The organism is Micromonospora sp. NPDC049060 (genome assembly GCF_040649055.1).
Lineage (GTDB): Bacteria > Actinomycetota > Actinomycetes > Mycobacteriales > Micromonosporaceae > Micromonospora > Micromonospora reichwaldensis.
Genome location: NZ_JBEZEV010000022.1, coordinates 1 through 57,257 on the forward strand (window position 1 = coordinate 1; position 57,257 = coordinate 57,257).

The window sequence follows — 57,257 nt, forward strand, 5'->3', positions numbered from 1 at the left end:
GGCCGGCCGGCCACGCGAAGGGACGACACGATCAGAAGACCTCGGGGCTCCGCCCCGAACCCCGGCCCTCCTCAAGATGCCGCCGCAGATCACCTCGCCGGGCACCACAAGGGCTACCAGCTTCCCGGACGGGGAGATCCGCTCTTGTAGGCGAGTAGCTACGCCATCACCGCATCCCTAGATCAGCCCTGTCCTTCACTGCCAGATCTCAGGCAGAGAAGCGCGCTTCGCCCGTTCGCTTGTCCACCATGACGGGAAGGTTGCCGGCCATCGCCTGGTGCCAGTCATCAGCTTCGACGTAGGCCTTCCCGTTGTAGGGGAAGACGTACGCGTCGGCGATGTCCTTGATGGCGTAGTCCACGATGACGACCGGATAGCTGAAACGTCCTCTTACCTCGGCATCCAGAAACTGTTCGGCGGCCTGTCGGGCAGCTTCCAGTGAGATCATCGTCTTACCGTCCCTCAGTTGCCGTGCCATCTAATGGCATCACTACTTGCGCTCGCTTCTTCGGTTTGCCGCTACCGCCGTTAGGGCACCGACCGCAGCCAGCGGCAGCAACCAAACCAAGCCTTCCCAGTAGGACTTCCGCGTGATGACCGAGTAGATCAAGGCGGCTACCGGCAGTCCTAGGGCTGCACCGACGATGACTCGCCAGTGGCTTGTTGACATACCTCATCGTCGCAGGAGCGTTCAGCGAACCCAGGGCTGGGACAGCGACGTAATCACCCGCTCGGGCCGGCCTCTTCGGATCCTTGGCTCGCTGGCTCCTCCGGCGGCGGCAACCGGCGGCTTTGGCACGCGGGCTCCGTCGGGTCGCCTGTCGAGCAACGGCGGAGTGGCCCCGGCGCTTGATCCACAGGTCCCATATAGGTGTTCGCCTATCGGAAGGGGCACGACAGTGCACAGACGAACGCTCTTGGCCGCAGCCGTCGCGGCGCCCATCGGGGCCGCCATCGCCGGGGCTCCGGCCTCGGCCCACCACGGGCACGGCCGGTATCCCTCAGTGATCAGCCTGCCGAACGGGTTCTGCCCGGAGGGGATCACCCGCGGAACCGGCACGAAGATCTACGTCAGCTCCATGGCCGACGGATGCATCTGGTGTGCCGACCTGCGCACCGGCAAGGGGAAGCTCCTCGTGCCGCCCGTGTCCGGCGCCCAGGCCACGGGTCTGGACGTCGAACGGGGCCGGATCTGGGCGGCCTGCGGCAACATGGGCGGCGCGGCCGTCTACCGCGAGTCGACCGGCGAATGCCTGGCGACGTACGACTTCGGCGGCGGGTTCATCGACGGCGTGACCGCCACGAAGAAGGCCGTGTTCTTCACCGACTCGGAGAAGGCGAAGATCTACTGCGTCGAGTTCGGCCGCAACGGCTCGCTGCCCGGACGATCGGGAGTACGCGCGCTGCCGTTGCCGGGTGGGCTCGGTGACCCCACCGCCTGCAACACCGGCATCGTCGCCGCCTGGGCGGGCAAGCTCATTGTCGTGCAGGCCAGGACGGGCCGGCTCTACTGCTTCGACCCCCGCGCGGGCATGGCCGCCCAGATCAGCACGTGCGGTGTGTCGGTGTCCAACGGCGACGGTCTCCTGCTCGAGGGGCGCACGCTGTATGTGGTGCGCAACCGGAACAACGTGATCGCCAAGTTCCGCCTCAACGAGCGGCTGACGCGGGCCACGCCGGTCGACGTGATCAGTGACCGCGACCTCGACGAGCCGTCGGCTGTGGTTTCCTTCGGCTCGAGCCTGTACGCGGTCAACGCGCGGTTGTCCGTCCCGGCGACTCCCGACACTACCTACTGCGTCGTGCGGGTACGCGACTGATCACTCATCTTGCACCATCCGGCCGGGGGTATCCCCGGCCGGATAAGAGGTGAGCATTCAGGGTTGGCGTGGCAGTACCCCTAGCGGGGGATTCTTTTTGGTCCGACGTGACGGATGTCTCTACCCCTCGTTGCCTCCGTTGTCAACGATCACCGCACGGGGGATTTACATGAGCAGAACCTCTATCACGAACGGACCCGCCCGGCTCGGCGCCCGGCTGGCCGCCTTCGCGTTGTTGGCCGGCGCCCTGCTGCTGGGCGGCTCGCCGGCCCTGGCGGCGGAGACCATCAACATCAATCCAGGCAACGTGCCGAGGACGGCGACCCAGGCCACCCAGAACTGCGATCCGAACCTTGGCGGCGGGCCCTTCGCCAACGAGGACGTCTGGGTGTTCAACCTGCCGGGCAACCAGCAGACCACCGGCAATTTCCTGTCGGTCACGGCGACGTTCAGCACGCCCGGCGGCACCGAAATCCGGACGATCCCGACCGCCCCCACCCCCAACAGCGCCATCGTCAACGACATGGGCACCAGCAAGGCCTGGATCAGGCTCCCGGCCGGATGGACGCTCACCGGCGCCTCGGCGGTCATCTCCGGCACCGCCGACTTCTTCGTGCTCACCCACACCTGCGCCGCCTCGAACCCCGAGGTGAACCCGAAGCTGACCCTGACCAAGACCGGCACGCCGACCAGCGGTCTCCAGGCCGGTGACAAGGTCACCTACACGTACACGGTGACGAACCAGAGCACCGGCACGGTCGACCCGATCACCGGCATCACCGTCACCGACAACACGGTCACCGGCATCACCTGCCAGGCCACCTCGCTCGCGCCGGGGGCGAGCACCACCTGCACCGGCACGTACACCGTCACCAAGGCCGACGTGGCCAACGGCAAGATCGTCAACATCGCCCAGGCGACCGGGTTCTTCGGCCGGCAGTTGGTGCCGTCGAACAACGCCACGTTCACCGTCACGACCCAGGAGGCTCAGGCCAGCCTGTCGATCGACAAGAAGGCCCGGGTCGAGTCGGACTGCCGCGACAAGTGTGAGAAGGACGGCTTCGCGGCCAAGGGCGACAAGATCTTCTACACCTACCGGGTGGCCAACACCGGCACCGTCACCATCACCAACGTCGCGGTCAACGACCCGACCGCCGGACCGGTGATCTGCAACAACACCACCCTGGCACCGGGTACGAGCACCGACTGCCACGCCGTCAACCCGCACGTGGTGACCGCGGCTGACGTCAAGAAGGGCAAGGTGGTCAACACCGCCCGGGCGACCGGCAAGTACGGCAGCGCGACCGTGACCTCCGACCCGGTCACCGTCACCGTCTGCATCCGGCACGGCAAGTACGACCCCCGCAAGCACGACAAGGACAAGGACGGCTGGGACAAGGACAAGGACGGCTGGGACAAGGACAAGGACGGCAAGCCCCACCTGCCGGTCACCGGCGTCAGCTCCACCCAGGCCCTCTCGCTGGGTGGCGGCCTGCTGGCCGCGGGCGCTCTCATGGTCGGCGCCAGCCGGCTGCGCCGCAGGGAGACCCAGGCCTGACCCGTACGGCGGCAATCCAGGCAGCGCATTCGGCCTGGTGAGCCACCGTCGGCGGACAGGGTGACCGGATGCGTCACCTGCCGGCCGGCACGGACACTGAACTCACAGTGCCCGTGCCGGCCGTGCCTGGTTTCTGCAGCCCGCCGGGCGCCCGGCTGCCGTCCCGCACTCCCGGCCGTCGATCATGCACCGCGGCCCCGTGCCCACGGGCGCCCACGGGACGGTCAGCGGAGCCGGACGTCGAGGGTCGGGAAGTCGTACCAGGTCAGCTCGAAGGACGAACCGGTCTCCGGCACCACCGGGAACACGGCCCAGCTCTCCACCCGCTCCCCCGACGCGATGCTGAAGGACTCGTCGGGCCGCGTGGTGGTGCACCAGGTGGACTCGGGACGCACCGTCCGGCCGTCCGACAGGACGATCTCGGAGGAGGTCCGGTCGACCTCGGCGGTCGGGCAGCTCACCGGCCATGGCACCGGCGAGCCGTTGCGGTACGTCAGGTTCAGCCGCAGCTTGCCACCGGTGACCTCAGCGCTGACCAGCGTGACCGTCAGGCCCGCCTGGCTGTAGACCGACCGGTCGAGCTGGTACGTCCGACCCGCGGGCTGCTCCTTCGTCGGCGACGCACCGGCGCCCGGGGAGCCCGACGACGCGCCGGCAGCCGGGGAGCCCGTCGACGGGCCGCCGACGGCGCCGGTGGTGGCCGCGTCCCGCGCGGATGGCGTCGGGTCGGCCCGCCCGGAGTCGCCCCGACCTGCCAGGAACCAGCCGCCGAGGGTGCCGACCACGGCGAGGCACGCCGTCACGGCGACGAGGGCGAGTAGACCGACGTACCTTTTCGTCACGGTGGGCTCCCGACGGCGGTGAGAACGGCGACGGCGCGAAGGTAGCACCACCGTCCAAAGTCGGCGGCGCGTCAGTGGTGCGGCGTAGCGTCGGGCCATGGACGTCGACTGGAACGGTGAGCTGCTCGAACAGCTCGACTGGCACTGGCGGCTGCAGGCCCGGCCGCGCCTCGACGGGTTGACCGACGCCGAATACCACTGGGAGCCCGTCCCGGATGTCTGGGGCGTCCGGCCGCGCGGGCGCAGCACCGCCCCGATGGCGGTCGGGCAGGGCGACCACCTGATCGAGTTCGCGATGCCGCAGCCCGAGCCCGCGCCCGTCACCACGATCGCGTGGCGGCTCGGGCACCTCGTCGTGGGCGTGTTCGGCGCCCGCGTCGCCGCCCACTTCGGCGGTCCCCCGGTGGACTACGGCTCCTTCGCGTACGCCGGCACCGCCGACGCGGCGCTGGCGCAGCTCGACGAGGCGTACGACAGATGGGTCGCCGGGGTGCGCGGCCTGGGCCACGACGGCCTGGCCCGGCCGTGCGGCCCGGCGGAGGGGCCCTACGCGGACCGGTCGCTGGCGACGCTCGTGCTGCACATCAACCGGGAGGCCATCCACCACCTCGCCGAGGTGGCGCTGCTGCGCGACCTGCACCTACGGCTCGGCTGACCTCGGCGGTCGTCGGGAAGACCGACCATGGCACGGGCAGGCCGGCGCCCGCGGGCACCCGGTTCCGCGCCGGGTGCCATATGCTGCGCCGGTTGTCACGGGGCGCGGGGAGGACCACATGCGACGATGGCTGGGCGTCACGGCTTCGGCTGCGCTGGTCGCGGCGGCGATGAGCGGGTGCGGCACGCCGGCCGGCACGGACGGGGACCTGACCGACGACTGGCGGCCCGTGGCCGAGGCCCGCCAGTTCGCGCCGCAGGCCGGCGAGTGCCACGTCGTCGCCGAGCCGACCGCCTACCTGACCAGCCACCAGCCGGTCGACTGCGCGAAGGCGCACCTCGTCGAGACGTTCCACATCGGCACGTTCACCGGCGACCTGGCGGCCCGCACGATCCCGCCCCGCGTCGGATCGGCGGCGATGCGGTCCGCGTTCGCCGAGTGCGACGCCAAGGCCAAGGAGTTCGTCGGCGGCGAGTGGCGCGACGCCCGGCTGTCGGTGCAGGTGGCGCCCACGTCGCCGGCCGGCTGGACGGGCGGCAGCCGGTGGTACCGGTGCGACCTGTTCGAGCTCGACGCGGTGAGCGGCGCCAACGGCGACAACGACTCGGCCGTCAACCGGGCGGGCAGCCTGCGGGGTGCGCTGAAGGCGGCCACCTCGCTGCGGTACGGCTGCGCCGAGGAGGACGAGTGGTCGAACCTGCTGGCGGTGCCGTGCACGAAGGTCCACCGCTTCGAGTACGTGGGCGTCTGGACCGCGCCCGACGTGTCGTACGAGGACGCGACGAAGGACGAGGACGCCGTGCACGCGAAGTGCCGGCCGGTGATCGCCCGCTACGCGAAGGTGCCGGTCGACGGGATGCTCCGTTACCGCACGGGCAGCACGTACCGGTTCCCGTCCGAGGAGGCGTGGGCGCGCGGCGACCGGGGGGTGCGCTGCTGGTACTGGTCCAGCGGGAAGAAGCTGACCCGGTCGATCGCCGGCGGCGGGACGAAGGTCCTCCCGATCAACTGACCGGGCGCCCGCAGGGGCGGGTGGGCAGGTCAGCGGCCTGCCGACGGCGCCGGGAAGAGCTGACCGAACGGCGACACGGCACGCACCGAGGGTGATCGCGGGCCGGTGCTCATGCTATTCTCCGGCGTCGATCCCCCGTTTTGGCCCGGATCGGGTCGTTGTCGCAGAAGGACCCTCTTTTCCGATGCCGGCCGTTGCCGCCCCGACCACGTCGCCGACCGCGCTGGACAACCCGGCCGGTGGCGCGTTCACCCTCATCTTCACCCGCCTGCCGGCGTTGCTGCGGCTGGCCTGCGGCCTGGCCGGCGCGGTGGTCGCCCTGTCGGTGCGCACTGCGCCCGTCGAGCCGGCGCTGCTGTTTCCGGCCGTCGCGGCGCTGACCGCCTGGTCGGTCTGGTACGCGTTCCGCGCGCTGCGCCACGGCATCGGCCGCCCGATGGTGCTCGGCGACGTGGCGCTGACCGCCGCCGCCTGCCTGGCGATGCCGGTGCTGGTCGCCCCGGAGGTGCTCCCCGGCGAGGTGAGCTGGATCGCGGTGCTGGCCAGCACCACTGTCCTCAACGCGCAGGCCAACGCTCCCATCGGCTGGTCGGTTCCGGCGGGGCTGCTGGTGACGGCGGCGTACGCGGCGGGCGCGCACGCCGCCGGCCAGCCCGACGAGGCCGTCGCGCACGCGGTGACGCTGCTGGTGCAGACGGCCTGCGGCGCGGTGATCACCGCCATCATGCGGCGGCGGATCGGTCGGGCCGACGACGCCTTCGTGGCGCACCAGCGGCTCACCCGGGAGTCGCTGGTCGCCCGGACCGCGCGGGACGCGGAGCGGCGGCAGAACCGGGACCTGCACGACACGGTGCTGGCCACGCTGACCATGGTCGGGCTGGGCGCGGTCGCCGGCCCGTCCGCCGCGCTGCGCGAGCGGTGCGCCGCCGACCTGCGTACCCTCACCGCGCTGGCCGACGCGCGGTCCGCGCCCGAGGAGGGGGCGGTGCCGCTGGACGGGCGGCTGCGGGCGGTGCGCGCCCGGCTGCCCGAGCTGCCGGTCACCACCGAACTGGCGCCGTGCGTCGTGCCCACCCCGGTCGCGGAGGCACTCGCGGAGAGCACGTACGCGGCGCTGTCCAACGTGCTGCGGCACGCGCCGGGCGCGTCCGCCGCGCTGCGGCTGAGCCGGGTCGCCGACACCGTTGTGGTCGAGCTCGCCGACGACGGTCCGGGTTTCGACCCGGCGGCCGTTCCCGCGCACCGGTACGGGCTACGCGAGTCGGTGAGTGGCCGGATGTCCTCCGTCGGCGGGCGCGCCCAGATCGACTCGCGCCCCGGTGCCGGTACCCGGATCCGGTTGGAGTGGTCCGGTGTCGACTGAGACGACGACCGCCCCGGTGCCGGCGGCGCGTACGCCCGACGAGGGCCGGTCCCCGGTGGACCCGGCGGCGGCGGTGGCCGCCGCCTCCGACGGCGGCGCCCGGATCGTGACGGTGGTCATCGCGCTGGCCTGGCACACGGCGATCGCGCTGCCCGCGGTGCTGGGCGCGTGGGCGGAGCTGGCCGCGCCGGCGGTGGTCCTCGCCGGCTGGCTGCTCGTGGCGACGGTCGGGGTGCTGGCCGGTCTCCGGCTGCTGCGCGGCACCGCCCTGCCGGCCTGGCCGCTGGCCGTGCTCCTGCTGGTGGTCGACGCGGTGGTTGTCACGGCGGCCGGTGAGCGGCACCTCTTCACCGCCGCGAACTGGGTGTGGGGCACGCTCGGCTGGTTCTTCGTCATGGTGCTGTGGGGGCGGCGAACCCACGGGCTGATCGCGGCGCTGGGCGTGCACGCGCTGATCGCGCTGGCCGGGGTGCTCGGCCACGGCGCGACAGCCCCCGCCGACCTGGCCCGGTACGCCATGTCCGTCTACGCCACGTCGACCCTTCAGGTGGCGGTCTTCGTGGGCGGCACGGCGATCGCGAGGCTGGCCCGGCAGCGGGCCGGCGCGGCGGCGGACGCCCACGCGGCGGCGGCCGAGCGGGACGCCGCCGAACGGGCCCGGCAGGAGCGACGCGCCCGCCTGACGCTTGTCAGCGGCGCCGCCGAGGAGGTGCTCGCGGAGCTGGCCGACGGTCGGGCGGACCCGGCCGACCCGGACGTGCAGCGGCGGGCGGTGCTGGCCGCCGCCCGGCTGCGCCGGCTCATCGCCGAGTCCGACGACGTGCCCGACCCGCTGTTGCACGAGCTGCGGGCCGCCGCCGACCTGGCGGACCGCAACGGGCTGCCGATCGACCTGGTGACGATCGGCGACCCGCCGCCGCTGCCGGTGCAGGTGCGCCGCCGGCTGGCCGATCCGCTCACCGCGCTCCTGGCCGACGCCCGGGGCTGGGCCCGGCTGACCGTGGTCGCCGGGCCCGACGAGGTGGTGGTCAGCCTGGTCACGCCCGACCGGGCCGGGCCCGACACCGCCGGACCGCCGGGCGACGACGGGCGGGTGGAGTACCTCTACGAGCGGGACGGGGAGATCAGATGGGCGCAGACCCGGTGGCGGGGGTGACCGCCGGTCGGCCGGTCGGCGTGGCGATCGTCGACGACCACCCGGTCGTGATCGAGGGGGTCCGCGTCTGGCTGGCCGCCGAGCCCCGGCTGACGGTGCTGGCGACCGGCGACGACCCGGACGCCGTGCTGCGGGCCGCCCCCGACGCCGACGTGGTCCTGCTCGACCTGCGGCTGCACGGGCGGATGGCCCTGGACAAGCTCGCCGAGCTGAGCACGGCCGGCCGGCGGGTGGTGGTCTACTCGGAGCACACCGACCCGCAGACGATCCTCGCCGCCCTGGACGCCGGGGCGGTCGCGTTCCTGGCCAAGCACGAGGGGCGGGAACACTGCGTGGCCACCGTGCTGGCCGCCGCCAGCGACCGCCCGTACGTGCCGCCGGCGCTCGCCGGGGCGATCGTGGGTGACCCCCGCCCGGACCGGCCCGCCCTGTCCGACAAGGAACGCGAGGCGCTGCTGCTGTGGTTCCAGTCGATGTCGAAGGCGTCGGTGGCGCGTCGGATGCGGATCAGCGAGCACACCGTCAAGCAGTACGTCGACCGGGCGCGGATCAAGTACACCCGAGCGGGGCGGCCGGCCGCCACCAAGGCGGCGCTGCTCGCCCGGGCGATCGAGGACGGCCTAGTCCGGCCGGAGGAGATCGGCATCTATCGGTCACAGGCTTCCTACGACCGGCCGACCCCCTAACGGGCGTCATGACAGCCGGCCCGGGGGTCGGCGACGCTCATGGTGAGATGCCGTCGGCACCGGAGGTCATGACGATGCACGATGACGCGTCCCCCTTCTTCATCGCCCCGCACCGCTTCGACGCGGACGACGACCTGGCCCCGGCGCTGGACCGGCGGCACGAGTTGGTCGTCGAGGCCGGTGAGCGGGTGCTCGCCCGGCACCGGCTGCACGCGTCGGGGCATCTGCTCGGCCCGACCGAGGCACGGCGGCGGTGGACGCTGCCCGAGCCGGTGGCGGTGACCGTCACCGACCGGCGGATCGCGTACGCCGGCGGCGGGCCGCAGCTCGCCCTGGTCGACGGCGTCGGTGACGGTGCGCGGCACCGCCGGGGCGTCCGGTTGCCGGGGCTGGTCAGCGGTCAGATCCGCTGGCAGTGGCCGTCCCGGCTGGAGCTGCTGGCGGCGAGGCCCGGGGAGCAGGCTCGCCTGCTGGTGGTCTGCGACGCGCTGCGTACCATCCAGCAGCCGGCCCTCGGCCTCACCGGCCCCGCCGGGGAGATCACCGGGCTGACCCGCCAGGTGCGCCGGGCGGTGGCCGGGTTCCGGCTGGCCCACCCCGAGCTGGTGGACCTGTCGCCGCCCGAGCGGGACGTGCTGGCGGTGCGGGCCGGGGGCGGGCCGGGCGCCGGCGAGACCCGGATCACCCTGCCCGGGTCTCTGCCGGTCGAGTTCCAGTCCCGGGACGACTACTACCGGCCGGGGCGCTTCGATCGCGGGTGGCACGGGCCCGCAGCCGGCGCAGCATCCGGGCATCGGTGAAGCCGACGGTGCGGGCGGCCCCCTCCACGGTGGCGCCGTGCCCGATGAGGTGCTCGGCGCGTTCCACCCGCAGCAGCTGCTGGTAGCCGAGCGGGGTCAGCCCGGTGGCCCGCCGGAACAGTCGGGTCAGGGTCCGCTCGGCCACCCCGCCAGCGGCGGCGAGGTCGGCCAGCGGCAGCGGTTCGGCGAACCGGCGGTCGATCAGGTCCTGCACCCGGTGCACGGCGTCGGAGAGGTGGGACCGGTGCCGCAACATGGCGCCGGCCTGCGGCTCGTGGCCGTTGCGCCGGGAGTGCAGGACCAGGGCGCGGGCGATCCGGGCCGCCACCGCCGGCCCGTGCCGGGTGGCCACCAGGTGCAGTGCCACGTCGATGCCGCTGGCGATGCCGGCGGAGGTCACCACCCGCTCGTCGACCACGTAGAGCACGTCGCGGACCACCCGCGCCGACGGGAACCGGCGGGCCAGCTCGTCCTGCACGTCGTGGTGGGTGGTGCAGCGGCGGCCGTCGAGCAGGCCGGCCCGGCCGAGGGCGTACGCGCCGGCGCAGACGCTGGCGACGGTGCCGCCGGCGGCGTGGTGGTCGGCCAGCCGCCGCAGGTCGTCCGGCCCGACCGGCCCCTGCGGTCCGTGCGCGTGCAGCCGCCATCCGGGTACGACCACCAGGTCGTCGCGGGTCAGCTCGGGCCACCGGAGCCCGGCCACCAGCGGTACGCCCTGCACGGTCGGCACGACCTCCCGGTCGGCGACGTAGTGCAGCCGGTAGTCGTACCCGAGGTCGGCGGCGGTGGAGAAGACCTGGGCCGGGCCGGCGAGGTCCAGCAGGTGCAGCTGCGGGACGAGCAGGAAGACGACCCGGGCCATCGGCTCAGGCCCGCGCGCCGGCCGGGGCCGCGCCGGTCAGCTCGGCCACGCTGCGGATGGTGGCGAAGCGGCCGGCGAGGGCGTACTCGGTGCGGGCGGTCATCTCCTCGCTCGACAGGGTGCGCGGGTCGGCGAGGATCTCCTCCGGCGTGGCCGTGGTCGGCAGGTCCCGGTGCGGGGTCGGGAAGGTGACCGTCGCGTCCGTCACGAAGGTCACCTCGTAGCCGAGGTCGCAGCCGACCCGGGCGGTGGTCTCGACGCACTGCTCCGTACGGATGCCGCAGACGGTGATCTCGCGGACGCCTGCGGTCGTCAGCACCTGCTGGAGGTTGGTGGTGGTGAAGGCGTTGTGCGACGTCTTCACCAGCGTGGGTTCCCCCGGGGCGGGTGAGAGCCCCTCGATCAGGCGGACGTGCCCGTTGGCCGGGTCGAAGACCCCGCCGGTGCCCGGCTCGGCGTGCAGGACCCAGACGACCAGGTCGCCGCGTCGCCGGGCGGCGGCGACGAGCCGGTCGACCCGGGCGACGATGTCGGGGTTGGAGGCGTACGCCCAGCTGGGGCGGCGGCGGAAGGACTCCTGCACGTCGATGACGACGAGTGCTGCTCTGCTCATGGGTTGAATCCTCGCCGGGGACGCGCCGGCGCGGCAGGCACCATCCCGCCCGGCTGCGGAACGATCCGGCCGCCCCCGATGCCCGGGGGACCTCCCTCGGGCGTCGGGTCGATCGGGGCCCCCGCTCAGGCGTCGGGGTCGACCGCGGCGGCCCGGCGGCGGACCTCCAGGTCGGCGGCCTCCTCCAGGGTGGGCGCGGTGCCGCCCAGGTGCACCGGGAGCCACCAGGTGTCGTCGGGGCCGGCGGGGGCGTCAGGGTACTCCCGCTGGGCCCGGTCGACAAGCGCCGTCAGCCGTTCCTTCAGGTCGACGGTCATCGCGTTGGCGTCCGGGTAGGCCGCCGGGTACATCGGCTCGCCGACCAGGATGGTGATCGGGATGTGCCGGCGGGTGAGGGTGCGCGGCCGGCCCTTGGTCCAGAGCCGTTGGGTGCCCCAGAGCGCCACCGGCAGCACCGGCACACCGGCCTCGGTTGCCATCCGGGTCGTCCCGCTCTTGAGCGCCTTGACCGTGAACGACCGGCTGATCGTCGCCTCCGGGAAGACGCCGACCACCTCACCGCGCTTCAACGCGCTGACCGCCGTCGCGTACGACCCGGCGCCCGCCCGACGGTCCACCGGGATGTGCCGCATGCCCCGCATCAGCGGGCCGGACACCTTGTGCGTGAAGACGGACTTCTTGGCCATGAACCGCACCAGCCGCTTCGCGGGGTTCGCGCCCAGCCCGCAGAAGATGAAGTCGAGGTAGCTGACGTGGTTGCTGGCCAGCACCGCCCCGCCCGTACGCGGCACGTGGTGGGCGCCCTCGATGGTGATCTTCAGGTCGAGAACCCGGAACATCGTCTTGGCGGCGGCGATCACGGGCGGGTACACGAGTTCCGGCATGGCGCGAACTTACCCTGCCAGCCTGAGCCCCATGCCGGCCCGCCGGGTCCACCACGCCGCCCGGTGCCCGCCCGCCCGCGCCGGCCCGCCACGGTCGCGGCGGCCGGGCGGCGGCACCCGGTCCACGGGGTCGCCGCCGGCCTCCGCGGGAGCCGGGCCTCCGCTAGTCGCCGAGGCGGTGCAGGTCGAGGCGGCCCCGGGCGAACGCGTCGACGCGGCCCCACCGGCCCGGGATGTCCAGCACCTCGATCCGGCCCATCCCGATCGGCAGCCGGGGCTCCACCGCGAGGTGCCCCTCGTGCGGCTCCAGGCCGAGCATCGTCCGCAACAGCAGCAGCGGCGTGCCGGTCGACCAGGCCTGCGGGCTGCACGCGGTCGGGTACTCCACCGGGAACTTGGTCAGCTCGCGGGGGTAGCCCCCGAACGCCTCCGGCAGCCGGCCCTCGAAGTAGGTGGCCGCGTCGAGGATGCCGTTGGCGATGACCGCCGCCTCCTCGGCGAAGCCGTACCGGCGCAGGCCCCAGGCGATGAAGGAGTTGTCGAACGGCCAGATCGTGCCGTTGTGGTAGCCGATCGGGTTGTAGCGGACCTCGCCCTCGGCCAGCGTCCGCACCCCCCAGCCGGTGAAGAGCCGGGGCCCGACCAGGTGCTCGGCGATCTTCTCGGCCCGGTCGTCGTCGACGATGCCGCTCCAGAGCAGGTGACCGATGTTGGAGCTGAGCACGTCGCACTGGCGGCCGTCCGGGTCCAGGGCGAGGGCGTAGTACTCGCCGTCCGCCACCCAGAAGTCCCGGTTGAACCGCTCCTTCAGCGCCGCCGCCTCCCGCTCCAACCGGTCGGCGAAGTCCGGGTCACCCCAGAACTCGCGCGCCAGGCGGGCGGCCCGCAGCTTCGCGTCGTACGCGTACCCCTGCACCTCGCAGGTGGCCCGGGGGAACGGCGGCAGCGTGCCGTCCCGGTAGGAGATGGAGTCCCAGGAGTCCTTCCAGCACTGGTTCTCCAGGCCGGTGTCGGTGTTGCGCCGCTCGTACCAGATGTAGCCGCTGCCGACCAGGTCGGCGTAGTCGTCGATCCACTCGAGCGCGGCCCGGCACTCCCGCTCCAGCTCCCTGACCAGCTCGACGTCCCCGCTCCACTTCTCGTACTCGTCGAGCAGCACCAGGAACAGCGGGGTCGCGTCCACCGACCCGTAGTACGGCGAGTGCGGCTGTTCCTCGAAGGCGGCGGTCTCGCCGTACCGCATCTCGTGCAGGATCCGGCCCGGGTCCTCGTCCCGGAAGTCGTCGAACCGGGTGCCCTGGAGCGAGGCCAGGATCCGTAGCGTGGTCTTCGACAGCTCCGGCGTGAACGGCAGCGTCTGCAGGCAGGTCAGGATGCTGTCCCGCCCGAACATGGTCATGAACCAGGGCAGGCCGGCGGCCGGCAGCGTCGCCCCGCCGAGGGAGAGCGGCGAGAAGCGCAACGCGGCCAGGTCGATCAGGCTGCGCCGGTACGTCGAGGCGACCCGGCCGTGCTGACTGTTGACCTTGGGGGCCCTGGCGATCCACTCCTCGAGGTCATGCTGGAGGGCGAGCCGCTCGGTGGTGTGCGCCCGCAGCCCCATCCGCAGGTCCCGCCCGCCCGGGGAGACCGCCATGGTCTTGACGTCGATCTCGGATTGCCACTGCTCGTTGGGCTGGAGGTGGATCGAGTAGGCGAAGCCCTTGCGGTCGTAGCGCGGAGCCGGGGACGCGGAGATCAGCGTTTCCCGGATGAAGTTGCCCCGCCGGTAGCCCAGGCGCAGCCGGTCGGACTCGACCTCCGTGTAGATCTCGCCCTTCTTGTTGAGGATCTCGTCCTTGACCTGGAACAGGTCGGCGAAGTCGGACGCCGCCTCCATCCTGATCTCCAGGTCGATCGGCTTCTCGTCGTGGTTGAGGATGGTGATCGTCTCCCGGAAGCTGCCCCCCACCGCCCGCTCCCGGACGATCGACAGCTTCGCGTCGACGTAGTGCGTCGCCATCCCCGGCACCAGGAAGAAGCGGGCCTCGTAGTACTGCAGGTCGTCGTACGACAGGGGGGTGAGCCGGTCCCCGTTGACCGTCAGCACCCACGTCGACAGGAAGCGGGTGTCCAGGGCGAAGAACCCGGTCGGCTCGCTCGGCGTCGCCTCGATGTCCCCGGTGTCCTCCGACACCACGAAGGTGCTGCCGTCCAGGATCCGGATCGTGTTCTGCCCCATCACCGCACCTCCTGACAGGCCTCGAAGTGCCGGCGTGGTCCACGGGTGTCCGGATGGCTGGGGAAGAGCCGCTCCATCTGCACCACCAGCCGCAGGTCCCCGCTCACCGTCATGTCCCCCCGCAGCAGCGCGGCCACCCCGTGCTCGCGACCGGCGGCGAGCTCCTCGAAGAGCTCGGGGCTGGTCCCGACCACCGTGTCGGCCTCCTGGTCCTCCTGGCTCACCTGGAGCCGCCCGCGGTCGATCCGCAGCAGCCAGTGCGTCGTGTGCGCCCCCTCGTGCAGGTCCAGGCGCAGGGTCCCGGAGGACTTCGCCAGCAGGGGGTCGTACCCCCGCCGGTCGAGGTCCTCGAAGAACCTCGTCGTCGCGTCCACCATCGGGTCTTCTCCTCCCCCGTCGGGCAATGTCCCTGCACGGGGTCCCCGTCCGGTGCGGGGCCAACCTCGCCCGGACCGGGTGAGTCGCCCGGCCGGCGGGGTGGCCCTGCCGCGGGACGGGTTAGGGCCTGTTTCATAAGAACTGGCCGGCCTGCGGCGGGCCCGGACGACGACCGGCGGCGTTGCGGTTTCGTCCGGATACAACACCGGTATCCGGACGAAACCGCGCCTTGCCGGATCGCCGCCCGGACTCCGCCTCGGCTCGACCGCCCTTATGAAACAGGCCCTGGTGGTTAACGGTGGCCGCTGCCTGGGCATGTCGAGGGGGACTGACACCGACCACGAGGAGGGGCGATGGCCTCCGACGAGTCCTCCACCCGCAGCGGACGCGACCGCGACGATTCCGGGGCGGCGGCCGGCCGGGTGGGCGACCGCCGGACGGGCCGCGCCGACCGGGGGTCCGACCCCGTTCGTGCCGAGCGGCACCGCCCGGGTCGCGGCCCGGTCGGGCCCGACGAGGGCCCCGACAGCCCGACCGAGCTGCCGGGCGCCGGTTGGAAGGCCGCGCTGCGCCGCACGGTGCGGGAGTTCCAGGACGACAGCCTGACCGACTGGGCGGCGGCGCTGACGTACTACGGGGTGCTCTCGATCTTCCCCGGCCTGCTGGTGCTGGTCTCGATCCTCGGCCTGCTCGGCCCGCGGGCCACGGAGGGCGTCAAGGAGACGGTCAACGACGTCGTCCCGCAGGACAGCATCCGGCAGATCGTCGAGGGGGCGATCGACCAGGCGCAGCAGAGCGGCGGCTTCGCCGGCTTCGCCGCGATCCTCGGTCTGCTCGCCGCGTTCTGGTCGGCGTCGGGTTACGTCGCCGCGTTCATGCGGGCCTCCAACACCATCTACGACGTGCCGGAGGGGCGGCCGATCTGGAAGACGCTGCCGATCCGCGTCGGGGTGACCGCGGTGATCGGCGTGATGCTGCTGGCCAGCGCGGTGATCGTGGTCTTCACCGGCGGCCTGGCCGAGCAGGTCGGGGAGGCGATCGGGCTGGGCTCCACGGCGGTGACCGTGTGGAACATCGCCAAGTGGCCGGTGCTGCTGCTCCTGGTGAGCCTGATGTTCGCGATCCTCTACTGGGCGTCGCCGAACGCGCGGCACGGCGGCTTCCGCTGGGTCAGCCCCGGAGGCGTGCTGGCGGTGGTCATCTGGTTGGTGATCTCGGGCCTGTTCGCGCTCTACGTCAGCAACTTCGGCTCGTACAACAAGACGTACGGGGCGCTCGCCGGTGTGATCGTCTTCCTGATCTGGCTGTGGCTGAGCAACATCGCGATCCTCCTCGGCGCGGAGTTCGACGCCGAGCTGGAGCGCAGCCGCGCCATCGAGGCGGGCCACTCCCCGGACGAGGAGCCGTACGTCGAGCTGCGCGACGACCGCAAGCTCAAGAAGAAGCGCAACGCCGCCAACCGCCGCTGACCGCGTCGCCCGTCCGCACCCGCCGACGCCCGCCACCCAGCACCGGTGGCGGGGCGTCGGCGCGCTTCCGCCCGCTCCGGGCCCTGCGCTTTTCCTGATCCTCCCGATGCTTTTGCTCGATCGGACAAAAGTTCGCGTCAAATCGGCCGAAGCTCTGGACACGTGACACGGAACACTCCTACTGTGTCGGCACGACACCTCGGCATCACGTCGATGTGAACGAGCCCGCGAAGAGGTGAGTCCGGTGCGGACAGTCGACCCCCTGCACGTACGGCTGCTGCGGCTGCTCCGTGACGAGGGCGCGGTGTCCCGGGCCGAGCTGGGCGACCGGTTGCAGATGCCCCGTCCCCGGCTGCTGGCGGAGCTGGAACGGCTCGTCGCCCTCGGCTACGTCGCCGAGGCGGGGCTGGCCGCCTCCCGGGGCGGTCGCCGTTCCACCCTGGTCGAGCTGAGCCCGCGCCTGCGCTTCGCCGCCGTCGACCTCGGCGCCAGCTCCATCGACGTCGAGGTGGTCAACGGCCGGCTGGAGCCGGTCGCCGCGTACGCCGAGGCGGCCGACATCCGCACCGGCCCGAAGGTGATCCTCCAGCGGGTCAACGAGCTGCTGCACAAGGCCCGGGTGGACGGCGCCTATGAGCGGCTCGACGCCGTCGGCATCGGGGTGCCCGGCCCGGTCAGCTTCCGCGACGGCGTGCCGGTCTCCCCGCCGATCATGCCCGGGTGGGACCGGTTCCCGGTGCGCGAACTGCTCACCCGCGAGCACGGCTGCCCGGCGGTGGTCGACAACGACGTCAACATCATGGCCATCGGGGAACGGCACGGCGGGGTCGCCCACTCCGTGGACGACTTCCTCTTCGTGAAGATCGGCACCGGAATAGGGTGCGGGATCTACCTCAGCGGCGAGGTCTACCGGGGCACCGACGGCTGCGCCGGGGACATCGGCCACATCCAGGTCGACGCGCAGGGCCCGATGTGCTCCTGCGGCAACGTCGGCTGCCTGGAGGCGCTGTTCAGCGGGGCCGCGCTGGCCAAGGACGCGACCGCCGCCGCGCGCAGCGGGGTGTCGCCGGCGCTGGCCGAACGCCTCACCGCACACGGCGCGGTGACCGCGCTGGACGTCGCCGGGGGTGCCGTCGAGGGGGACGTGACGTGCATCCAGCTGATCCGCGACGGGGGTCGGCGGGTGGGTGGGGTCCTGGCCGGGCTGGTCAGCTTCACCAATCCGTCGATGATCGTGATCGGCGGCGGGCTCGCCCAGCTCGGGCACATCCTCCTCGCCGAGATCCGCAGCGTCGTCTACCGCCGGTCGCTGCCGCTGGCCACCGGCAACCTGCCCGTCGTCCTGTCCGAGCTGGGCCCGCGCGCCGGCGTCGCCGGTGCCGCCGTGCTGGCCAGCGACGTGGCCTTCGCGGAGGCATCATGAGTGAGCAACTGGTCGAGTCGCCCGCCGACGCCGTCGCGGGCGAGGTGGTGCTGCGCCTCACCGACGTGGTCAAGACCTTCCCGGGCGTACGGGCCCTGGACGGGGTGCAGCTGGAGGTGCGCGCCGGCGAGGTGCACTGTCTGCTCGGGCAGAACGGCGCCGGCAAGTCCACCCTGATCAAGGTGCTCGCAGGGGTGCACCGGCCCGATTCGGGGCTCGTCGAGTGGCGGGGCGAGCCGACCACCTTCGCCAACCCGCAGGCCGCCATGCGCGCCGGCATCGCCACCATCTACCAGGAACTCGACCTGGTCGAGGACCTCTCGGTCGCGGAGAACGCCTTCCTCGGCCACGAGCCGCGCCGGCTCGGCTTCGTCCGGCGGGGCGCCATGGCCCGGCACACCCGGCAGATCCTCGGCCGGCTCGGCCACGCCGAGATTCCGCCCGGGCGGATGGTGCGCGCGCTGCCCGCCGCCGGCAAGCAGATCGTCAGCATGGCCCGCGCCCTCTCCCACGAGGCCCGGCTGATCATCATGGACGAGCCGAGCGCCGTGCTGGCCCACGACGAGGTGGGCAACCTGTTCCGGATCATCCGGGAGCTGACCGCGCAGGGCATCGCCGTCATCTACATCTCGCACCGGCTGGAGGAGATCCGCGAGATCGGCGACCGGGTCACCGTACTCAAGGACGGCCGGACCACCGCGGCGAACCTGTCGGCCCGCGACACCCCGACCCGCGACCTGGTCAGCCGGATGACCGGCCGCACCATCGAGTACGTCTTCCCGGACCGCCCGGCCGGCGCGGCGGGCGGCGCGGAGCTGCTCACGGTCGAGGGTCTGACCCGGGCCGGCGAGTTCGCCGACGTCTCGCTCGGCGTGCGGGCCGGCGAGATCGTCGGCATCGCCGGGCTGGTCGGCTCGGGCCGTTCCGAGCTGCTGGGGACCATCTACGGCGCGCGCCGTGCCGACGCCGGCTCGGTGCGGATGGCCGGCCGGGCGCTGCGCCCCGGCAGCGTCGGCGCGGCGGTGCGGGCCGGCATGGGGATGGCCCCCGAGGAGCGCAAGAGCCAGGCACTGCTGCTGGGCGAGCCGATCTACCGCAACGTGACCCTGGCGACCTTCGCCCGCTACGCCCGCGCCGGGTTCACCGACGCCGGACGGGAACGGGCCGAGGCGGACCGGATCGCCGAGAGCCTGGAGCTGCGCCCCCGCGACGTACGCCGGCCGGTGCGCACCCTCTCCGGCGGCAACCAGCAGAAGGTGGTGGTCGGCCGCTGGCTGCTCGGCGACACCCGGCTGCTACTGCTCGACGAGCCGACCCGGGGCGTCGACGTCGGCGCCCGGGCGGAGCTCTACCAGGTGATCCGGGGGCTGGCCGCGCGCGGCGTCGGGGTGCTGCTGGTCTCCAGCGAGGTCCCCGAGGTGCTCGGCCTGGCCGACCGGGTGCTGGTGATGCGGGAGGGGCGGGTCGTCCACGAGGCCCCGGCCCGCGAACTCGACGAGAACACCGTGCTCGACCTCGTCATGGCGGGGTCCCTGATGGAAGGCGCACCGGCATGAGCGACGCGACGCCCACCCCCACCACGGCGCCGGAGCGGGCGGCGCAACTGCCGGCGCAGTCGCCGCCGGTGGACCCGGCGCAGACCGGGGCGGCCGTCGACAAGGTGGCGGCACCGGGCCGCATCTCCTGGTGGCGGGGCGAGGGTGGCGAGGGCGCCAAGCGCAACCTCGGCCTGATCGGGGTGCTGGCCGTGCTCGTCGTGATCGGCGCCCTCACCCGCTCCGACCTGTACTCCAACCCCGACTGGGTGTGGGACAACGTCCTGAGCATCCTCAAGCTGGCGGCCGTGGTCGGCGTGGTCACCGTCGGCATGACCTTCGTGATCATCGGCGGCGGCATCGACCTCTCCGTCGGCGCGATCGTCGCGCTGGCCGGCGTCTGGTGCACCACGGTGGCCACCCAGAGCTACGGCGCCGGCGGCATGATCTTCAGCGCGCTCACCGTCGGGCTGGCGGTCGGCCTGGTCAACGGGCTGCTCATCTCGTACGGCCGGCTGGTGCCGTTCATCGCGACCCTCGCCATGCTGGTGGCGGCCCGGGGCCTGGCCGCCGAGATCTCCGACAAGCAGACCCAGGTGTCGGACAACGGCTTCATCAACGGCCTCGCCAGCAACAGCCTGCTGGGCATCCCGCTGCTGGTCTACATCCTCGCCGCCGTGGTGGCCGCCGGCTGGGTGCTGCTCAACCGCACCACCTTCGGCCGGCGTACGGTCGCCGTCGGCGGCAACCCGGAGGCCGCCCGGCTCGCCGGCATCAACGTCCGGCGGCACACCGTGCTGCTCTACGCGCTCTCCGGGCTCTGCTGCGGGATCGCCGCCATCATGCTCACCGCCCAGGCCAACTCGGCGCAGGCGGCGATGGCGAACCTCTACGAGCTGGACGCGATCGCCGCCGCGATCATCGGCGGCACGCTGCTCAGCGGCGGGCGGGGCACCATCATCGGCTCCCTGCTCGGGGTGGTCATCTTCGCCACCATCACCAACCTCTTCGCCATCAACGGCCTCTCCACGGAGGCCCAGAACATGGTCAAGGGCGGCATCATCGTCGCCGCCGTCCTGGTCCAGCAGGTCCAGTTCCGCAGCGTCACCCAGTTCCTGAGCCGCAACCGGCTCACCACCACCTGACCCCCCACCGCACCGACCGCGCGGCATCCGGGCCACCTGAGCGACGGTGGCCGGGCACCGCACGCGCTCTTCCGTCCCGCACCGCGAGATTTCCTCCACCACCGTCAACCCAGGAGGTCGTCATGACCCAGCACAGTCGCGACATGTCGCGCCGCCGGCTGCTCTTCGGCGGGGCCGCCGTCGGCGCCGGCGTGCTGCTCGCCGGCTGCACCAGCAACGAGACCAAGCCGACCGAGGCGCAGACCAAGGCGGCGGCCGCGCCGGGCGGCAACAACGAGCCCGGCAAGCGGGTCGTCATCGGCTTCTCCGCGCCGGCCGCCGACCACGGCTGGATCGCCGCCATCACCAACAACGCCAAGGCGCAGGCCGGGGCGTACTCCGACGTGGAGTTCAAGTCGGTCGAGGCCGGCGCGGACGCGGCGGCCCAGCGGGCGGCGCTGTCCACGCTGATCTCGCAGAAGCCGGACGTGATCGTGCTGCTGCCGCACGACGGCAAGGAGCTCAACGCGTTCGGACTGGAGGCGATGAAGGCCGGCGTTCCGGTGGTCAACCTGGACCGGGCCTTCCCCGACGCGCGGGCCTACCGGCTCCAGATCAAGGGCGACAACTACGGCATGGGCGTGGCCGCCGCCACCTACATGATCGAGCAGTTCAAGGCCAAGGGCGTCAGCAATCCGGTGATCGGCGAGATCGCGGGCATGGACGAGCTGGAGCTGACCCAGGAGCGGTCGAAGGGCTTCGTCGACACCCTGACGGCGAGCGGCTTCAAGGTCGCCAACCGCCGGGCGGCCCGGTTCACGGCCGACTCGGGGCAGCAGGAGGCGGCGCAGCTGCTCCAGGCCCTGCCGAAGATCGACGCGCTCTGGAACCACGACGACGACCAGGGCATCGGCGTGCTGGCGGCGGTCAACCAGAGCGGCCGCAAGGAGTTCTTCATGGTCGGCGGCGCCGGCTCGAAGAAGGCGATGGAGGACATCCAGGCGGACAACACGGTGCTGAAGGCGACGGTGACCTACAGCCCCTCGATGGCCTCCTCGGCCATCTCCCTGGCCCGGCTGATCGGCCAGGGCAGGGGCATGTCCGACCTGGTGGAACTCCAGGTGCCCAAGGAGATCATCCTCGCCTCCGAGACGATCACCAAGGAGAACGCGGGCAGCTACCTCAAGCTCGGGTTCTGATACACGGGGGGAGACCCACCTTGTCCACGACAGACAGAGAACTGCGGGTCGGCATGGTCGGCTACGCGTTCATGGGCGCCGCGCACTCACAGGCGTGGCGCACCGTGAACCGCGTGTTCGACCTGCCGGCGCGGGCCCGGATGTCGCTGATCTGCGGCCGGGACGCCGGGAAGGTGGCCGACGCCGCCGACCGGCTCGGCTGGGACGCGTACACGACCGACTGGCGCGACCTGATCGCCCGGGACGACATCGACGTGGTCGACGTCTGCACGCCCGGGGACAGCCACGCCGAGATCGCCCTCGCCGCGCTGGCCGCCGGCAAGCACGTGCTGTGCGAGAAGCCGTTGGCCAACACGGTCTCCGAGGCCCGGGCGATGGCCGCCGCGGCGGTCACCGCGCAGGCCGCCGGGGTGCGGTCGATGTGCGGGTTCAACTACCGGCGGGTGCCGGCGGTCGCGATGATGCGCCAGCTCGTCGCCGACGGGCGGCTCGGGGTGATCCGGCACGTCCGGGCGACGTACCTGCAGGACTGGATCGTGGACCCGCAGTTCCCCCTGGTGTGGCGGTTGCAGCGGGACAAGGCCGGCTCCGGCGCGCTCGGCGACATCGGCGCGCACATCATCGACCTGACCCAGTACGTCACCGGCCGGCGGATCACCGGGGTCAGCGCGGTCACCGAGACGTTCGTCAAGGAGCGGCCGCTGCCGGCCGGGTCGAGCGGGCTGGCGGCGACGGTGGACGGGGCGACGGCCGACGGCAACGGTGCCGACGGCCACCGCCCGGCCACCGGGGCGGTCACCGTCGACGACGCGGCGGTCTTCGTGGCCCGCCTCGACGGCGGCGTGCTGGCCACGTACGAGGCGAGCCGCTTCGCCACAGGACGCAAGAACGCCCTCCGGGTGGAGATCAACGGCTCGCTGGGCACGGTGGCCTTCGACCTGGAGCGCCTCAACGAGCTGGAGTTCTACGACGCGACGCGACCCGCCGCCGAGCAGGGTTTCAGCCGCATCCTGGTGACCGAGGGGGAGCACCCGTACATGTCCGCGTGGTGGCCGCCCGGCCACCTCATCGGCTACGAGCACTCCTTCACCCACCAGATGCGGGACTTCGTCGAGGCGGTCGCCACCGGCGTCGACCCGGCGCCCTCCTTCGTCGACGGGTTGCAGGTCCAGCTGGTGCTGGACGCGGTGACCCGGTCGGCGGAGCTCGGCTCCTCGTGGACCGAGGTGGAGCCGGCCCTGGCCACGGTCGCCGCCTGAGCCGACTCCGGCGCCGACCGGCGAGGGACCGGCCGCGGTTGCGCCCCGCGGCCGGGACGAGGTCGGAGCCGGAGGACGTGCGGCCGGGCCGGCGTGGCCCGGTGACGCACGAGCAGAACGGTCGTCCGGTGCGGCCGGACCGGGATTCCCCGGCCGCACCGGAGGACCGTCACCACCCGGCGACCGTTGCCGGGCCGTGTCACCCCACGACGTCCGGTCGGCGCGCGCCGTCGTCCCGACCGGCGGATGCGGGGGAGGCAGGGACGGGACGCCGACCGGCCCTGCCTGCCAGCCCCGTCCGTCCGTGCCCGCGCCGGGATCCGGGCCGGGGTCGTCGCCGCCGACGTCGACACCGGACCGGTGGGCTCCTCCCGGGGCGGCCGGCGGACGGGGCCCATCCGCATAGATGCGTATCTTTCCGAACAAACTTCTGATATCTATATAACTCAATGCACGGCTGGTTCCTCCTGATCGGGAAGGAGCACCATGCGTACGGGTGTCTGGCTGGTGGGAGCACGCGGCTCGGTCGCGACCACCAGCATCGTGGGGGCGCTCGCCCTGCGGTCCGGGCTCACCGGCCCGACGGGCTGCGTCACCGAGCTGCCCGACCTGCGCGGGCCCGCCCTGCCGGCCTTCACCGACCTGGTCCTCGGCGGGCACGACGTCGTCACCACCCCGCTGGCGAAGCGGGCCGAGACCCTGGCCGCCGCCGGCGTGCTGCCCGGCCGGCTGGTCGCCGCCCTCCCCGACGAGCTGGCCGCCGTCGAACGCGAGCTGCGTCCGGCCCCCACCGGCGGCACCCAGGCGGACCGGGCCGCCGCGACCGTACGCGACCTCACCGACTTCCGCCGCCGGCACGGGCTGGACCGGGTGGTGGTGGTCAACGTCTCGGCCACCGAACCCGCCGCCCGACCGCACCCGGGCCACGCCGACCCGGTCGCGCTGGCCGCCGCGCTCGCCGGCCCCGACGAGGTGCTGCCGCCCAGCTCCCTCTACGCGTACGCGGCGGTGCGGGCGGGCTGCCCGTACGTCGACTTCACCCCGTCCACCGGGCTGCGGCTCCCGGCCCTGGTGGCGCTGGCCGCCGAGCGGGGGATCCCGTACGCCGGGCACGACGGCAAGACGGGGGAGACGCTTGTCAAGTCCGTGCTCGCGCCGATGTTCGCGATGCGGCACCTGGCGGTGCGCTCCTGGTCCGGGGTCAACCTGCTCGGCGGCGGCGACGGCGCCACCCTCGCCGACCCGGCGGCCAACGCGGCAAAGGTGGAGAGCAAGCAGCGGGTGCTCGGCGAGACCCTCGGCCATCTGCCGCAGGGCGGCACCCGGATCGAGTACGTCGAGGCGCTGGGCGACTTCAAGACCGCCTGGGACCTGATCACGTTCGCCGGGTTCCTCGGCACCGGGATGCGGATGGAGTTCACCTGGCACGGCTGCGACTCGGCCCTGGCCGCGCCCCTCGTGCTCGACCTGGCCCGACTCACCGCCGCCGCGCACGCCGCCGGCCACGCCGGCCCCCTGACCGACCTCGCCTTCTTCTTCAAGGACCCGCTCGGCACGCCCACCCACTCGCTGGCCGACCAGTGGACCCGACTGTGCGGCTTCGCCCACCGGCTGCACGCGGGAGGCACCGATGCCGCGCCTCGCTGACCTCGCCGAACTGGTCCGGGCGCCGGCCGCGCTCTCGGTGCCCGGGGACGTCGTCGCCGGCGCGGCCGCCGCCGGCACGCTCGGGCGGCGTACGCCCGCGCTGGCCGCCGCGTCCGTCCTGCTCTACTGGGCGGGGATGGCCGCCAACGACTGGGCCGACCGCCGGCTGGACGCCGTCGAGCGCCCCGAGCGGCCCATCCCCAGCGGCCGGGTGGCCCCCGGGGCCGCGCTCGGCCTCGCCGCCGGCCTCACCGCCGCCGGGGTCGCGCTGGCCGCCGCCGCCGGTGGCCGGCGCGCCGTGACTGTCGCGGTCCCGCTCGCCGCCGCCGTCTGGGGGTACGACCTGGCGGCGAAGTCGACGGCCGCCGGCCCGGCTGTGATGGCCGCCTGCCGGGGGCTGGACGTCCTCCTCGGCGCGACGGGTGGACGGGCGCTGCGGGCGGTGCCGGCGGCGGTCACCGTGGCCGCGCACACGTGGACGGTCACCGCGCTCTCCCGCCGCGAGGTCACCGGCGCCGACGCCGCGCTGCCGCTGCGTACCCTCGCCGGCACCGCCCTGGTCGCCGCGGGCGCCGCCGCCCGGCCCCGCCCCGAGCGGGCCGCGCTGCCGGCGCTGCTGGCCGGCTGGTACGCGGCCCGCTACGGCGCGGCCCAGGCCCGGGCGGCGGCCGACCCCCGCGCCGGCCGGGTGCGGGCGGCGGTGGGAGCCGGGATCACCGGGCTGCCCGCGTTGCAGGGCGCCCTCACCGCACGCGCCGGGGCCGGGCTGCTGGGGCTGGCGGTGGCGGCGGCCGCGCCGCTCGGCGGCCGGCTCGCCCGAAGGATCTCCCCGACATGACCGCCCCGACCCGTCCCGCGCCGGGCCCCCGGGGCACGGCGGTGGCCGGCGCGGCCGACGGCGACGGCGGGCTCCGGTTCGGCTACGGCACCAACGGGTTCGCCAACCACCGGCTGACCGACGCGCTCGCCGTCGTCGCCGACCTGGGCTACCAGGGCGTCGCGCTCACCCTGGACCACGACCACCTCGACCCGTTCGCGCCCGCGCTGGCCCGTCGGGTGGCGGCCGTCGCCCGCCGGCTCGCGGCGCTCGACCTGGCCGTGGTCGTCGAGACCGGCGCCCGCTACCTGCTCGACCCGTGGCACAAGCACGCACCGACGCTGCTGCACGACGACCCGGCGCGGCGCGTCGAGTTCCTGCGCCGGGCCGTGCGGATCGGCGCCGACCTGGGCGCGGAGGCCGTCTCCCTCTGGTCCGGCGTACGCCCCCGGACGGTGCCACCGGAGACCGCCTGGGACCGGCTGGTCGCCGGCTGCGCGACGGTGCTCGACGCCGCCGAGGCGGCCGGCACGACGCTCGGTTTCGAGCCGGAGCCGGGCATGCTGGTCGAGGACATCGCCGGCTGGCGCCGGCTGCGCGGCGCGCTCGGCGATCCGGCCCGCTTCGGCATCACCCTCGACATCGGGCACTGCCGCTGCCTGGAGCCGCGAGGTGTCCCCGAGTGCGTACGCGAGGTCGGCCCGTACCTGGTCAACGTGCAGATCGACGACATGCGCCGGGGCGTTCACGAGCACCTGGAGTTCGGCGCGGGGGAGATCGACTTCCCGCCCGTGCTGCGGGCCCTGGGCGACGCCGGCTACCGGGGCCTGGTCGCCGTGGAACTGCCCCGGCACTCGCACGCCGCCCCCGTCGTCGCGGCCCGCTCGCTCGACTTCCTGCGCGCCGCCGCGCAGGAGGCGGCGCGCCCGGGACCGGGTGCCACCGCGAAGGAGGCGGCACGCCAGCACCGGTGACGGGGCCACGTCGGCAGCACGAGGGAGGAGACGGGATGACACCGGATTCACTGCGGGCCGCGCTGCGGGGCGTACCCGAACCCGACTGGCTCGACGAGGCGCTGCGGCGGGTGGCGGCCGAACCGGCGACGATCGACAGGTTCTTCCCGGCCGCCGGACGGCGCTGCGGCCGGGCACCGCTGCCCGGGGCGCCCGGCTGGAGCACCGACGAGGCGGCCCGGGCCCTGCTGCTGGCCGCGCTGCCGACCGGCCACGCGACCCACGCCGAGACCCGCTACCGGCAGGGCGACGCCGCCGAGAAGCGGGCCGTGCTCAAGGCGCTGCCGCTGCTGCCGGTCGGCGCGGCCGGAACGCCGCTGCTGCACGACGCGATCCGCACCAACGACACCCGGCTGCTGGCCGCCGCCCTCGGCCCGTACGCCCGGCACCTCGACCCGGCCGCCTGGCGGCAGGCGGTGCTCAAGTGCGTCTTCACCGGCGTGCCGCTGGCCGTGGTGCACGACCTCGACGCCCGCGCCGACGGCGAACTCGCCGCGATGCTCGCGTCGCTGGCCGCCGAGCGGCAGGCCGCCGGGCGCGCCATGCCGGCGGACGCGACCGACCTGCTCACCCGGCTGCGCGAAATCCAGGAGGCCTGATGCGCATCTTCGACCCGCACATCCACATGACCTCGCGGACCACCGACGACTACGAGCGGATGGCCGCCGCCGGCGTCCGGGCGGTGGTGGAGCCGGCGTTCTGGCTCGGCCAGCCCCGCACCAGCCCCGCCTCCTTCGCCGACTACTTCGACTCGCTGGTCGGCTGGGAGCCGTTCCGGGCCGGGCAGTTCGGGATCCGCCACCACGCCACGGTCGCGCTGAACCCGAAGGAGGCCAACGACCCGCGCTGCCGCCCGGTGCTCGACCTGCTGCCGCGCTACCTCGACAAGGACGCCGTGGTGGCGGTCGGCGAGATCGGCTACGACTCGATGACGCCGGAGGAGGACGAGGCGTTCGCCGCCCAGCTCGCCCTGGCCGTGGCCCACGACCTGCCGGCCCTGGTGCACACCCCGCACCGGGACAAGGCGCGGGGCGTCGAACGCAGCCTCGCCGTGGTCGCCGAGTCCGGCGTCGCGCCGGGCCGGGTGGTGCTCGACCACCTCAACGAGGTGACGGTGGGGCTGGTCCGCGACACCGGCTGCTGGCTGGGCTTCTCCATCTATCCCGACACCAAGATGTCGCCGCCGCGCATGGTGGAGCTGCTGCGGGCGTACGGGACCGAGGGGGTGCTGGTCAACTCGGCGGCCGACTGGGGGCGCTCGGACCCGCTGCTCACCCGGGCCACCGGGGAGGCGATGCTGCTGGCCGGCTTCACCGACGACGACGTGGACCGGGTGCTGTGGCGCAACCCGGTCGAGTTCTACGGCCAGTCCGGTCGGCTCGACCTGACGGACCTGGAGCACGCCGCCGCCGACCCGCCGATCGGCACCTGGGCGGGCAACTCGATCCTGCGCGGCGGCAGCTGATGCGGCTGCGGCACGCCGGCGGCGACACCGTCCACCTCGGCTACTGCACGAACGTGCACCCCGCCGAGGACCTCGCCGGCATCCTGCGCCAACTGGACACCCACGCCGTGCCCGTACGCGAGGCGCTCGGCGCCGACCTGCTCGGCCTCGGGCTGTGGCTGGCCGCCCCGGTCGCCGCCGAGCTGGCCGCCGACCCGGCCGCCCGCCGGCGGCTGCGGGCCGCGCTGACCGCCCGGGGGCTGGAGGTGGTCACGCTCAACGGCTTCCCGTACGCGGCCTTCCAGGCTCCCGTGGTCAAGGGCGACGTCTACCACCCGGACTGGACGACGCCCGCGCGGCTCGCGTACACCCTGGACCTGGCCCGGGTGCTCGCCGACGTGCTGCCCGACGACGCGGCCCGGGGCTCGGTCTCCACCCTGCCGCTGGCCTGGCGGCGGCCCTGGGACGCCGTTCACGCGGACGCCGCCCGCCACCGGCTCGACGAGCTGTCGGCGGGTCTCGCGGCCGTCGAGCGGGAGACCGGCCGACCGGTCCGGGTCGGGTTCGAGCCGGAGCCGGGCTGCGTGGTGGAGAGCACCGGCCAGGCCGTCGCGGCCCTGTCCGGGGTGGACACCGACCGGCTCGGCGTCTGCCTGGACCTCGCCCACCTCGCCTGCGCCTGGGAGGCGCCGGCCGAGGCGCTGGGCCGGCTGCGCACGGCCGGGCTGCCGGTGGTGAAGGTGCAGGTCTCGGCCGCCATCGAGGCGCCCGCCGGGGCGACGGCGGCGCTGCGCCGCTGGGTGGAGCCGCGCTTCCTGCACCAGACCCGCGCCGCCGGCTGTGCGGGCGCGGCGGACCCGGCCGACGCCGCCCACGCCGCCGACGACCTGGACGCCGCCCTGGAGGCGCGGCTGCCCGGGCAGTGGCGGGTGCACTACCATGTGCCGCTGCACGCCCCGCCCGAGCCGCCGCTCGGCTCGACCCTGCCGGTGCTGCGCGCCGCGCTGGCCGCGCTCTACGCCGGGCCGGAGGCGGGCTGCGACCACCTCGACGTCGAGACGTACACCTGGGGGGTGCTGCCGGCCGCGCGGCGCCCGCGCACCGACGCGGAGCTGGCCGCCGGCATCGCCGCGGAGCTGGCCTTCGCCCGCGCCGAGCTGCTCGCCCTGGGCCTGGCGCCCGCACAGGGCAGCGAGGTGCCGGCATGAGCCGGCGGCTCGTGGTGGTGGACGTGGTGGGGCTGACCCCGCGCCTGCTGGCGCACATGCCCCGGCTGCGCGCGGTCGCCGACGCCGGCTTCCGCGCGGAGCTGGGCACCGTGCTGCCCGCGCTGACCTGCCCGGTGCAGTCGACGTTCCTCACCGGGGAGCTCCCGGCCGGGCACGGGATCGTCGGCAACGGCTGGTACTTCCGGGACCTCGGCGAGGTGCTGCTCTGGCGGCAGCACCACGCCCTGGTCGGTGGCGAGAGGCTGTGGCAGGCGGCCCGCCGGGTCGAGCCGGGCTTCACTGTGGCCAACGTCTGCTGGTGGTACGCCATGGGCGCCGACGTGGACTGGACGGTCACCCCGCGCCCCGTCTACCGCGCGGACGGGCGCAAGGAGCCGGACTGCTACACCGACCCGCCGGAGCTGCACGACGCCCTCACCGACCGGCTCGGCACCTTCCCGCTGTTCAGCTACTGGGGGCCGGGCGCGGGGCTGGCGTCGTCGGCGTGGATCTGCCGGGCCGCCGAGCGGATCCTCGCCGACCACGCGCCGGACCTGACCCTGGTCTACGTCCCGCACCTCGACTACGACCTGCAACGTCACGGCCCCTCGTCGCCCCGGGCCGCCGCGGCGGCGGCCGAGCTGGACGGGGTGCTCGGGCCGCTGCTGGACGCCGCCCGCGCCCGCGACGCGACAGTGGTGGTGCTCTCCGAGTACGGCATCACCGACGTCTCCCGGCCGGTCGACGTCAACCGGCTGCTGCGCGCCGAGGGGCTGCTGCGGGTGCACACCCAGGCCGGCATGGAGTACCTCGACCCGTGGACCTCGCGGGCCTTCGCGGTGGCCGACCACCAGGTGGCGCACGTCTACGTCCGCGACCCGGCCGACGTGCCGGCGGTGGCGGCGCTCTGCGCGGGGCTGCCCGGGGTGGCCGAGGTGCTCGACGCCGACGGCCGGGCGGCGCACGGGCTGGACCACCCGCGCGCCGGCGAACTGGTGCTCGTCGCCGAGCCGGACGCCTGGTTCACCTACTACTACTGGCTCGACGACGCCCGCGCGCCCGACTTTGCCCGGCTGGTGGAGATCCACCGGAAGCCGGGTTACGACCCCGCCGAACTGTTCTTCGACCCGGCCGCGCCGGGCGCGGCGAAGCGGCGGGCCGCCGTGGCGCTGGCCCGCAAGAAGCTCGGGATGCGCTACCTGATGAGCGCGGTGGGGCTGGACGCCGGCGCCCGGGCGGTGCGCGGGTCGCACGGCCGGCTCCCGGCCGACCCGGCCGACGGGCCGGTGCTGCTCTGCTCCGATCCGTCCGCCGCGCGGGACCGGGTCGCCGCGACCGAGGTCAAGGCACTCCTGCTGGAGCTGGCGGGGCTGGCGCCGCAGACGAACCCCGGCACGGTCCCGCCGCCGCGTCGCGCCGCGCCGGCGTCGGCCGGGCCGCCCACCCCGGCGTTGGCGGGGCCGTCCGGGGAGGAGGCGTGACCGCCGTCGTCGCCCCGACCGACACGAGCGGGCTGCGGGCCCGGTTCGACGCCGCGCTCGCTGCCTTCCTCGACCGGCAGGGCCGGGACTGGCCGGACGGCGCTCCCCGGGGCGTCTTCACCGCGCTGCACCGGTTCGTGCTGGCCGGCGGCAAGCGGCTGCGCCCGCTCTTCTGCTACTGGGGATGGCGGGGCGCGGGCGGCCCCGACGGCGCCCCGATCGTGACGGCCGCCGCCGCGTTGGAGCTGTTCCACGCGTTCGCGCTGATCCACGACGACATCCTGGACGGCAGCGACCGCCGCCGGGGCGGGCCGTCGGTGCACCGGCTCTTCGCCGACCTGCACGCCCGCTCGTCCTGGCGTGGCGACCCCGAGGCGTACGGGCGCAACACCGCGCTGCTCTGCGGCGACCTCTGCGCCGCCTGGTCCGACCAGATGTTCCACGAGTGCGGCCTGGACGCCGGGCGGGTGCACCGGGGGTACGCGGTCTACGCGCTGATGCGCACCGAGGTGATCGCGGGGGAGTACCTGGACCTGGTCTCGGGGGTGGGCGACGGCTCGGTGGCGAGCGCGCTGACGGTGGTCCGGATGAAGGCGGCCCGCTACACGGTCACCCGGCCGTTGCAGATCGGGGCGACGCTGGCCGGGGCCGGGCCGGAGCTGCTGGCCGCGCTGGCCGAGTTCGGCGACCCGCTGGGCGACGCGTTCCAACTGCGCGACGACGTGCTGGGGGTCTTCGGCGACCCGACGGTCACCGGCAAGTCGGTCCTGGACGACCTGCGGGAGGGCAAGCCGACGGTGATGATGGCGCTGGCCCGGGGTGCCGCCGACCGGGCGCAGGCCGCGCGGCTGCGGGAGCTGTTCGGCAACCCGGCGCTCGACGGCGACGGCGCCGCCGAGCTGCGGAAGATCATCGAGGGCACCGGGGCCCGCGAGCGGATCGAGGAGATGATCCGGGTACGCACGGAGGCCGCCCTGGCGGCCCTGGGATCCACCCCGGTGCCCGCCGGGGCCCGTGCCGCCCTGACCGCCCTCGCCGCCCAGGCCGTCGACCGTCCCCATTGAGTCGCGCTCCGGCAGGCGGCGACTTTTGACGGGATCGACGAAAGTTGGTGCCGAATCGGCGGAAGGTATGGACACATCGATGCTCGCCATTTAATGTCGGGCCATCACGAATCTGTTTCGTCGAGGTGAACCGGCGGCGCGGGAACCCATCGACTGGTGACCTCCGATCGATGGGGTCCACTCCATCCCTCGCAGGTCGCGGCCAGCCGGGCACGGCACCCCGGCGGGCCGACCGCATCCCCCGCTACGGCATCCGGCGCGACGGCGCGCGCCCGCCCTGGCAGTCACTAGTCAGGAAGGGACGGCACACCCATGTCCACCCAGGACGCCAACACCCCACGGCTCCGACGACGGTTCTCCGCCGCCTCGGCGCTGCTACTGGTCGCCACCGCCGGCACGGTAGCCCTTGGCGCCGGCCCGGCCACGCTGGGCGGCCCCGGCCCGGCCCAGGCACACCCCATCGTCGGCACCGACTTCCAGCAGGTCACCCTCGCCAAGGGCGTCGCCGAGGTGGGCGAGCCCATGACGATCGCGGTGCTGCCGGACCGGTCGGTCCTGCACACCGCCCGCAACGGCACCGTCCGGCGTACGGACTCCGCCGGCACCACCTCCGTGATCGGCACGCTGCCGGTCTACACCCACGACGAGGAGGGGTTGCAGGGCGTCGGGGCCGACCCGAACTTCGCCAGCAACCGGCACATCTACCTCTACTACGCGCCGCCGCTGTCCACCCCGGCCGGGGACGCGCCGGCGACCGGCAGCGACTTCTCGGCCTGGCAGGGCGTCAACCGGCTCTCCCGGTTCACCCTCAACGCCGACTTCACGATCAACACCGGCAGCAAGGTCGACATCCTCGACGTGCCCGCCGACCGGGGCATGTGCTGCCACGTCGGCGGCGACATCGACTTCGACGCCGCCGGCAACCTCTACCTCTCCACGGGCGACGACACCAACCCGTTCGACTCGGCCGGGTACGCGCCCATCGACGAGCGCACCAACCGCAACCCCGCGTACGACGCGCAGCGCAGCGCGGCCAACACCAACGACCTGCGCGGCAAGATCCTGCGGATCAAGGTGAACGCCAACGGCACGTACTCGATCCCGGCGGGCAACATGTTCGTCGACTCGGACGCGCGGACCCGCCCCGAGATCTACGCCATGGGCTTCCGCAACCCGTTCCGGATGAGCGTGGACCGGGCCACCGGCATCGTCTACGTGGGCGACTACGGCCCGGACGCCGGCACCACCAGCGCCCGGGGGCCGAGCGGCCAGGTGGAGTTCAACCGGGTCACCGGGCCCGGCAACTACGGCTGGCCGTACTGCACCGGCACCAACACGGCCACCGAGACGTACGCCGAGTGGGACTTCGCCGCCGGGACCGCCGGGGCGAAATACAACTGCTCCGGCGGTCCGACAAACAACTCGTTCCGCAACACCGGCCTGCCCACCCTGCCCGGCGCGAAGCCGGCCTGGATCCGGTACGCCGGCGACGCCGGCACCCCGCCCGAGTTCGGCGGCGGCTCCGAGTCGCCGATGGGCGGCCCCGTCTACCGCTACGACGCCGCGCTGAACTCCACCACCAAGTTCCCGCAGTCCTTCGACGGGCAGTTCTTCGCCGGCGAACTCGGCCGCGGCTGGGTCAAGCCGATCCACCTCAACGCCGACGGCAGCCCGGGCGGCATCGACACGTTCCCGTGGAACGGCAAGCAGATCATGGACATGGCGTTCGGGCCCGAGGGTGCGCTCTACATCCTCGACTACGGCACCGGGTACTTCAACGGCGACGCCAACTCGGCGCTCTACCGCTACGACTACATCGCCGGCGGCAACCGGGCGCCGACCGCCGTCGCCGCGGCCGACAAGACCTCCGGCGCGGCCCCGCTGACCGTGAACTTCTCCTCGGCCGGGTCCAGCGACCCCGAGGGCGGGGCGCTCACGTACTCCTGGGCGTTCGGCGACGGCACCAGCTCGACGGCGGCCAACCCCAGCAAGACGTACACCGCCAACGGCACCTACCAGGTCACCCTGACCGTACGCGACCCCCAGGGCGCGACCGGCACGGCGAACGTGCAGATCGGCGTCGGCAACACCGCGCCCACGGTCACCATCAACAGCCCGGCCAACGGCAAGCTGTTCAGCTACGGCGACACCGTGCCGTTCAGCATCACGGTGACCGACCCCGAGGACGCCGCCATCGACTGCACCAAGGTCAAGATGACGTACGTGCTGGGCCACGACAACCACGGCCACCAGATCACCTCGAAGAACGGCTGCTCCGGCTCGATCACCATCCCCGTCGACGGTGAACACGACGACGCGGCGAACATCTTCGCCGTCTTCGACGCCGAGTACACCGACGCGGGCGGGCTGACCACGCACAAGCAGCACACCCTCCAGCCCCGCAAGCGCCAGGCGGAGCACTTCAAGACCTCCTCCGGCGTCGGCACCTTCGACAAGGGCACCGCCGAGGGCGGCAGGACCGTCGGCGACATCAACAACGGCGACTGGATCGCGTTCGAGCCGTACCGGATCGACAACGCGACCTCGTTCAGCGCCCGGGTCTCCTCGGCCGGCGCCGGCGGCACCCTCCAGGTGCGGCTCGGCTCGCCGACGGGCACCGTGCTCGGCTCCGCGACCGTGCCGGTCACCGGTGCCTGGGACGCGTTCACCACGGTCAGCGGCAGCATCTCCGGGGCGCCGGCCAGCACCGGCACGCTCTACCTCACGTTCGCCGGCACGGGCACCGGCGCGCTCTACGACGTGGACACGTTCGCCTTCACCACCGGCTCGGCGGGGGTCCGCACCGGCCCGGTCGTCGGGCTCGGCGGCAAGTGCCTGGACGTACGCAACGCGGCCACCGCCGACGGCACCCAGATCCAGATCTACGGCTGCAACGGCACCGCCGCGCAGACGTGGACGGTGACGCCGAACTCGACGGTGAAGGCGCTGGGCAAGTGCCTGGACATCTCCGGCGGCGGGTCCGCCGACGGCACGAAGATCCAGCTGTACGGCTGCAACGGCACCGGCGCGCAGAACTGGTCGGCCCAGACGGACGGCACCCTGAAGAACCCGCAGACCGGCAAGTGCCTGGACGTCTCGGGCAACACCCCGACCGACGGCCAGCCCGTGCACCTGTGGACCTGCCACACCGGCGCCAACCAGAAGTGGACCCTGCCCTGACCTGAGGCGGGGAGGGGCACGACGGCCCCTCCCCGCCCCGGCAGGCCCTCGACAGCCCCGGCATTGGAGAGCGACATGCGCAGACTCCTCCGACCCCTCCTCGGCGCGGCCACCGCCGTCCTCGCCGTCCTCGCCTGCACCACCCCGGCCACGCCGGCCAGCGCCGCCGACGCCCCGTACGACGTGCTGGTCTTCTCCAAGACCGCCGGCTTCCGGCACGACTCCATCGCGGTCGGCACCCAGGCGATCCGCGACCTCGGTGCGGCCAACAACTTCACCGTCACCGCCACCGAGGACGCCGCCCAGTTCACGACGGCCAACCTGTCCCGCTTCGAGGCGGTGGTCTTCCTCAACACCACCGGCGACGTGCTCGACGGCACGCAGCAGAGCGCCTTCGAGTCGTACATCGGCGCCGGCGGCGGGTACGTCGGCGTGCACGCCGCCGCCGACACCGAGTACGGCTGGTCGTTCTACGGCAACCTGGTCGGGGCGTACTTCGCCTCGCATCCGGCCATCCAGCCGGCCAACGTGAAGGCGGAGAACCGGGCGCACGCGGCGACCGCGCACCTGCCGCAGACCTGGAACCGCACCGACGAGTGGTACAACTACCAGACCAACGCCCGGTCCACGGCCCGGGTGCTGGCCACCCTCGACGAGTCCTCCTACACGGGCGGCTCGATGGGCGCCGACCACCCGCACTCGTGGTGCAAGACCTTCAGCGGGGGCCGGTCCTTCTACACCGGCGGCGGGCACACCCAGGCGTCGTACGCCGAGCCGGCCTTCCGCGCCCACCTGCTCGGCGGCATCCGGTACGCGGCCGGCCGGGCCAAGGCCGACTGCCGGCCCGAGACCGGCTACACGCCGCTCTACAACGGCTCCACCACCGGCTGGTCCCAGGCCGGGCCGGGCAGCTTCAGCAACGCCGACGCCACCCTCACCTCGGTCGGCGGGATGGGCCTGTACTGGTACAGCGCGAAGCAGTTCACCAACTACTCGCTCAAGCTGGACTGGCGACTCGCCGGTGACGACAACTCCGGCGTCTTCATCGGCTTCCCGCCGTCGAGCGACCCCTGGTCGGCGGTGAACAACGGCTACGAGGTGCAGATCGACGCCACGGACGCGGCCGACCGCACGACCGGCGCCGTCTACACCTTCAAGTCCGCCGACATCGCCGCCCGGGACGCGGCGCTGAACCCGCCGGGGGAGTGGAACACCTACGAGCTGCTCGTCGAGGGCGAGCGCCTCCAGGTCTTCCTCAACGGCGTGAAGATCAACGACTTCACGAACACCGACCCGGTCCGCTCGCTCGCCGGCCACATCGGGCTCCAGAACCACGGCACCGGCGACGACGCCTCGTTCCGCAACATCCGGATCAAGGAACTCGGCGTCAACCCGCCGGTCGGGAACACCGTCCAGGCCGAGGCGTTCAGCTCGGCCTCCGGGGTCTCGCCGTTCACCAAGGCCGGCGCCAACGGTGGGCAGACCCTCGGGCACATCGACCCGGGGGACTGGGCCGCGTACGCCGGGCTCGACCTGACCGGCACGACGTCGCTGCGGGCGCGGGTGGTCTCCGGCGGGCCGGGCGGCACCATCCAGGTCCGTACGGGCTCCGCGACCGGCACCGTCCTCGGCTCGGTGGCGGTGCCCAACACCGGCGGCTGGAACACCTTCGCCGACGTCACGGCCGCCCTCTCCGGTGTGCCGTCCGGCACCGGCACGCTCTACCTGACCTTCACCGGCTCGGGCACGGGGCTCTTCGACGTGGACGACTTCACGCTGGTCAAGGGGGGCGGCAGCGGCGGCGTCGGGCCGATCCGGGGCCTGGGCGGCAAGTGCCTGGACGTACGCAACGGCGCCACGGCCGACGGCACCCAGATCCAGATCTACGGCTGCAGCGGGTCCACGGCGCAGACGTGGACGGTGACGCCGAACTCGACGGTGAAGGCGCTGGGCAAGTGCCTGGACGTCTCCGGCGGCGCGTCGGCCGACGGCACGAAGATCCAGTTGTGGACGTGCAACGGCACGGGCGCGCAGAACTGGTCGGCCCAGGCGGACGGCACGCTGAAGAACCCGCAGACCGGCAAGTGCCTGGACGTCTCGGGCAACAACCCGGCCGACGGGCAGGCCGTGCACCTGTGGACCTGCCACACCGGCGCCAACCAGAAGTGGACCCTGCCCTGATCCGCTGACCCTCCCGTTCCTCCCCGCGATCCCGCGGTCCGCGCCCGGCACGGTGTGCGCACCGGGGACGGACAGCCGCAGGATCGCGGGGAGGGGCGGGGGCTTTCGTGGGCGGCCCGGCGGTCCTAGAGTGGGGGCGGCGACCGTGGCGGTTGCCGGTGACCGGCGGGAGGCGCAACCCGGCGGGTCCAGGTGCACACCCGCACCCACCGGTGTCCCGCCGTGGCCCGCCGCCGCACCGGCCCGGCCGGTCGCCCTCGCCCCGGTCACGCACCCACGGAATCCCCCATCAACACAGGGGAGTAGCACCATGGCGCGACCCATCACGCTCTTCACCGGCCAGTGGGCCGATCTTCCGTTCGACGAGGTCTGCCGCCTCGCCTCCGAGTGGGGCTACGACGGGCTGGAGATCGCCTGCTGGGGCGACCACTTCGAGGTCGACAGGGCGCTCGCGGACGACTCGTACGTCGAGCGGAAGCGCGAGACCCTGGCGAAGCACAACCTGAAGGTCTTCGCGATCTCCAACCACCTGGTCGGCCAGGCCGTCTGCGACCACCCGATCGACGAGCGGCACCAGGGCATCCTGCCCGCCCGGATCTGGGGCGACGGCGAGCCCGAGGGCGTACGCCGCCGCGCCGCCGAGGAGATCAAGGACACCGCCCGGGCGGCGGCGAAGCTCGGGGTGGACACCGTCGTCGGCTTCACCGGCTCGTCGATCTGGCACACGCTGGCGATGTTCCCGCCGGTGCCGCCGTCGATGATCGAGCGCGGCTACCAGGACTTCGCCGACCGGTGGAACCCGATCCTGGACGTCTTCGACGAGGTGGGCGTGCGCTTCGCCCACGAGGTGCACCCGAGCGAGATCGCGTACGACTACTGGACGACGAAGCGGGCACTGGAGGCGGTGGGGCACCGGCCCGCGTTCGGGCTGAACTGGGACCCGTCGCACTTCGTGTGGCAGGAGCTGGACCCGGTGAACTTCATCTTCGACTTCGCCGACCGGATCTACCACGTCGACTGCAAGGACGCGAAGGTGCGCACCGGGGACGGGCGGCGGGGCCGGCTCGCCTCGCACCTGCCGTGGGCGGACATGCGGCGCGGCTGGGACTTCGTCTCCACCGGCCACGGCGACGTGCCCTGGGAGGACTGCTTCCGGGCCCTGAACGCGATCGGCTACGCCGGCCCGATCTCGATCGAGTGGGAGGACGCCGGGATGGACCGCCTCGTCGGCGCCCCGGAGGCGTTGCAGTTCGTCCGCCGGCTCGCCTTCGACGCCCCGGCCGCGGCCTTCGACGCCGCGTTCACCAGCAGGGACTGACCGCCCCGGGTGGCGCCCGAGCGGGCCGTCGTCGGGGGCCCGTACACGAACGGGCCGGTCGCCCTGAGGCGACCGGCCCGCGCGAAGGTGCGATCAGAGGGTGCTGCCGTTGGTGCCCGAGCTGGACGGCTTGCTACGGGGCGTGGCGGTGGTCGACCCGGAGGTCGAGGCCGTGCTCGACGACCCGGTGGAGCTCTTCGCGCCGACCGTGGCCGGCGTGCCGGCGAACGCGTCGTCGGCGGCGGTCAGCTCCTGCTTGTGGCCGTTGCTGCTGAGCTTCTCGCCCAGCTTCGACTGGCCGAGCTTGTCCTTGCCCTCGCTGTAGAGGCGGGTCGCCTGGGCCTGCGCGACACCGGCCGCCTCCTGGACGGTCGGGTGGTCGAGCACCTTGCGGCCCCGGATCACCAGCTCCTCGTACTTCTCCCGACCGGCACGGGCGCCCAGGACGAATCCCGCAGCCAGCCCGCCAAGGAACATCATCTTTCCGCGCATGGCGGCTCCTTCCGTACCTGACGCGCCGTCGACCGACGGTTACCCCGCCGGAGGCGACCAAATCGCGCCTGCCTTCTCTGTCTACAGCTAACTACCCATCCTGCTCTCCGCTCATACCTCCTTGTGCCGGGATGACGATTTGTCCGGGTTTATTGTCGTGTGCGCGGGCGCCGATCGAAGCGGTAACCCCCTGGACCAACACCCCCCGGAATCCTGTACTCTTGTGCCGTCGCACGGCGCAGCGAGATCAGTGCCGGACGACGCAACGGTCCCCCGTAGCTCAATTGGCAGAGCAGCCGGCTGTTAACCGGCAGGTTTTTGGTTCGAGTCCAAACGGGGGAGCTTCCACACCAGACGCCCGTCGGCCACGCCGGCGGGCGTTCGCCGTTCCCCACGCCGCCCGCCGCCGCGCCCATCCCTCTGCCGCCGCTCCCGCCCCGTGTCTGCCGGCCGCCCCCGCCGCCGTGGCCCGCGCCCATCGTGGCGGGGATCGTGGCCGCCAGTGCGGGACGACCTGTTTCGCCCACTTCCGGGCCGCGCGCCCGGCAGGATGGTCGCTGTCGACTTGGACTCCCGCTGCGTCGATTGGTGCGTCGATTCGTGGGTAGGTGGGTGGCCGGGCCGGCTGTCCCGGACCGACGGAGAGCGGGAGGTGCGCGATGCTCGCCGAGACAGACGTCGTCGTGGTCGGCGGCGGCCTGGCCGGGCTCGCCGCGGCCCGGCGGCTGCACCGCGCGGGTGTGCCGTGGCGGCTGCTGGAGGCCGGCGGCCGGCTCGGCGGCCGGGTCGCCACCGACGCGGTCGACGGCTACCTGCTGGACCGGGGCTTCCAGGTGCTCAACACCGCGTACCCCCGGATCGGCGCCCTGCTCGACGTCGACCGGCTGCGCCTCGGACACTTCACCTCCGGCGTGCTGGTGCGCAGGGGCGACCGGCTGGCCCGCCTGGTGAACCCGCTGCGCGAACCCACCGGCGCGCCCGGCACCGCGCTGGCCGGCGTGGGCTCCCTGCTCGACCGGCTACGCTTCGCCGCGCTCGCCACGGGCTGCGCCACCCTGCCGAAGGAACGGCTGCTCAACGCCCAGGAGACCACCACCGAGGCCGCGCTGCGCCGCGCCGGCCTCTCCGACGCGATCGTCGAGGAACTGCTGCGGCCGTTCCTGTCGGGGGTCCTCATCGACCGCGAGCTGGAGACCTCCAGCCACGTGCTCGCGATGGTGCTGCGCTCCTTCGCCCGGGGCCGGATCGGCCTGCCCGCCGAGGGGATGGCCGCGCTGCCCCGCGCCGTCGCCGACCCGCTCCCGGCGGAGCTGATCGACCTGGACACCCCGGTCGCCGAGGTCGCGCCCGGCCGGGTCCGCACCCAGGCCGGCGACCTCCGCTGCCGCGCCGTCGTGGTCGCCGTGGACCCGCCGGCTGCGGCCACGCTGCTGCCGGGCCTGCCGGCGGTACGCACGCACGCCTACACGACCTACTACCACAGCACGCCGGAGCCGCCGCTTGACGAGCCGATCCTGCTCCTCGACGGCGACCGGCGCGAGATCGTCGCCAACACGGTGGTGGTCAGCAGGGCCGCGCCCACGTACGCGCCGGCAGGACGGCACCTGGTCGCCACCTCGGTGGTCGGCCCGTCGGCCCCGCCCGAGCCGACGGTACGGGCGGAACTCACCCGGCTCTACGGCCGGTCCACGGCGGACTGGACCCACCTGACCACGGTGTCCATCCCCGACGCGCTGCCCGCCGCGCCCCCGCCGCAGGGGCGACTGCGCAAGCCGGTGGCGCTGGGGGAGGGCCTGTTCGTGGCCGGCGACCACCGGGACAGCCCCTCCATCCAGGGTGCCCTCGCCAGCGGCTGGCGGGCCGCCGGGGCCGTCCTGTCGGAGCTGCGTACCGGCTGAACGGAGGGTCACGTCCCGTTGAAGATCACTTATGCTCCTCGCCATGCCCGCACCCCTTCCGCCGCCCAACCTCGACGTCGCGGCGGCGTACCCCCAGGTCGGTCAGGTGCGCGCGGCCCTCGCGGCGCGCGACTGGCCGGCCCTGCGCGCGCTCGTCGACGGGCAGGACCCGCACGGCCGGACCTTCCTCGTCGGCGAGGCCGGCGAGGCCGAGGACATCGAGGAGTTCCTGCGTGAGGTGCTGGCGCAGCGGCCCGACGACGCGCTCGCCGGCGCCCTGCTGGGGTCGCACCTGATCCGCGCCGGCTGGCGGATCCGCTCGTCCTACCGCGCGCAGCACGTCAGCCGGGAGCAGTTCGCCCAGTTCCACGCCCACCTGCGGCGCGCCGAGCAGGTGCTGATCGACGTGACTGCCCGGCACCCGGACGACGCGGCGGCCTGGACGCAGCGGATCACCAACGCGCGCGGGCTGGAGCTCGGCCAGGCGGAGGCCCGCCGCCGCTACGACCAGCTCGCCAAGCACCACCCGCACCACCTGCCGGCCCAGGCCTCGCTGCTGCAACAGTTCTGTCCCAAGTGGAGCGGCACCTGGGAGCGGGCGCACGGCTTCGCCCGGGAGTGCGCCGACGCCGCCCCGCCCGGCGCCCCGAACGCGGTGCTGGTGGTCGAGGCCCACCTGGAGGAGGCGCTCGACCACGACGACCTGCGCGAGGCGGGCGCCCACCTGCGCGGCGCGCACGTGCAGCGCGAGATCCACCAGGCGGCGCAGCAGTCGGTCTGGCACCCCGAGTTCCGCAACGACTGGGGCTGGGTCTGGGTGCGCAGCGTCTTCGCGATGGCCTTCTGCCTGATGGACGAGTACCAGGCGGCGGCACAGCAGTTCGCGGCCATGGGGCCGCTCGGCGACGAGGCGATGTTCGGCTACATCGACGGCGACGCGACCAAACAGTTCCAGAAGTTCCGCGACAAGGCGTACGCGAAGGGTGGGCGGTCATGATCCAGGAACTGGACGTGGACGGGGTGCCCACGCTGCTCGCCCCCACCGGCGGGCCGATGCGCGCCGGGCTGACCTTCCGGGTCGGCACCGCCGACGAGACGCTCGCCCGCAGCGGCATCACCCACCTGCTGGAACACCTCGCGCTGGCCCCCCTCGGGCTGGCCGACTACCACGTCAACGGCGCCACCGCGCCGGTGTTCACCACGTTCCACATGCAGGGCTCCGCGCAGGACATCGCCACCTTCCTCACCTCGGTCTGCGCCAACCTGACCGAGCTGCCGACCGGTCGGCTCGACGTGGAGAAGGAGATCCTGCGCACCGAGTACAGCAGCCGGGGCACGGCCGCCGTCGACAACATCCCGCTGTGGCGGCACGGCGCCCGCGACTTCGGCATCACCAGCTACCCGGAGTGGGGGCTGAGCGCGCTCACCGCCGACGACCTGCGGCAGTGGGCGGCCCGCTGGTTCACCCGGGAGAACGCGGTGCTCTGGATCGCCGGGAAGGCCGTCCCCGCCGGGCTGCGCCTGAGGCTGCCCCAGGGCGTACGGCAGCCGGTGCCGGCCGCGTCGTCGGCGCTGCCGCAGACCCCCGCGTACTTCGTCGGCGGGTCGCGGGCCGTGGTGCTGGACGCCGTCGTGCGGCGCCGGACCGCCGCGAGCGTCTTCGCCGGGGTGCTGGAGCGCGAGCTGTACCGGGCGCTGCGCCAGGACGGCGGCCTCTCCTACCAGACGACGGCGGGCTACGAGCCGCGCGGCGACGGCCACGCGACGCTGCGGGCGCTGGCCGACGCGCTGCCGGAGAAGCAGGACGCCGTGCTCGGCGGCTTCGTCGACACGCTCGCCAAGCTCCGGGTCGGCCGGATCGAACAGGCCGACCTCGACGCCGTCGTGGCGAAGCGGCAGGACTTCCTCGGCACCGCCGAGGTGGACGCGGCGCGGCTGCCGTCGTACGCCTTCAACGTGCTCACCGGGGAGCGCAACCTCACGGTCGACGAGCACCGCGCCGAGCTGAAGGACGTCGACGTCGACGACGTGCACGAGGTGGCCCGCGAGGTGCTGGCCGGGGCGCTGCTGATGGTGCCCGAGGGGCACCGCGCCGACTGGGCCGGCTTCGTCGCGGCGCCCACCCGCTCGGCCGACACCGTCGCCGGCACCCCCTACCGGGAAAAGGAAGGCGACGGGGAACTGCACGTCGGCGTGGACGGGGTGAGCTGGCTCGGCCGCGGCGGCCCGCTCACCGTCCGGTACGCCGAATGCGCCCTCATGCTTACCTGGCCCGACGGCGCCCGGCAGCTCATCGGCGACGACGCCATCTCGATGCGGATCGAACCGACCATGTTCGACCTGCACCCCGGGGCGATCCGGGTGATCGACTCCCAGGTGCCGGCCGACCGGCAGGTGGCCATGCCGGCCCGCGACCCGGACCGCATCCCGCAGCCGCAGGCCGCGACCGGCTCCGGCTCTGGCTCCGCACGGCGGGAGCCGGTGAAGCGCTCCTGGTGGGAGATCCCGCTGATGGTCGTCAGCGGCCTCGCCGCGCTGGCGATCGGCGGGGGGACCTTCCTGCTGACCCTCGGCATGTTCATCACCGAGACGGCCGAGAGCGACGAGGGCTGGCTGTGGGGCGTCATCGCGGTGGGATGGCTGCTCACTGTTATCCTCGCGTTGCCCATCGTGCTGCTACGCCGGCGACGCCGATGAGCGACGGCGCCGTTTCGTGCTGGCCGGTGATCCACCGGGCGGGATAAGATCCGGCGCGGTAATGGGGCGGTAGCTCAGCCGGTTAGAGCAGGGGACTCATAATCCCTCGGTCGCGGGTTCGAGTCCCGCCCGCCCCACCCCGAACGGAGGGGGCCAGGGCCGCAGAAGCGCAGGTCGCTGCGGATATCCTGGCCTCGCTGCCATTCTCCGGCCCAACTCACGTTCTTGGCAGCAGGTGAGCGGCGAGTCAGTTCTGGCCGGGGCTTGGCGCCCTGGCGAGCTGCTCGGACTTCGAGCCCTGCTTCTCGTCGTTGCCGCCGCGTTCCCAGCCGTTGGCCAGGAGCGCGGCGACGATCGCGTCCCCGAAAGTCTGTTCGTGGTGGACCGCCATTGCAGCCTCCCGCAACGGGCCCGGGCCTCGGGCCACCGCCTACAGGAGCCTGCTGAGCAGTGGGCGCACCGCCCAGTTGCGCCGTTCGTCTGTCGGCATCCCGTCATAGTAGGCATATGCGCGAATTGTCCCCCGGTGACCTCGGGCTGCTGCTCTCCGTCTTCGCCCTGCTCCTGGTCCTGTTCGGGATCGACTTCCACCTGTCCAGACGTGCCGTGCAGCAACATCGCCGAGGCGCGTTCTTCGCCAGCATCGTGAGTCTTGTCGGCGAACTCACGACGGCCATCGCTCTCGTGCTGACGTGGGTCGCGATGTGGAGCCCCGCCGCGTGGGCCCGGATCGACAACCTGCTCGTCTTCATCCCGGGCACGATCTCCATGCTCTGTGCGGTGCTCCTCACCGGCGGGAAGGCGCTCGACCGGGTGGTCCGCATCGCAAAGGACTCCGACCCCGACGACGACGGGTAGCGCGGATCAGGGCAGCCAGGTCAGGCCAAGGGTGGCGGCGAGGCGGGTCACGTCGGCGGCGGGGGAGCCGGCGCGGAGCACGGCGGTGAGTGCGGTGTGGGCGGCGGGGCGCAGGCGGATCTCGGCGGGGGCGATGGCGTCAGCGGTGACCAGGGCGCGTCCGGCGGCGTGCGGGTCGCCGAGGTCGAGGTGGGTGCGGGTGATGTCGATCAGGTGGGCGGCCCGGTGTTCGGCGGGGAGCAGGTGCCAGGCGTCGTCGCTGGTGGCCCGCCGGTGGGTGGTGACGGCCCGCTGATGGTCGCCGAAATGCATGGCGGTCAGGGCGCGGGCGAGTTCGACGGTGGTGGGGCCGAACCCGACGCCGTCATGGTCGCGGTGGTGGCGTTCGTCGTGGGTGGCGGCGAGGCGGGCCGCGCGTTCGATGAGGTCGGCCGTGGCGGCGGCGTCTCCGGACGCGGCGGCGGCGAGGGCGGCTTCGATCAGCAGGGTCCCCGTCAGGGCGGGCCCGCCCGCCGGGCAGTCGGGGGGCCGAGCCAGGTCGAGTTGGTGTACGGCGGTGAGGGCGGCGGTCATCGCCCGGTCGGCGGCCAGCCAGGCCAGGTCGGCCTCGCCGAGTTTGACCAGCACCTGGGCGGCGAGCCGGTAGACCCGCACCAGCACCTCGGCGGTGGACGCGTTGCCCGGCTGCGGGTGGCAGGTGTGGCGGCTGTCGCCGAGCAGGTCAGGCAGCATCCGCAGCACCTGCGGGTGGTGACCGTTGCGGTACGCCGTCCACGCGTACCCCGCCTGGTCGTCGAGCTGGCGCACCGACGGCGGCGACTGGCGGTCGTTGCCGGAGCCGGGCATGTCGTAGCGGGCGAGCGCCGCCCGCACCCCCTCCACGGCGCCGCCGCTGTCGACGGCCCGGGCCCGCTGGACCTTGCCGGCGAGCAGGACGCCCGGGGCGACGCCGAGGGCCCCGGCGACCGTCTCGATCACCGAAAGTCGATCGAGGGTACGTACGCCACGCTCCACCTTGTCCACCCAGCTCTTCGACTTGCGGATCCGGTCGGCGAAGACCTGCTGACTCATGCCCCGACGCGCCCGCAACTGTGCCACCCGCCGCCCGATCGGCAGCTCGTTGCCGTTGCGCCTGCCCGGTCCGCTTGCCGACGGTCACCACGGACGCGCCCGGTATCCGGGACAGCACCTCGTACGGGCCGATGGCGTCGATCGGGGCGATCCCGTCGAAGAGCAGGATCGCGATGCGTGGTCCCCGGGCGGGCCCCTCCGGGTCGGTGGGCCGCTCCGCCCGGGCCGGATCGCCCAGGCCGGTGGCGGCCAGGCCGACACCGGCCCCGCCGGCCACCGCCGCCCGCAACACCGTCCGCCGGTTCACGTCCATGCCGAACATCGATTGCCCCCTTCGGTCGGGCTGAGCTTGCGCATGTCCCGGTGGTCGGTCACGCCGCCGCCCCGGTTCCGCACGATGCGAGGCAGGTCCGGATGCGAGGGCCCCCGGTCCGTATCGGCGGGTCCGGTGCCCCCGTACGTGCCGCAGGGGCCACCCGCGCGGCCAGGCGAGACCGGGCACCGCCGTGAACGGGGCACGGTGCCGGCCGAGCGGGCCGGCGTACCTCCGACGCGGTTCGGCGCAGCGTCGTCAGTCGCCGGAGGGCCGTGCGCCGGCGCGCCGGGCGGACTTCGGGCGTGCCCCGTTCGCGGTCGCCGACCCGGTGAGCGCCGCCGCGCGCCCGCTCAACGCGTCGACGCGTTCGACGAGTCGGCGTACGGCGTCCTCGTCGTCCGCGTCCACGGCCGTCACGCGTTCGAGCAGCGCGGCGTAGTCCGACGTCAGCGCCAGGTACTTCCTGCCGAACGTCTCCTTGGCGCCGTCGACGTAGGCCTGGCGCTCCGCCATGGCGTACCACCGGTCGAGGTCGATGATCTGCTGGGCGAGCACGGCGGCGGCGGCGCTGAGCGCGCTGCGGGCGTCGGCGTTGTCGTCGCGGCGGCGGCGACGGGCGTCCGCGAGCCGGCCCGCGCGGCGGCCACCGACGTAGAGCACCGTCGCCCCGGCGACGACGGCCACGATCGCCGCGGCCGCGAGCAGGAAGCGGGGCAGCGACGGGCTGATCGTCCGCGCGCCGTCGGGAACGGTGCCGGCCTTCACCAGCAGGTCGTAGTTGACGGTGACGACCTTCAGCGCCTCCAGGGGGCGGTCGGCGAAGGTGTCGACGCCCCGGCTGACGGCCATCTCGGCCACGAAGGCGCGGCCGAAGTTCCCGTCGTCGCGCCCGGGCAGCAGCGCGCACCCGTAGGTGTCGTACTCGTCGCCGTCGCGGCTCATCACCAGCACGACGGTCCCGTCGGCGGCGCGCTCGACCTGGCGGCAGCCCTGCCTGAGGTCGGCGCCCGGTGCCAGCATCAGCACGACCAGCCGGCGGTTGCCGATGATCCGTTCGGCCGCCGCGCGGTCCAGTTCGACGCCCGGCGCGACGTACACGGAGGAGGCGCGCACGTGGCGGGCGACCGGGCCGTCCAGCGCCCCGCCGGTCCACAACGCCCAGCCGGCCAGCGCCAGGCAGGCCAGGACGGCGACGCCGAAGGGCGTGCCGAACAGGTCGGCGAGCCGACGTCGTACGGACTGGCTCACGACAACCTGCCCCGGAGGTAGAGGTGCGGGCGGTAGCTGGCGATGCCCAACGTCCGGGCGCCGTCGTCCAGCTCGTCGGCGGCCTCGTCCAGCAACGTCCGCACGTGGCGGTCCGGCAGCCCCTCGTCGAGCGCGGCGCGGGCGGCCTGGAGCTTGACGAAGCCCCGGGTCAGCGCCGGATCGCTGCGGGCGTCGGTGAGCAGGGACATCTCGACGGCGAGCGCGGTGAGACCGGCCAACCGGGCGGGCGTGCCACCCCGCCCGGGGTCGCCCCGCCGGACCACCAGGGCGTCCGACCGGCGCAGCGACCGGACCGAGAGGATCAGGAACGTCGCCACGCAGCCCGCGAAGAGCCACGGCAGGGCGGGCAGCGCCACCCGCAGCGGGTCGATCGGCCGGTACGGCAGCGGGCGGTCGAACAGCCCCGAGTAGCGCAGGTCGGTGACCCGGTTCAGGTACGCCGTCAGGATGTTGCCCTGGGGGTAGTCGTACCGGCTCAGCCGGCCGCCGAACTGGCCGTAGAAACTCGCCCCGGCCAGCTCCGCGAAGTCGTCGGCCGCCGGCCCGTGGTACTCGATCCAGAGGCCGTACATCACGACGATCGGCGTGCCCGGGAACAGCTCGGCCAGCGCCGGACCGTACCGGGGCACCGGCTCGCCGAACGGCTGCGCGGGCAGCGCCACGTACCGGGCGCCGTCCGGGAAGGCGTTGCGCGCGGCCTTGTCGGGGACGCGGGTCAGCGTGGCCCCGGCCCCCAGGTGCAGGCCGGTGGCCCGCAGGTCGGCGGCGACGGCGGTCAGCTCCCGGTCGGTCGGCTCACGCCACCGCAGCTCGTCGTGCTCGGGCGGGTCGGGCGCGTCCCGCAGCGCGGCGATCAACGCCACCAGCGTGCCTGTCACGTCGGCGGTGGCGAACTGGGCGCGCCAGCCGGGCAGGGTGTCGGGTACGGCCTGGTAGATGCCGCCGCTGACCTCGGTGCCGATCACCCGGACGGTCGCGTTCTTCACGTCCCGTACCCGTTTGCGTTCGTCCTCGTCGAGCCCGGGCGGCGCGACCAGGATGCGGACGGGTTCGGCGCCGGCGGCCTCGCGGACCCGCTGCTCGTTCCAGCGCGCGGTCGCGCCGGGGAGCCGCACCACGGGTTCGGCGGCCACCAGCGCGGTCATCTCGTCCACCGAGGGCACGCTCGCGTCGCTCAGCTCACCCGCCGAGCCCTCGTCGATCTTCGCCGGGGCGGCCGGCGACCGGCCGTAGCTGACGTCGACGCTCTGCCGCTGGGCGAGCAGGAAGACGACCAGGACGATCACGGCGACGCCGAGCAGCGACCAGCGCAGCAGCTCGTACCGGTATCGCCTGCGGGGTTTCACTGGTGCGTGCGCCACAGCCGGTCGGCCTCCCTCGCGTGTTCCGCCGCCGCCCGGGCTGCGGACGGCCCGCCGCGTCCGGCGGCGATCGACTCGGCGCGGGCCAGCAGTTGCTCGGCCTGCGGCACCCGGGTCGCCGCCGCGTCCCGGCTGACGGCCGCGCTGTCGATGGCCGCGCGGGCGGCGGACCAGGCGGTCCGGCGCTCCCGCCCCCGCGCCCGCCACCGGGGCAGCAGGGTCGTCGCGAAGCCCGCGCCGACCAGCAGGACGCCGCCGACCAACCAGGCGAGGAGGGTGTGGGACATGCGCTCCAACCATCGGGCGAGGGGTACGGGGGTGCGCTCGGGAGCCGTCGGGGCAGGCAGGGGTACGACCGAGTCTGGCTCATCGAGGCGAATCGGTGCGAACCAGCCCCACCGGCCCTGGCCTGCGGTCGGCCCGGCACGCCGGGGCGTCGTATCGTCTCCGCATGACGCACCCGGTCTGGGCCGACGGCAGGGCCTACGAGGCGTACGTGGGCCGGTGGAGCCGGCCCGTCGCGGAGGAGTTCCTGCGTTGGCTGGCCGTGCCACCGGGCCGCCGCTGGCTGGACGTGGGCTGCGGCACGGGCGCGCTCACGTCGACCGTGCTGGCACTGGGGGACCCGAGGCACGTCTCGGGCGTCGACAGCTCGCCGGGCTTCGTCGCGTACGCCCGCGCGGCCGTCCGCGACGAACGGGCGGCCTTCCAGGTCGGCGACGCCCGGGCGCTGCCGCTGCCCGACCGCTGCGTCGACGTCGTCGTCAGCGGCCTCGCGGTCAACTTCGTGCCCGAGCCGGCGCGCGCCGTCGCCGAGTTCGCCCGGGTCGTCCGCCCCGGCGGGGTGGCCGCCGCCTACGTCTGGGACTACGCCGGCGGCATGGCGCTGCTGCGTCACTTCTGGGACGCCGCCGCCCTGCTCGACCCGGCCGTGGCCGAGCGGGACGAGGGCCGCCGGTTCGCGGTGTGCGACCCGGACTCCCTGCGCGGGCTGTGGACCGACGCGGGCCTGACGGCGGTGGCGCTCCGGCCCGTCGACGTGCCCATGGTGTTCGCGGACGTCGACGACTACTGGACGCCGTTCCTGGGCGGGCAGGGCCCCGCCCCCTCGTACGTCGCCTCCCTGACGGCGCCGCAGCGCGCCCGCCTGCGCGACCTGCTCGCGGCCCGCCTGCCCGTGGCGCCGGACGGCTCGATCCGGCTCACGGCCCGGGCCTGGGCCGTCCGGGGCGCGGCGCCGGCCTGACCGCCCACAGGCGCCCGCCGGGCCTTCGCGGTCGGCGGCGCGCAGCCGGGTGAGGCCGTCCGGCTGTCCGCTTCGAGACCCAGCGGTACCCGCCGCCGACGTCCTCGGTCAACCTGATCCGTGACGCCGGGTGTCCCGCCCGTCGTGGAGATCGGAGGACCGATGAAGGCCCGTTTCCGATGGCGGTCGACCCGGATGACGCTGTTCGCGGCCTTGGCCGCCGCGCTGGTCGCCGCACTGCTGCCCGCCTCGCCGGCGCTCGCGTTGCCCTCCGGCAGCGGCTGGTCGGCCTCGTGGAGCTACTACCATCCCACCGCCTACCAGTACGCCGGCACGCTGCCCGGCGTCCGGCTGACCGGCTACGCCACCGACAACTCCGGCACCAGCACCACGGTCGGCACGATCGAGGACACCGCCGACGACGGCCGCTGCGCCAGGGTGATGCTCTACGCCAACGGCGTCGGCTACGTCGCCGACCGGACCACCTGCGGCAGTGGCAGCTACCTGACCTACTCCACCGGCAGCTACAGCCAGGGGCTGCTGGTGATCGTCTACCGGATGGTCGCGGGCACGAGCACCCACGACAAGGGCTTCGCCATGTTCGTTCCCGGTTCGTCCGCCGATCCGGAGCTGCGCACCGTGGGTACGGGCGCCAGCTGGTCGTACTACACGTCGGCGGCGTTCCAGTACACGGTCACCCGTCCCGGCGTGCGGCTGACCGGCTACGGCGCCCACCAGTACGCGGACCAGCGCTCCTCGCTGAACACGGTGGAGAAGACCGCCGCCACGGTCGGCTGCGCCACGGCCAAGGTCACCGGCGGTGTGTCCACCAGCGGCGGCACCTGCGTCAACGGCGGCAGCACGTCCTTCTCCCGCTCCGACCTGACCAACAACCTGGCGGCGTCCGCCTGCTACCAGCCGGTCCCCGGCACCCAGCGCTGCCTCGCGGTGGGCATCCCCGAGCCCTGGTGACCCGACCGGCACCCGGCGGACGCACCCGGCCCGCCGACCCGGCAGTCCCGCCGTCCCGAACCGACCCGGCAGTCCCGCCGTCCCCGAACCGACCCGGGGACGGCGGGTCCGTCAGCGGCGGCGCTTCGGCAGGTCGAACTGGTCGGCGGCCCGGCAGTCGCGTGGACCGCCGACCGCGCTCGGCCCGGCCCGGTCGAGCGCCGCGCGCGCCCGGATCCGGCCCAGGTTCCAGGCGTACCAGGGGTCCGACTCGTCGAGATCCTTGGCGACCCAGCTCAGCGTGCAGCGGCGCACCGGATCGGGCAGGCCCGCCAGGGCCGGCGTCGCGTCGGCCGAGAGCGCCCGCAGGTACCAGGCGTCGATCTTCCCCGTCTGCTCGTACCGGGCGATGTTGCGGCGGGCGGCGTAGTCCTCCGGGTTGAGCACGGCCAGGCCCAGCAGCATCACCACGGCGAGCGCCACCGTCGTGCCGGGGATCCAGGCGCCGCGCCAGCGGAGCCCGGCCACCAGGATCATCAGGAACACGGTGCCGAGCAGCAGCTCGAACGCCATCACGAAGAGCCGCTCGCCGGTGAAGCTGTACGCCTTCTGGTACGTGTACATCCGGGACAGTGCCGACCCCACGATGACGAAGCTGAGCACGCTGAGCAGGCCCAGCAGGACCCGCAGCAGGTGGCGCTCGACGGCCCGGTCCCGTCGCGCCCAGCGGGCCACCCCGCCGAGCACCGCCAGCGTCAGCATGGTGACGACGACGAGCTGCCAGAACCCGCTGCGCGCGTACTCGGCGTAGCTGAGGCCGGCGGTGCGCAACACGTGTCGCTGGCCGCCGAACAGGACGGTGAACTGCACCGCCACGAAGCCGGCGAAGAGCAGCGTCAGGGCGCTGATGACCGGCGCCCACTCCACGAGGCCGAAGCGGCGCGTGCCGGGCCGGTCCATCGTCGACAGGTCGGGCGGCGCGGCCAGCGTGTAGACGGCGGCGACGGCGCAGAGCCCGCCCACGGCGGCGAGGAGGATCCAGCGGAACGTCGCGCCGCCGTTGACCTCGGGAACCAGCTCGCCGAGCATCACGGAGAAGGCGCCGTCGGCCGAGGACAGGAGCGTGCCGAAGACGATCAGCGCGACCACGGTGGCCGCGGCCGACCCGACGACCCGGCGGGCCAGGTGCGGGTTCGCCGGGGCGTGCAGGTGCCCACGCACCCACGGCAGCCCTCGCAACGCCGCGAAGGGGGCGGCCACGAGGCTGAACAGGATGGAGCGGACGAGCCGGCCGCCCACGATCGCGAGGGTCGCGCAGCAGAGCGCGCCGAGCACGCAGAACGTCACCAGCCACCAGGCGTTACGGAAGGCCAGGACCGACAGCAGCGCCAGGGCCGCCACCGCCCAGCTGGCGCGGATCCGCCGGTCGGCGCGCGGCAGTTCCGCGCCCGTCCGCCGGACCGCGAACACCACCGCGACGGTCAGGGCGAGCCAGCCGAGGAACCAGCCGATGCCGGTGCGGGTGAGCGGTACGAAGAACGCCAGGCCCAGCGCTCCGGCGAGGACCGCGAGCGGTACGGCCCGGTCCTGGGCGGGCGCCGGCCCCGGCCAGCGCGTGTCGAGGAACGACGGCGGGCGCGGGACCGGCTGGTAGCCGCGGTACGGCGCCGGCGCGCCGGCCGGCACCCCGATCCGGTACGGCGCCGGCAGCGGCGCGGCGGCGGGTTGCTGGACGGTGGTCGCCGGCGGGCGGGCAGCGGATGCGCCGGTGCCCACCGGCGCGGCGGCCGGTGCTCCAGCGGTGGCCGGCGCGGCGGTCGCGGGCGTCCCGGTGCTGGACGCCGTTTCGGTGCTAGGCGCCGCTTCGGCGGCGGGTCCCTTCGTGGCGGGCGCCGCCTCGGCGGGCCCGTTCGTGGTGGGCGTAGCGGGGCCGGAGGCGGTCGGTGCCGCGTCGGTGCCGCCCGGCGGCGCGCTGACGGCGTCCGGTGACGGCGCGGCAGCCGGTGCCGCGGCGTCCGCCGCCGTCACCGCGGCGGTCCGCGCCGGGATGCTCTCCTCCGGCCCGACGGCGGCCGTCGGGGCCGGCGCGGCGGTCGCCTCGGCCGGCCTGGGGGCGGGGACGACCGAGGCCGGGGCCGGCGGGCCCGCAGCGACCGGAGCCGCGGCGGCGGTGGCAGGCACCAGCGGGATGAACACCGCGTAACCGCGCGTCCCGGGCGGGATGCTGACGGGGATCGCCCAGGCGGGTGCGCCCTCCGCCCCGGGCCACACCATCGGGGGCGGCGCGCCCTCGATGGACGGCATGACGAGCAGCTGCGGCCTCGCCTCTCCGGGGTCGTCACCGGCGGTGCTGCCGGGCGCCTCGCCGGACCCCGGGGGGCCCGACACCGGTGGTGGCTGGGTCAAGGAACCCCTCCTCGTTAGAACGGTCGGCACACTGTACGGCCGACTCCAGGCCCGCCGCCGCCCCCGACACCGACAGAAGGGCTAGACAGCCGCAGCCGGACGGCCGTACCCGGTCACAGCGGTGCAGGCACGGGCAAGCGGATCGGGCGGGCGGCGCGCCCGATCGATCCTCGGTAACGTGCTCGGCCGTGGCCAGTGGCGTACCTCCCGGCGAGTGGTGGGAGGCCCTTCCTCCGCGGCAGGTCAGCCACCTGCCCGGCATCGACGCCGAGTTGCTCCATGTGGGACTCGATCCGGCACCGGCCGCCGCCCCGGTCGTCGTTCGGTACCAGGTACCGGCCCGACGGGGCTTCACCGACCTGCTCGCCGCCGTCCTCGACGAGTTGGACGGGGCAGCACTCACGCTGTTCCCCCGCTGGTTGCCCGGTGCCGAACGGCTCGACGGTTGCGGCACGCTGGGCGTCGCTGCGGTGCGGTCCCTTGCCATGCGGGCCGCCGCGCACTCCGAGCACTTCGGCCCGTTCCTGGCCGACCTCGCCGAGCGCGCGCTGCGCGGGGAGGACCGGCAGCACCGGCCGCGCTTTCCGGCAGAGGTACGGGCTGCCGGCCTGGCCCGGGTCATGGCCTCCGCGTACGACCGTGACGGGTGCGTCCTGCTGGTCGGCCTGACCGACGAGCTGCCCACGGAGACCGAGCGCGCGTTGGTCGCCGTCGCCGAATGGCTGGTGCGGCACGGCCGCCTCACCGTCTGGCTGGCCGGGCGAGAACTGCGGACGGTCGACCGGATCCGGTCGGTTCAGGTTTCGCTGCCGTCGAGCCTGACCGAGTTGGCGGTGCAGGCGGGTCGGGTTCCCGACACCGTGCGCGAGCCTCCTCCGGCACTGACGTTTCCGCCGCTGTCCGGTGTCCCGCGCGGCGACAGCGCCGCCGAGCAGGCACTGGAGCTGGCACTGACGCCACACGAGTGGGCCCGGGGGAGGCGCTGGAACCACACGTACGACTGGCACCTGCTCGGCGAGACCTACCGCTTGGACCTCTTCTGGCCGGCCGAGGGACTTGCGGTCGAGGTGGACGGCCCGGAACATCGGGGCCGAATCAGATTCGCCAACGACCGGCGGCGTGACGTGCGGCTGCAACTCCTCGGGCTGGACGTGCTCCGGTTCACCAACGAGCAGGTGCTGTCCGACGTCCAGGCTGTGGTCGGCATGATCCGGCAACTGCTGACCCGTCGTCGCCTGGCCGGCGCGCACCCACACGAAGAAGAGGCACCATGACGAGCACGGCGGACCTTCCCCACCTGACGCCCAACCAGATCAACGCGCTTGTGGTGCTCATGGTCGAGGCCCGCGTACTGACCAACAACGAGCTGAAGGAGTTGGCCGGGTTCAGCCTCACCGGCCCCGACAACGCCAAACTCGTCAAGCTCGGCCTGGTCGAGACCGACCGGTCCCACCGGCCCTTCTCCCACGAGCTGACCGACGAGGGGTGGCGGGTGGTGCGGCAGCTGCACGCCGGCGCCCCGCCCGCACGTAGTGGCTCAGCCACCCGTTCGCTGTTCACCCTGCTGGCCAACCTGCACCGCTCGCTGAGCCGGTTGGGGCTCAGCCACGCCGACTTCTTCACGCCGCCGTCGGCCACCTCAGGCCCGGCGGCCGGCCCGACGCCTCCCGGCGTCGCGCCAGCGCCGGCGGCCACCGGGCCGGACGCCGTGGAGGCCCTGATCCGCGCCGCCTATCACGAGCTGGCCCGGGAGCCGGGAGCCTGGGTGGGGCTCGCCGACCTGCGCGAACGCCTCGGCAGGCAGGACCGCGCCACCGTCGACGCGACGTTACGCGCGATGGTCCAGCGGGACGGCGTCCGGATCATCCCGGTCGCCAACACCAAATCGCTGACCGCGCGCGACCGGGCGGCCGCGGTGCGCATCGGGGACGAGGAGAACCACACCCTGGCGATCGGCTCGGCATGATCCCCGAGGACGTGAGGGCCGCGCTCGAGGCGGTCAGTCTCAACCCTGCGGTCACTCCCGACGACGTGTGGCGGCCCAGCCCGCACGACGTGCCGGAGCTGCACGAGAAGGTGGTCGCGGAGATCCTGCGCGGCGTGGGCAGGGCCCGTACCGACGACACCACGGTGCCCCTCGGCGTGGCCATGCAGGGGCGGGCCGGCGCAGGCAAGACCCACCTGCTCGGGGCGGTGCGGGATCGGATCCAGCGTGAGGGCGGCTACTTCTTCCTGGTCGACATGGTCAGCGGGAAGACGTTCTGGGAGAGCGTGGCGCTGGCCCTGGTCGAAGGCATGGGACGGGACGCGATCGGCTGGGGCACCCAGCTACGCACGTTCCTGCGTCGGCTCACCGCCCAGCTCGGCATCCCGGCGGAGGTACGCGACGCGATCGCCGGGACGAAGCCGGTCACCCGGGAGCACCTGGACACCTTCGTGCGGGCTCTGCGGACGCGCCATCGCGAGATCGGCCGGGACTGCCAGGACACCGCCCGGGCACTCGTCCTGCACGGCGCGCTGGACTTCGAGGCACAGGACGTCGGCTACGCCCATCTGATCTCCGAGCCGGGTGACCCGGACGGTCGCGCGGCGTGGGGGCTGACCCCGGCGATCCGTACCCCGCAGCAGATCGTCCAGGACGTCTCGCGGCTGATGGCGCTGACGCTCGACCCGACGGTGATAGCCGTCGACCAGCTCGACACGCTCTTCGCCCAGACCAGCACCGCCATGTTCGACCAGTACGCCGGGCTGGAGGACGCCCAGGCGAAGGTCATCGGGCCCATCGCCGACGGCCTGCTGAAGCTGCGTGACGTCACCCGCCGGACGCTGATCGTGGTGTCGTGCCTGCCGGACACCTGGGAGCTGTTGACCAGGAGTGCGCCCACTCCGGTCGGCGACCGGTTCCGGCAGGCGATCCTCCCCGACCGGATTCCCACCCCCGAGATCGGCCGGGCCATCGTCGCGAAGCGGTTCACCGCCGCCTTCGCCGGGCCGCGTTTCGCCCCGCCGTACCCGACCTGGCCGATCAGCCCCGAGGCGTTCGTCGACGCCCCGGCGTTGACGCCCCGGGCGCTGCTGCGCCGGGTGGATCGACACGTCGCCTGGTGCCGGGACCGGGGCGAGGTGACCGAACTCGACCGTCTCATCGAGGTCGGCAACCACGTCGTCGGCGGGTCCGAGCCGCCGGACGGGAGTGCCGCCGTCGGCCCGAAGTCGTGCCGCGACACGGACACCGGTGACGACGTGCGCCTGCGGCAGCTCGACGCCCGCTTCGCCGAGCTGGTGGCGGGGGCGGACGTGGCGGGTGCGCTCGATCCGCGGACCGAGGACGAGCACATGCCGGCGCTCCTCGCCGCCGGTCTGGCGGCCTGGATCGCCGAGCGGTCCCCGACCGGCGCCAGCTACAGGTACGACCCGCTGCCGGGCCGCAAACCGGCGCTGCACGGGCGGCTGATCGAGGTGCTGGACGAGGCCACCGAGAACGAGGCGCACTGGTGCTTCCGTGGGATCTCCCATCCGAACGCGATCGCGGCGACCGCCAGGGTGAAGGCGGCCTGCACCATGGCGGGCCTCGACCGTGCGCTGCCGCAGCGGCGGCTGGTGCTGTTGCGCAACGGCCCGTGGCCGACCGGGAAGCGTACGGCCGAGGTGTTGGCGGCCTTCGACGCGGCCGGCGGCGTCCGCTGCGGCGTCCCGGAGGCGGACCTGCGGGTGTTCGCCGCGCTTCGTGCGCTGAGCGGCGAACCGGCCCAGGTTCTCCAGGAGTGGCTGGTCGCGCGCCGGCCGGCCGGCTCCACGCAGCTGTTCGCCACGATCCTCGGCGACCTTGCCGGGACGGCCAATGCGGAGGCCGGACCGGTCGCCCGGTCAGTCGGGCCGACGGCCGAGGTGGGCGGCGAGGACGACGCGCGGGTCGACGGCGGGAGGGCCACCGTCGACGGAAATTCGATCCTGTTGGGGCGGACCACCGACGGGGCACGGCCGTTCGCGGTGGACCTGGAGTCGCTGCGCCGTCACACGGTGATCTTCGCCGGCTCGGGCTCCGGCAAGACCGTGCTGATCCGGCGACTGGTCGAGGAGTGCGCACGGGAGGGCGTCTCCGCGATCGTGCTCGATCCCAACAACGACCTCGCCCGCCTGGGCGATCCCTGGCCGCAGCCGCCGGCCGGATGGGGCCCCGGTGACGCCGAGCGGGCCCGCGAGCACCTCGAACACACCGAGGTGGTGGTCTGGACGCCCCGGGTCAACGCCGGTCGACCGCTGAGCTTCCAGCCGCTGCCGGACTTCACCCCCGTGCGCGACTCGCCGGACGAATTCGACCAGGCGATCCGGTCGGCGGTGGAGGCCCTCGCCCCGCGCGCCGGTGTGGACCGGCCGACGAAGGTGGCCCAGCAGGGCAAGGCCGTGCTGACCGAGGCCCTCCAGGCGTACGCGAGGAGCGGAATGGTGGGCCTGCCCGGCTTCACCGAGTTCCTCGCCG

General features: G+C 73.7%; 48 protein-coding genes and 2 tRNA genes (1 of these 50 running past the window's edge). 36 read left to right on the forward strand and 14 right to left on the reverse strand.

Annotated elements, in window-relative coordinates:
* Positions 1-208 precede the first annotated feature (208 nt).
* On the reverse strand, positions 209-448 hold the full coding sequence (locus tag AB0B83_RS11700; RefSeq protein WP_357578118.1) for a YrhB domain-containing protein: 240 nt from the start codon (positions 446-448) through the stop codon (positions 209-211).
* 556 nt (positions 449-1,004) lie between these two features.
* Here AB0B83_RS11700 and AB0B83_RS11705 point away from each other — a divergent pair.
* Positions 1,005-1,820 carry a superoxide dismutase gene (locus AB0B83_RS11705; RefSeq protein WP_357578119.1) on the forward strand — a complete coding sequence of 272 codons (816 nt, stop codon included), beginning with the start codon at positions 1,005-1,007 and terminating at the stop codon, positions 1,818-1,820.
* A gap of 169 nt (positions 1,821-1,989) precedes the next feature.
* Positions 1,990-3,378, forward strand: coding sequence for an LPXTG cell wall anchor domain-containing protein (locus AB0B83_RS11710; protein ID WP_357578120.1), 1,389 nt, complete (start codon positions 1,990-1,992; stop codon positions 3,376-3,378).
* A gap of 224 nt (positions 3,379-3,602) precedes the next feature.
* Here the strand turns inward: AB0B83_RS11710 and AB0B83_RS11715 are convergent, their stop codons facing one another.
* Entirely contained in the window at positions 3,603-4,220 is a 618-nt protein-coding gene (locus AB0B83_RS11715) for a hypothetical protein (protein WP_357578121.1), read from the reverse strand.
* A gap of 97 nt (positions 4,221-4,317) precedes the next feature.
* On the opposite strand from AB0B83_RS11715, the gene AB0B83_RS11720 reads away from it, so the two are divergent.
* The 6 genes from AB0B83_RS11720 to AB0B83_RS11745 all read left to right on the forward strand — a co-directional run bounded on the left by AB0B83_RS11720 (position 4,318) and on the right by AB0B83_RS11745 (position 9,892).
* Positions 4,318-4,875 (forward strand): DinB family protein, encoded by a 558-nt coding sequence (locus tag AB0B83_RS11720; protein WP_357578122.1) that lies wholly within the window; start codon positions 4,318-4,320, stop codon positions 4,873-4,875.
* A 118-nt stretch (positions 4,876-4,993) separates the two neighbouring features.
* Complete coding sequence (locus AB0B83_RS11725; protein ID WP_357578123.1) at positions 4,994-5,887, forward strand: septum formation family protein; 894 nt, start codon at positions 4,994-4,996, stop codon at positions 5,885-5,887.
* Positions 5,888-6,071: 184 nt separating this feature from the next.
* Positions 6,072-7,250, forward strand: coding sequence for an ATP-binding protein (locus tag AB0B83_RS11730; RefSeq protein WP_357578124.1), 1,179 nt, complete (start codon positions 6,072-6,074; stop codon positions 7,248-7,250).
* A gap of 16 nt (positions 7,251-7,266) precedes the next feature.
* Positions 7,267-8,406, forward strand: coding sequence for a hypothetical protein (locus tag AB0B83_RS11735; protein ID WP_357578182.1), 1,140 nt, complete (start codon positions 7,267-7,269; stop codon positions 8,404-8,406).
* Positions 8,379-9,092, forward strand: a complete 714-nt coding sequence (locus AB0B83_RS11740; RefSeq protein ID WP_357578125.1) for a response regulator transcription factor — start codon at positions 8,379-8,381, stop codon at positions 9,090-9,092. The genes AB0B83_RS11735 and AB0B83_RS11740 overlap by 28 nt, the downstream gene beginning before the upstream one ends.
* A 74-nt stretch (positions 9,093-9,166) precedes the next feature.
* Positions 9,167-9,892 (forward strand): hypothetical protein, encoded by a 726-nt coding sequence (locus AB0B83_RS11745; protein ID WP_357578126.1) that lies wholly within the window; start codon positions 9,167-9,169, stop codon positions 9,890-9,892.
* Here AB0B83_RS11745 and AB0B83_RS11750 read toward each other — a convergent pair.
* The 5 genes from AB0B83_RS11750 to AB0B83_RS11770 form a co-directional block, all read right to left on the reverse strand.
* Entirely contained in the window at positions 9,774-10,754 is a 981-nt protein-coding gene (locus AB0B83_RS11750) for a DJ-1/PfpI family protein (protein ID WP_357578127.1), read from the reverse strand. The two genes, AB0B83_RS11745 and AB0B83_RS11750, sit on opposite strands and share 119 nt — an antisense overlap.
* A 4-nt stretch (positions 10,755-10,758) precedes the next feature.
* Positions 10,759-11,367, reverse strand: coding sequence for an isochorismatase family protein (locus AB0B83_RS11755; protein ID WP_357578128.1), 609 nt, complete (start codon positions 11,365-11,367; stop codon positions 10,759-10,761).
* A 125-nt stretch (positions 11,368-11,492) separates the two neighbouring features.
* Positions 11,493-12,251, reverse strand: coding sequence for a lysophospholipid acyltransferase family protein (locus AB0B83_RS11760; RefSeq protein ID WP_357578129.1), 759 nt, complete (start codon positions 12,249-12,251; stop codon positions 11,493-11,495).
* Between the two features lie 163 nt (positions 12,252-12,414).
* A complete protein-coding gene (locus tag AB0B83_RS11765) occupies positions 12,415-14,472 on the reverse strand; it encodes a glycogen debranching N-terminal domain-containing protein (RefSeq protein ID WP_357578130.1) in 2,058 nt (685 codons plus the stop codon).
* The gene (locus AB0B83_RS11770; RefSeq protein ID WP_357578131.1) at positions 14,472-14,849 is read right to left on the reverse strand and encodes an SCP2 sterol-binding domain-containing protein; all 378 of its coding nucleotides are present in this window, start codon (positions 14,847-14,849) and stop codon (positions 14,472-14,474) included. The genes AB0B83_RS11765 and AB0B83_RS11770 overlap by 1 nt, the downstream gene beginning before the upstream one ends.
* A gap of 354 nt (positions 14,850-15,203) precedes the next feature.
* Between AB0B83_RS11770 and AB0B83_RS11775 the strand changes: the two genes are divergently transcribed.
* The 17 genes from AB0B83_RS11775 (at position 15,204) to AB0B83_RS11855 (ending at position 38,212) form a co-directional block, all read left to right on the forward strand.
* Positions 15,204-16,319 (forward strand): YihY/virulence factor BrkB family protein, encoded by a 1,116-nt coding sequence (locus AB0B83_RS11775; protein WP_357578132.1) that lies wholly within the window; start codon positions 15,204-15,206, stop codon positions 16,317-16,319.
* Between the two features lie 244 nt (positions 16,320-16,563).
* Positions 16,564-17,742 (forward strand): ROK family protein, encoded by a 1,179-nt coding sequence (locus AB0B83_RS11780; protein ID WP_357578133.1) that lies wholly within the window; start codon positions 16,564-16,566, stop codon positions 17,740-17,742.
* Complete coding sequence (locus tag AB0B83_RS11785) at positions 17,739-19,298, forward strand: sugar ABC transporter ATP-binding protein (protein WP_357578134.1); 1,560 nt, start codon at positions 17,739-17,741, stop codon at positions 19,296-19,298. Before AB0B83_RS11780 ends, AB0B83_RS11785 begins: the two co-directional genes overlap by 4 nt.
* Positions 19,295-20,422 (forward strand): ABC transporter permease, encoded by a 1,128-nt coding sequence (locus AB0B83_RS11790; RefSeq protein WP_357578135.1) that lies wholly within the window; start codon positions 19,295-19,297, stop codon positions 20,420-20,422. The genes AB0B83_RS11785 and AB0B83_RS11790 overlap by 4 nt, the downstream gene beginning before the upstream one ends.
* A 122-nt stretch (positions 20,423-20,544) precedes the next feature.
* Complete coding sequence (locus tag AB0B83_RS11795) at positions 20,545-21,600, forward strand: substrate-binding domain-containing protein (RefSeq protein ID WP_132236966.1); 1,056 nt, start codon at positions 20,545-20,547, stop codon at positions 21,598-21,600.
* A 20-nt stretch (positions 21,601-21,620) separates the two neighbouring features.
* On the forward strand, positions 21,621-22,859 hold the full coding sequence (locus AB0B83_RS11800) for a Gfo/Idh/MocA family oxidoreductase (protein WP_311411841.1): 1,239 nt from the start codon (positions 21,621-21,623) through the stop codon (positions 22,857-22,859).
* Between the two features lie 486 nt (positions 22,860-23,345).
* Positions 23,346-24,506: an inositol-3-phosphate synthase gene (locus AB0B83_RS11805; RefSeq protein ID WP_357578136.1), complete on the forward strand. Its 1,161-nt coding sequence runs from the start codon at positions 23,346-23,348 to the stop codon at positions 24,504-24,506.
* On the forward strand, positions 24,490-25,344 hold the full coding sequence (locus AB0B83_RS11810; RefSeq protein ID WP_357578137.1) for an SCO3242 family prenyltransferase: 855 nt from the start codon (positions 24,490-24,492) through the stop codon (positions 25,342-25,344). Before AB0B83_RS11805 ends, AB0B83_RS11810 begins: the two co-directional genes overlap by 17 nt.
* Positions 25,341-26,297, forward strand: coding sequence for a sugar phosphate isomerase/epimerase family protein (locus tag AB0B83_RS11815; protein WP_357578138.1), 957 nt, complete (start codon positions 25,341-25,343; stop codon positions 26,295-26,297). Before AB0B83_RS11810 ends, AB0B83_RS11815 begins: the two co-directional genes overlap by 4 nt.
* A 35-nt stretch (positions 26,298-26,332) precedes the next feature.
* Entirely contained in the window at positions 26,333-26,935 is a 603-nt protein-coding gene (locus tag AB0B83_RS11820) for an EboA domain-containing protein (protein WP_357578139.1), read from the forward strand.
* Positions 26,935-27,801, forward strand: coding sequence for a TatD family hydrolase (locus tag AB0B83_RS11825; RefSeq protein WP_357578140.1), 867 nt, complete (start codon positions 26,935-26,937; stop codon positions 27,799-27,801). Before AB0B83_RS11820 ends, AB0B83_RS11825 begins: the two co-directional genes overlap by 1 nt.
* Positions 27,801-28,988 carry a metabolite traffic protein EboE gene (gene eboE, locus AB0B83_RS11830; RefSeq protein ID WP_357578141.1) on the forward strand — a complete coding sequence of 396 codons (1,188 nt, stop codon included), beginning with the start codon at positions 27,801-27,803 and terminating at the stop codon, positions 28,986-28,988. Before AB0B83_RS11825 ends, eboE begins: the two co-directional genes overlap by 1 nt.
* Positions 28,985-30,469: a nucleotide pyrophosphatase/phosphodiesterase family protein gene (locus tag AB0B83_RS11835; protein WP_357578142.1), complete on the forward strand. Its 1,485-nt coding sequence runs from the start codon at positions 28,985-28,987 to the stop codon at positions 30,467-30,469. The genes eboE and AB0B83_RS11835 overlap by 4 nt, the downstream gene beginning before the upstream one ends.
* Complete coding sequence (locus tag AB0B83_RS11840; RefSeq protein WP_357578143.1) at positions 30,466-31,533, forward strand: polyprenyl synthetase family protein; 1,068 nt, start codon at positions 30,466-30,468, stop codon at positions 31,531-31,533. The genes AB0B83_RS11835 and AB0B83_RS11840 overlap by 4 nt, the downstream gene beginning before the upstream one ends.
* Before the next feature lie 312 nt (positions 31,534-31,845).
* Positions 31,846-34,713, forward strand: coding sequence for a PQQ-dependent sugar dehydrogenase (locus AB0B83_RS11845; RefSeq protein ID WP_357578144.1), 2,868 nt, complete (start codon positions 31,846-31,848; stop codon positions 34,711-34,713).
* A gap of 75 nt (positions 34,714-34,788) precedes the next feature.
* Positions 34,789-36,894 (forward strand): ThuA domain-containing protein, encoded by a 2,106-nt coding sequence (locus tag AB0B83_RS11850; protein WP_357578145.1) that lies wholly within the window; start codon positions 34,789-34,791, stop codon positions 36,892-36,894.
* 310 nt (positions 36,895-37,204) lie between these two features.
* The gene (locus tag AB0B83_RS11855) at positions 37,205-38,212 is read left to right on the forward strand and encodes a sugar phosphate isomerase/epimerase family protein (RefSeq protein WP_357578146.1); all 1,008 of its coding nucleotides are present in this window, start codon (positions 37,205-37,207) and stop codon (positions 38,210-38,212) included.
* 93 nt (positions 38,213-38,305) lie between these two features.
* Here the strand turns inward: AB0B83_RS11855 and AB0B83_RS11860 are convergent, their stop codons facing one another.
* Entirely contained in the window at positions 38,306-38,704 is a 399-nt protein-coding gene (locus AB0B83_RS11860; protein WP_357578147.1) for a hypothetical protein, read from the reverse strand.
* A gap of 269 nt (positions 38,705-38,973) precedes the next feature.
* Between AB0B83_RS11860 and AB0B83_RS11865 the strand changes: the two genes are divergently transcribed.
* From AB0B83_RS11865 to AB0B83_RS11885, 5 genes are all read left to right on the forward strand, one after another.
* Positions 38,974-39,046, forward strand: a tRNA-Asn gene (locus AB0B83_RS11865).
* A gap of 317 nt (positions 39,047-39,363) precedes the next feature.
* Positions 39,364-40,602, forward strand: a complete 1,239-nt coding sequence (locus tag AB0B83_RS11870) for an NAD(P)/FAD-dependent oxidoreductase (RefSeq protein WP_357578148.1) — start codon at positions 39,364-39,366, stop codon at positions 40,600-40,602.
* A gap of 43 nt (positions 40,603-40,645) precedes the next feature.
* Complete coding sequence (locus tag AB0B83_RS11875) at positions 40,646-41,599, forward strand: hypothetical protein (RefSeq protein WP_357578149.1); 954 nt, start codon at positions 40,646-40,648, stop codon at positions 41,597-41,599.
* Complete coding sequence (locus AB0B83_RS11880; protein WP_357578150.1) at positions 41,596-43,299, forward strand: insulinase family protein; 1,704 nt, start codon at positions 41,596-41,598, stop codon at positions 43,297-43,299. The genes AB0B83_RS11875 and AB0B83_RS11880 overlap by 4 nt, the downstream gene beginning before the upstream one ends.
* A gap of 63 nt (positions 43,300-43,362) precedes the next feature.
* A tRNA-Ile gene (locus AB0B83_RS11885) sits at positions 43,363-43,436 on the forward strand.
* Positions 43,437-43,546: 110 nt separating this feature from the next.
* On the opposite strand, the gene AB0B83_RS11890 is transcribed toward AB0B83_RS11885, so the two are convergent.
* Positions 43,547-43,690: a hypothetical protein gene (locus AB0B83_RS11890; RefSeq protein ID WP_357578151.1), complete on the reverse strand. Its 144-nt coding sequence runs from the start codon at positions 43,688-43,690 to the stop codon at positions 43,547-43,549.
* Between the two features lie 116 nt (positions 43,691-43,806).
* On the opposite strand from AB0B83_RS11890, the gene AB0B83_RS11895 reads away from it, so the two are divergent.
* Positions 43,807-44,157, forward strand: coding sequence for a hypothetical protein (locus AB0B83_RS11895; RefSeq protein WP_357578152.1), 351 nt, complete (start codon positions 43,807-43,809; stop codon positions 44,155-44,157).
* 6 nt (positions 44,158-44,163) lie between these two features.
* Here AB0B83_RS11895 and AB0B83_RS11900 read toward each other — a convergent pair whose 3' ends face one another.
* The 4 genes from AB0B83_RS11900 to AB0B83_RS11915 form a co-directional block, all read right to left on the reverse strand.
* On the reverse strand, positions 44,164-45,255 hold the full coding sequence (locus tag AB0B83_RS11900; RefSeq protein WP_357578153.1) for a helix-turn-helix domain-containing protein: 1,092 nt from the start codon (positions 45,253-45,255) through the stop codon (positions 44,164-44,166).
* A gap of 544 nt (positions 45,256-45,799) precedes the next feature.
* Complete coding sequence (locus AB0B83_RS11905) at positions 45,800-46,792, reverse strand: hypothetical protein (RefSeq protein ID WP_357578154.1); 993 nt, start codon at positions 46,790-46,792, stop codon at positions 45,800-45,802.
* On the reverse strand, positions 46,789-48,174 hold the full coding sequence (locus AB0B83_RS11910; RefSeq protein WP_357578155.1) for a hypothetical protein: 1,386 nt from the start codon (positions 48,172-48,174) through the stop codon (positions 46,789-46,791). The genes AB0B83_RS11905 and AB0B83_RS11910 overlap by 4 nt, the downstream gene beginning before the upstream one ends.
* Positions 48,156-48,461 (reverse strand): DUF6403 family protein, encoded by a 306-nt coding sequence (locus AB0B83_RS11915; protein WP_357578156.1) that lies wholly within the window; start codon positions 48,459-48,461, stop codon positions 48,156-48,158. The genes AB0B83_RS11910 and AB0B83_RS11915 overlap by 19 nt, the downstream gene beginning before the upstream one ends.
* 164 nt (positions 48,462-48,625) lie before the next feature.
* Between AB0B83_RS11915 and AB0B83_RS11920 the strand changes: the two genes are divergently transcribed.
* Together AB0B83_RS11920 and AB0B83_RS11925 are read left to right on the forward strand one after the other, a co-directional pair.
* Positions 48,626-49,420 carry a class I SAM-dependent methyltransferase gene (locus AB0B83_RS11920; RefSeq protein ID WP_357578157.1) on the forward strand — a complete coding sequence of 265 codons (795 nt, stop codon included), beginning with the start codon at positions 48,626-48,628 and terminating at the stop codon, positions 49,418-49,420.
* A 195-nt stretch (positions 49,421-49,615) separates the two neighbouring features.
* A complete protein-coding gene (locus AB0B83_RS11925; protein ID WP_357578158.1) occupies positions 49,616-50,392 on the forward strand; it encodes a hypothetical protein in 777 nt (258 codons plus the stop codon).
* A gap of 111 nt (positions 50,393-50,503) precedes the next feature.
* Here the strand turns inward: AB0B83_RS11925 and AB0B83_RS11930 are convergent, their stop codons facing one another.
* Positions 50,504-52,675 carry a DUF4153 domain-containing protein gene (locus AB0B83_RS11930; RefSeq protein WP_357578159.1) on the reverse strand — a complete coding sequence of 724 codons (2,172 nt, stop codon included), beginning with the start codon at positions 52,673-52,675 and terminating at the stop codon, positions 50,504-50,506.
* A gap of 290 nt (positions 52,676-52,965) precedes the next feature.
* On the opposite strand from AB0B83_RS11930, the gene AB0B83_RS11935 reads away from it, so the two are divergent.
* The 3 genes in view from AB0B83_RS11935 to AB0B83_RS11945 are tightly spaced (at most 11 nt apart) and all read left to right on the forward strand, a layout consistent with a single transcriptional unit that may run on beyond the window.
* Entirely contained in the window at positions 52,966-54,051 is a 1,086-nt protein-coding gene (locus AB0B83_RS11935) for a DUF559 domain-containing protein (RefSeq protein WP_357578160.1), read from the forward strand.
* The gene (locus AB0B83_RS11940) at positions 54,048-54,743 is read left to right on the forward strand and encodes a hypothetical protein (protein ID WP_357578161.1); all 696 of its coding nucleotides are present in this window, start codon (positions 54,048-54,050) and stop codon (positions 54,741-54,743) included. The genes AB0B83_RS11935 and AB0B83_RS11940 overlap by 4 nt, the downstream gene beginning before the upstream one ends.
* Before the next feature lie 11 nt (positions 54,744-54,754).
* On the forward strand, positions 54,755-57,257 hold the 5' portion of the coding sequence (locus AB0B83_RS11945; protein WP_357578162.1) for a DUF87 domain-containing protein. The gene runs 737 nt beyond the window's last position; 2,503 of the gene's 3,240 nt are visible here — the first part of the coding sequence; the start codon lies at positions 54,755-54,757; its stop codon lies off the right edge, out of view.

What these genes read in the sequence shown, in the direction of transcription:
- AB0B83_RS11745 (WP_357578126.1), top strand. Translation starts at nt 9,167, where the DNA reads ATGCACGATGACGCGTCCCCCTTCTTCATCGCCCCGCACCGCTTCGAC.
- AB0B83_RS11920 (WP_357578157.1), top strand. Translation starts at nt 48,626, where the DNA reads ATGACGCACCCGGTCTGGGCCGACGGCAGGGCCTACGAGGCGTACGTG.
- AB0B83_RS11875 (WP_357578149.1), top strand. Translation starts at nt 40,646, where the DNA reads ATGCCCGCACCCCTTCCGCCGCCCAACCTCGACGTCGCGGCGGCGTAC.
- AB0B83_RS11775 (WP_357578132.1), top strand. Translation starts at nt 15,204, where the DNA reads ATGGCCTCCGACGAGTCCTCCACCCGCAGCGGACGCGACCGCGACGAT.
- eboE (WP_357578141.1), top strand. Translation starts at nt 27,801, where the DNA reads ATGCGGCTGCGGCACGCCGGCGGCGACACCGTCCACCTCGGCTACTGC.
- AB0B83_RS11725 (WP_357578123.1), top strand. Translation starts at nt 4,994, where the DNA reads ATGCGACGATGGCTGGGCGTCACGGCTTCGGCTGCGCTGGTCGCGGCG.
- AB0B83_RS11720 (WP_357578122.1), top strand. Translation starts at nt 4,318, where the DNA reads ATGGACGTCGACTGGAACGGTGAGCTGCTCGAACAGCTCGACTGGCAC.
- AB0B83_RS11755 (WP_357578128.1), bottom strand. Translation starts at nt 11,367, where the DNA reads ATGAGCAGAGCAGCACTCGTCGTCATCGACGTGCAGGAGTCCTTCCGC.
- AB0B83_RS11845 (WP_357578144.1), top strand. Translation starts at nt 31,846, where the DNA reads ATGTCCACCCAGGACGCCAACACCCCACGGCTCCGACGACGGTTCTCC.
- AB0B83_RS11795 (WP_132236966.1), top strand. Translation starts at nt 20,545, where the DNA reads ATGACCCAGCACAGTCGCGACATGTCGCGCCGCCGGCTGCTCTTCGGC.
- AB0B83_RS11930 (WP_357578159.1), bottom strand. Translation starts at nt 52,675, where the DNA reads ATGCCGTCCATCGAGGGCGCGCCGCCCCCGATGGTGTGGCCCGGGGCG.
- AB0B83_RS11760 (WP_357578129.1), bottom strand. Translation starts at nt 12,251, where the DNA reads ATGCCGGAACTCGTGTACCCGCCCGTGATCGCCGCCGCCAAGACGATG.
- AB0B83_RS11805 (WP_357578136.1), top strand. Translation starts at nt 23,346, where the DNA reads ATGCGTACGGGTGTCTGGCTGGTGGGAGCACGCGGCTCGGTCGCGACC.
- AB0B83_RS11810 (WP_357578137.1), top strand. Translation starts at nt 24,490, where the DNA reads ATGCCGCGCCTCGCTGACCTCGCCGAACTGGTCCGGGCGCCGGCCGCG.
- AB0B83_RS11880 (WP_357578150.1), top strand. Translation starts at nt 41,596, where the DNA reads ATGATCCAGGAACTGGACGTGGACGGGGTGCCCACGCTGCTCGCCCCC.
- AB0B83_RS11770 (WP_357578131.1), bottom strand. Translation starts at nt 14,849, where the DNA reads ATGGTGGACGCGACGACGAGGTTCTTCGAGGACCTCGACCGGCGGGGG.
- AB0B83_RS11820 (WP_357578139.1), top strand. Translation starts at nt 26,333, where the DNA reads ATGACACCGGATTCACTGCGGGCCGCGCTGCGGGGCGTACCCGAACCC.
- AB0B83_RS11710 (WP_357578120.1), top strand. Translation starts at nt 1,990, where the DNA reads ATGAGCAGAACCTCTATCACGAACGGACCCGCCCGGCTCGGCGCCCGG.
- AB0B83_RS11750 (WP_357578127.1), bottom strand. Translation starts at nt 10,754, where the DNA reads ATGGCCCGGGTCGTCTTCCTGCTCGTCCCGCAGCTGCACCTGCTGGAC.
- AB0B83_RS11850 (WP_357578145.1), top strand. Translation starts at nt 34,789, where the DNA reads ATGCGCAGACTCCTCCGACCCCTCCTCGGCGCGGCCACCGCCGTCCTC.
- AB0B83_RS11870 (WP_357578148.1), top strand. Translation starts at nt 39,364, where the DNA reads ATGCTCGCCGAGACAGACGTCGTCGTGGTCGGCGGCGGCCTGGCCGGG.
- AB0B83_RS11700 (WP_357578118.1), bottom strand. Translation starts at nt 448, where the DNA reads ATGATCTCACTGGAAGCTGCCCGACAGGCCGCCGAACAGTTTCTGGAT.
- AB0B83_RS11915 (WP_357578156.1), bottom strand. Translation starts at nt 48,461, where the DNA reads ATGTCCCACACCCTCCTCGCCTGGTTGGTCGGCGGCGTCCTGCTGGTC.
- AB0B83_RS11740 (WP_357578125.1), top strand. Translation starts at nt 8,379, where the DNA reads ATGGGCGCAGACCCGGTGGCGGGGGTGACCGCCGGTCGGCCGGTCGGC.
- AB0B83_RS11730 (WP_357578124.1), top strand. Translation starts at nt 6,072, where the DNA reads ATGCCGGCCGTTGCCGCCCCGACCACGTCGCCGACCGCGCTGGACAAC.
- AB0B83_RS11855 (WP_357578146.1), top strand. Translation starts at nt 37,205, where the DNA reads ATGGCGCGACCCATCACGCTCTTCACCGGCCAGTGGGCCGATCTTCCG.
- AB0B83_RS11790 (WP_357578135.1), top strand. Translation starts at nt 19,295, where the DNA reads ATGAGCGACGCGACGCCCACCCCCACCACGGCGCCGGAGCGGGCGGCG.
- AB0B83_RS11940 (WP_357578161.1), top strand. Translation starts at nt 54,048, where the DNA reads ATGACGAGCACGGCGGACCTTCCCCACCTGACGCCCAACCAGATCAAC.
- AB0B83_RS11895 (WP_357578152.1), top strand. Translation starts at nt 43,807, where the DNA reads ATGCGCGAATTGTCCCCCGGTGACCTCGGGCTGCTGCTCTCCGTCTTC.
- AB0B83_RS11890 (WP_357578151.1), bottom strand. Translation starts at nt 43,690, where the DNA reads ATGGCGGTCCACCACGAACAGACTTTCGGGGACGCGATCGTCGCCGCG.
- AB0B83_RS11815 (WP_357578138.1), top strand. Translation starts at nt 25,341, where the DNA reads ATGACCGCCCCGACCCGTCCCGCGCCGGGCCCCCGGGGCACGGCGGTG.
- AB0B83_RS11860 (WP_357578147.1), bottom strand. Translation starts at nt 38,704, where the DNA reads ATGCGCGGAAAGATGATGTTCCTTGGCGGGCTGGCTGCGGGATTCGTC.
- AB0B83_RS11835 (WP_357578142.1), top strand. Translation starts at nt 28,985, where the DNA reads ATGAGCCGGCGGCTCGTGGTGGTGGACGTGGTGGGGCTGACCCCGCGC.
- AB0B83_RS11825 (WP_357578140.1), top strand. Translation starts at nt 26,935, where the DNA reads ATGCGCATCTTCGACCCGCACATCCACATGACCTCGCGGACCACCGAC.
- AB0B83_RS11925 (WP_357578158.1), top strand. Translation starts at nt 49,616, where the DNA reads ATGACGCTGTTCGCGGCCTTGGCCGCCGCGCTGGTCGCCGCACTGCTG.
- AB0B83_RS11765 (WP_357578130.1), bottom strand. Translation starts at nt 14,472, where the DNA reads ATGGGGCAGAACACGATCCGGATCCTGGACGGCAGCACCTTCGTGGTG.
- AB0B83_RS11785 (WP_357578134.1), top strand. Translation starts at nt 17,739, where the DNA reads ATGAGTGAGCAACTGGTCGAGTCGCCCGCCGACGCCGTCGCGGGCGAG.